General features: G+C 44.7%; 60 protein-coding genes (2 of these 60 cut by a window edge). 50 read left to right on the top strand and 10 right to left on the bottom strand.

The genetic code is table 11. The features are described 5' to 3' along the window. Window positions 1-1608: the 5' portion of a cation-translocating P-type ATPase gene (locus tag CAN90_RS08730; RefSeq protein WP_085833446.1), read on the bottom strand. The gene continues 780 nt to the left of window position 1, outside the view; only the first 1608 of its 2388 coding nucleotides appear in the window; it begins with the start codon at window positions 1606-1608; its stop codon lies off the left edge, out of view. A 197-nt stretch (window positions 1609-1805) separates the two neighbouring features. Here CAN90_RS08730 and CAN90_RS08725 point away from each other — a divergent pair, with 197 nt between their 5' ends. From CAN90_RS08725 to CAN90_RS08710, 4 genes are all read left to right on the top strand, one after another. After that, window positions 1806-3119: an O-antigen ligase family protein gene (locus CAN90_RS08725; protein ID WP_242953612.1), complete on the top strand. Its 1314-nt coding sequence runs from the start codon at window positions 1806-1808 to the stop codon at window positions 3117-3119. A gap of 119 nt (window positions 3120-3238) precedes the next feature. After that, on the top strand, window positions 3239-3928 hold the full coding sequence (locus tag CAN90_RS08720; protein ID WP_085833445.1) for a DUF3298 and DUF4163 domain-containing protein: 690 nt from the start codon (window positions 3239-3241) through the stop codon (window positions 3926-3928). Window positions 3929-4151: 223 nt separating this feature from the next. Beyond that, window positions 4152-4733 (top strand): HD domain-containing protein, encoded by a 582-nt coding sequence (locus CAN90_RS08715; RefSeq protein WP_085833444.1) that lies wholly within the window; start codon window positions 4152-4154, stop codon window positions 4731-4733. A gap of 143 nt (window positions 4734-4876) precedes the next feature. Beyond that, window positions 4877-6385, top strand: coding sequence for an IMP dehydrogenase (locus CAN90_RS08710; RefSeq protein WP_085833443.1), 1509 nt, complete (start codon window positions 4877-4879; stop codon window positions 6383-6385). 55 nt (window positions 6386-6440) lie between these two features. Here CAN90_RS08710 and CAN90_RS13740 read toward each other — a convergent pair whose 3' ends face one another. The 4 genes from CAN90_RS13740 to CAN90_RS08700 all read right to left on the bottom strand — a co-directional run bounded on the left by CAN90_RS13740 (window position 6441) and on the right by CAN90_RS08700 (window position 7711). Further along, window positions 6441-6596: a hypothetical protein gene (locus CAN90_RS13740; RefSeq protein WP_187138324.1), complete on the bottom strand. Its 156-nt coding sequence runs from the start codon at window positions 6594-6596 to the stop codon at window positions 6441-6443. Between the two features lie 2 nt (window positions 6597-6598). Further along, window positions 6599-6775 carry a YdeI/OmpD-associated family protein gene (locus CAN90_RS13735; protein ID WP_143750813.1) on the bottom strand — a complete coding sequence of 59 codons (177 nt, stop codon included), beginning with the start codon at window positions 6773-6775 and terminating at the stop codon, window positions 6599-6601. Between the two features lie 83 nt (window positions 6776-6858). Then, the gene (locus CAN90_RS08705; RefSeq protein ID WP_085833442.1) at window positions 6859-7344 is read right to left on the bottom strand and encodes an amidase domain-containing protein; all 486 of its coding nucleotides are present in this window, start codon (window positions 7342-7344) and stop codon (window positions 6859-6861) included. Window positions 7345-7537: 193 nt separating this feature from the next. Beyond that, window positions 7538-7711 (bottom strand): DUF1540 domain-containing protein, encoded by a 174-nt coding sequence (locus CAN90_RS08700; protein ID WP_085833441.1) that lies wholly within the window; start codon window positions 7709-7711, stop codon window positions 7538-7540. Window positions 7712-7936: 225 nt separating this feature from the next. On the opposite strand from CAN90_RS08700, the gene CAN90_RS08695 reads away from it, so the two are divergent. The 3 genes from CAN90_RS08695 (at window position 7937) to CAN90_RS08685 (ending at window position 12052) form a co-directional block, all read left to right on the top strand. Then, window positions 7937-8737 carry a M15 family metallopeptidase gene (locus tag CAN90_RS08695; protein WP_085833440.1) on the top strand — a complete coding sequence of 267 codons (801 nt, stop codon included), beginning with the start codon at window positions 7937-7939 and terminating at the stop codon, window positions 8735-8737. A gap of 161 nt (window positions 8738-8898) precedes the next feature. Beyond that, window positions 8899-10356 (top strand): glutamate--tRNA ligase, encoded by a 1458-nt coding sequence (gene gltX, locus CAN90_RS08690; protein ID WP_085833439.1) that lies wholly within the window; start codon window positions 8899-8901, stop codon window positions 10354-10356. Window positions 10357-10369: 13 nt separating this feature from the next. Then, the gene (locus CAN90_RS08685) at window positions 10370-12052 is read left to right on the top strand and encodes a glutamine--tRNA ligase/YqeY domain fusion protein (protein WP_085833438.1); all 1683 of its coding nucleotides are present in this window, start codon (window positions 10370-10372) and stop codon (window positions 12050-12052) included. A gap of 108 nt (window positions 12053-12160) precedes the next feature. Here CAN90_RS08685 and CAN90_RS13730 read toward each other — a convergent pair whose 3' ends face one another. After that, a complete protein-coding gene (locus CAN90_RS13730; protein WP_187138323.1) occupies window positions 12161-12331 on the bottom strand; it encodes a hypothetical protein in 171 nt (56 codons plus the stop codon). A 453-nt stretch (window positions 12332-12784) separates the two neighbouring features. On the opposite strand from CAN90_RS13730, the gene CAN90_RS08680 reads away from it, so the two are divergent. Both CAN90_RS08680 and CAN90_RS08675 read left to right on the top strand, forming a co-directional pair. After that, complete coding sequence (locus CAN90_RS08680; protein WP_085834324.1) at window positions 12785-13939, top strand: exonuclease SbcCD subunit D; 1155 nt, start codon at window positions 12785-12787, stop codon at window positions 13937-13939. Beyond that, entirely contained in the window at window positions 13936-17082 is a 3147-nt protein-coding gene (locus CAN90_RS08675) for an AAA family ATPase (protein ID WP_085833437.1), read from the top strand. The genes CAN90_RS08680 and CAN90_RS08675 overlap by 4 nt, the downstream gene beginning before the upstream one ends. 1 nt (window position 17083) lies before the next feature. On the opposite strand, the gene CAN90_RS08670 is transcribed toward CAN90_RS08675, so the two are convergent. Together CAN90_RS08670 and CAN90_RS08665 are read right to left on the bottom strand one after the other, a co-directional pair. Continuing rightward, complete coding sequence (locus CAN90_RS08670) at window positions 17084-17674, bottom strand: manganese efflux pump MntP (protein WP_085833436.1); 591 nt, start codon at window positions 17672-17674, stop codon at window positions 17084-17086. A 202-nt stretch (window positions 17675-17876) separates the two neighbouring features. Beyond that, window positions 17877-18095 (bottom strand): CDIF630_02480 family spore surface protein, encoded by a 219-nt coding sequence (locus CAN90_RS08665; protein ID WP_085833435.1) that lies wholly within the window; start codon window positions 18093-18095, stop codon window positions 17877-17879. 156 nt (window positions 18096-18251) lie between these two features. On the opposite strand from CAN90_RS08665, the gene hisH reads away from it, so the two are divergent. The 10 genes from hisH to plsY all read left to right on the top strand — a co-directional run bounded on the left by hisH (window position 18252) and on the right by plsY (window position 26990). Next, window positions 18252-18890, top strand: a complete 639-nt coding sequence (gene hisH / locus CAN90_RS08660) for an imidazole glycerol phosphate synthase subunit HisH (RefSeq protein ID WP_085833434.1) — start codon at window positions 18252-18254, stop codon at window positions 18888-18890. Beyond that, window positions 18890-19648, top strand: a complete 759-nt coding sequence (gene hisF / locus CAN90_RS08655) for an imidazole glycerol phosphate synthase subunit HisF (RefSeq protein ID WP_085833433.1) — start codon at window positions 18890-18892, stop codon at window positions 19646-19648. The genes hisH and hisF overlap by 1 nt, the downstream gene beginning before the upstream one ends. A 224-nt stretch (window positions 19649-19872) precedes the next feature. Beyond that, entirely contained in the window at window positions 19873-21012 is a 1140-nt protein-coding gene (locus CAN90_RS08650) for a D-alanyl-D-alanine carboxypeptidase family protein (RefSeq protein WP_085833432.1), read from the top strand. Window positions 21013-21126: 114 nt separating this feature from the next. Further along, entirely contained in the window at window positions 21127-22467 is a 1341-nt protein-coding gene (locus CAN90_RS08645) for a glucose-6-phosphate isomerase (RefSeq protein WP_085833431.1), read from the top strand. Window positions 22468-22539: 72 nt separating this feature from the next. Next, window positions 22540-22956: a hypothetical protein gene (locus CAN90_RS08640; protein WP_085833430.1), complete on the top strand. Its 417-nt coding sequence runs from the start codon at window positions 22540-22542 to the stop codon at window positions 22954-22956. A gap of 112 nt (window positions 22957-23068) precedes the next feature. Continuing rightward, complete coding sequence (locus CAN90_RS08635) at window positions 23069-23812, top strand: F420-0--gamma-glutamyl ligase (protein ID WP_085833429.1); 744 nt, start codon at window positions 23069-23071, stop codon at window positions 23810-23812. 64 nt (window positions 23813-23876) lie between these two features. Continuing rightward, the gene (locus tag CAN90_RS08630; RefSeq protein ID WP_085833428.1) at window positions 23877-24371 is read left to right on the top strand and encodes a YceD family protein; all 495 of its coding nucleotides are present in this window, start codon (window positions 23877-23879) and stop codon (window positions 24369-24371) included. 26 nt (window positions 24372-24397) lie between these two features. Then, complete coding sequence (rpmF, locus tag CAN90_RS08625; RefSeq protein WP_085833427.1) at window positions 24398-24580, top strand: 50S ribosomal protein L32; 183 nt, start codon at window positions 24398-24400, stop codon at window positions 24578-24580. A gap of 352 nt (window positions 24581-24932) precedes the next feature. Continuing rightward, window positions 24933-26255 (top strand): ribosome biogenesis GTPase Der, encoded by a 1323-nt coding sequence (gene der / locus CAN90_RS08620; protein WP_085833426.1) that lies wholly within the window; start codon window positions 24933-24935, stop codon window positions 26253-26255. A 15-nt stretch (window positions 26256-26270) separates the two neighbouring features. Then, window positions 26271-26990: a glycerol-3-phosphate 1-O-acyltransferase PlsY gene (gene plsY, locus CAN90_RS08615; protein WP_085833425.1), complete on the top strand. Its 720-nt coding sequence runs from the start codon at window positions 26271-26273 to the stop codon at window positions 26988-26990. 276 nt (window positions 26991-27266) lie between these two features. Here plsY and rpmB read toward each other — a convergent pair whose 3' ends face one another. Beyond that, a complete protein-coding gene (gene rpmB, locus CAN90_RS08610; RefSeq protein WP_074432602.1) occupies window positions 27267-27455 on the bottom strand; it encodes a 50S ribosomal protein L28 in 189 nt (62 codons plus the stop codon). Between the two features lie 350 nt (window positions 27456-27805). On the opposite strand from rpmB, the gene CAN90_RS08605 reads away from it, so the two are divergent. The 25 genes from CAN90_RS08605 to CAN90_RS13725 all read left to right on the top strand — a co-directional run bounded on the left by CAN90_RS08605 (window position 27806) and on the right by CAN90_RS13725 (window position 50396). Beyond that, window positions 27806-28507 (top strand): site-2 protease family protein, encoded by a 702-nt coding sequence (locus CAN90_RS08605; RefSeq protein ID WP_085833424.1) that lies wholly within the window; start codon window positions 27806-27808, stop codon window positions 28505-28507. Window positions 28508-28509: 2 nt separating this feature from the next. Continuing rightward, on the top strand, window positions 28510-29226 hold the full coding sequence (locus CAN90_RS08600) for a segregation and condensation protein A (protein WP_085833423.1): 717 nt from the start codon (window positions 28510-28512) through the stop codon (window positions 29224-29226). After that, window positions 29217-29783 (top strand): SMC-Scp complex subunit ScpB, encoded by a 567-nt coding sequence (scpB, locus tag CAN90_RS08595; RefSeq protein ID WP_085833422.1) that lies wholly within the window; start codon window positions 29217-29219, stop codon window positions 29781-29783. The genes CAN90_RS08600 and scpB overlap by 10 nt, the downstream gene beginning before the upstream one ends. Window positions 29784-29797: 14 nt before the next feature. Then, window positions 29798-30457 (top strand): DUF2953 domain-containing protein, encoded by a 660-nt coding sequence (locus CAN90_RS08590; protein ID WP_085833421.1) that lies wholly within the window; start codon window positions 29798-29800, stop codon window positions 30455-30457. Between the two features lie 35 nt (window positions 30458-30492). After that, complete coding sequence (gene ytfJ, locus CAN90_RS08585; protein WP_085833420.1) at window positions 30493-30921, top strand: GerW family sporulation protein; 429 nt, start codon at window positions 30493-30495, stop codon at window positions 30919-30921. 103 nt (window positions 30922-31024) lie between these two features. Continuing rightward, the gene (locus CAN90_RS08580) at window positions 31025-32176 is read left to right on the top strand and encodes a D-alanyl-D-alanine carboxypeptidase family protein (RefSeq protein WP_242953611.1); all 1152 of its coding nucleotides are present in this window, start codon (window positions 31025-31027) and stop codon (window positions 32174-32176) included. 29 nt (window positions 32177-32205) lie between these two features. After that, the gene (locus CAN90_RS08575) at window positions 32206-33018 is read left to right on the top strand and encodes a pseudouridine synthase (RefSeq protein WP_085833419.1); all 813 of its coding nucleotides are present in this window, start codon (window positions 32206-32208) and stop codon (window positions 33016-33018) included. A gap of 252 nt (window positions 33019-33270) precedes the next feature. Then, window positions 33271-34629 carry a carboxyl transferase domain-containing protein gene (locus CAN90_RS08570; RefSeq protein ID WP_242953610.1) on the top strand — a complete coding sequence of 453 codons (1359 nt, stop codon included), beginning with the start codon at window positions 33271-33273 and terminating at the stop codon, window positions 34627-34629. A gap of 43 nt (window positions 34630-34672) precedes the next feature. Further along, window positions 34673-35092, top strand: a complete 420-nt coding sequence (locus CAN90_RS08565) for a biotin/lipoyl-containing protein (protein ID WP_085833418.1) — start codon at window positions 34673-34675, stop codon at window positions 35090-35092. 14 nt (window positions 35093-35106) lie between these two features. Beyond that, window positions 35107-36507 (top strand): oxaloacetate decarboxylase subunit alpha, encoded by a 1401-nt coding sequence (locus tag CAN90_RS08560; protein ID WP_085833417.1) that lies wholly within the window; start codon window positions 35107-35109, stop codon window positions 36505-36507. 221 nt (window positions 36508-36728) lie between these two features. Next, window positions 36729-37607, top strand: coding sequence for a YicC/YloC family endoribonuclease (locus CAN90_RS08555; RefSeq protein ID WP_085833416.1), 879 nt, complete (start codon window positions 36729-36731; stop codon window positions 37605-37607). Between the two features lie 24 nt (window positions 37608-37631). Further along, on the top strand, window positions 37632-37907 hold the full coding sequence (gene remA / locus CAN90_RS08550; protein ID WP_085833415.1) for an extracellular matrix/biofilm regulator RemA: 276 nt from the start codon (window positions 37632-37634) through the stop codon (window positions 37905-37907). Further along, window positions 37900-38520 carry a guanylate kinase gene (gene gmk / locus CAN90_RS08545; protein ID WP_085833414.1) on the top strand — a complete coding sequence of 207 codons (621 nt, stop codon included), beginning with the start codon at window positions 37900-37902 and terminating at the stop codon, window positions 38518-38520. Before remA ends, gmk begins: the two co-directional genes overlap by 8 nt. After that, on the top strand, window positions 38501-38728 hold the full coding sequence (locus tag CAN90_RS08540; RefSeq protein ID WP_085833413.1) for a DNA-directed RNA polymerase subunit omega: 228 nt from the start codon (window positions 38501-38503) through the stop codon (window positions 38726-38728). Before gmk ends, CAN90_RS08540 begins: the two co-directional genes overlap by 20 nt. 22 nt (window positions 38729-38750) lie before the next feature. Beyond that, window positions 38751-41189, top strand: a complete 2439-nt coding sequence (gene priA, locus CAN90_RS08535) for a primosomal protein N' (protein ID WP_085833412.1) — start codon at window positions 38751-38753, stop codon at window positions 41187-41189. A 110-nt stretch (window positions 41190-41299) separates the two neighbouring features. Continuing rightward, window positions 41300-41770: a peptide deformylase gene (gene def, locus CAN90_RS08530; RefSeq protein WP_085833411.1), complete on the top strand. Its 471-nt coding sequence runs from the start codon at window positions 41300-41302 to the stop codon at window positions 41768-41770. A gap of 20 nt (window positions 41771-41790) precedes the next feature. Further along, window positions 41791-42717 (top strand): methionyl-tRNA formyltransferase, encoded by a 927-nt coding sequence (fmt, locus tag CAN90_RS08525; protein WP_085833410.1) that lies wholly within the window; start codon window positions 41791-41793, stop codon window positions 42715-42717. A 12-nt stretch (window positions 42718-42729) separates the two neighbouring features. Beyond that, a complete protein-coding gene (locus CAN90_RS08520; protein ID WP_085833409.1) occupies window positions 42730-43428 on the top strand; it encodes a zinc metallopeptidase in 699 nt (232 codons plus the stop codon). A gap of 3 nt (window positions 43429-43431) precedes the next feature. Further along, window positions 43432-44775 carry a 16S rRNA (cytosine(967)-C(5))-methyltransferase RsmB gene (gene rsmB, locus CAN90_RS08515; protein ID WP_085833408.1) on the top strand — a complete coding sequence of 448 codons (1344 nt, stop codon included), beginning with the start codon at window positions 43432-43434 and terminating at the stop codon, window positions 44773-44775. Window positions 44776-44779: 4 nt separating this feature from the next. Then, the gene (gene rlmN / locus CAN90_RS08510; protein WP_085833407.1) at window positions 44780-45823 is read left to right on the top strand and encodes a dual-specificity RNA methyltransferase RlmN; all 1044 of its coding nucleotides are present in this window, start codon (window positions 44780-44782) and stop codon (window positions 45821-45823) included. Beyond that, window positions 45820-46551, top strand: a complete 732-nt coding sequence (locus CAN90_RS08505) for a Stp1/IreP family PP2C-type Ser/Thr phosphatase (protein ID WP_085833406.1) — start codon at window positions 45820-45822, stop codon at window positions 46549-46551. Before rlmN ends, CAN90_RS08505 begins: the two co-directional genes overlap by 4 nt. A 23-nt stretch (window positions 46552-46574) precedes the next feature. Continuing rightward, a complete protein-coding gene (gene pknB / locus CAN90_RS08500; protein ID WP_085833405.1) occupies window positions 46575-48581 on the top strand; it encodes a Stk1 family PASTA domain-containing Ser/Thr kinase in 2007 nt (668 codons plus the stop codon). Continuing rightward, window positions 48581-49468 (top strand): ribosome small subunit-dependent GTPase A, encoded by an 888-nt coding sequence (rsgA, locus tag CAN90_RS08495; protein ID WP_085833404.1) that lies wholly within the window; start codon window positions 48581-48583, stop codon window positions 49466-49468. Before pknB ends, rsgA begins: the two co-directional genes overlap by 1 nt. Next, the gene (locus CAN90_RS08490; protein WP_085833403.1) at window positions 49465-50088 is read left to right on the top strand and encodes a thiamine diphosphokinase; all 624 of its coding nucleotides are present in this window, start codon (window positions 49465-49467) and stop codon (window positions 50086-50088) included. Before rsgA ends, CAN90_RS08490 begins: the two co-directional genes overlap by 4 nt. Before the next feature lie 149 nt (window positions 50089-50237). Beyond that, on the top strand, window positions 50238-50396 hold the full coding sequence (locus CAN90_RS13725) for a hypothetical protein (RefSeq protein ID WP_187138322.1): 159 nt from the start codon (window positions 50238-50240) through the stop codon (window positions 50394-50396). A 276-nt stretch (window positions 50397-50672) separates the two neighbouring features. Here CAN90_RS13725 and CAN90_RS08485 read toward each other — a convergent pair whose 3' ends face one another. Next, window positions 50673-51419 carry a Crp/Fnr family transcriptional regulator gene (locus CAN90_RS08485; protein ID WP_085833402.1) on the bottom strand — a complete coding sequence of 249 codons (747 nt, stop codon included), beginning with the start codon at window positions 51417-51419 and terminating at the stop codon, window positions 50673-50675. Window positions 51420-51620: 201 nt separating this feature from the next. Between CAN90_RS08485 and pflB the strand changes: the two genes are divergently transcribed. The 6 genes from pflB to CAN90_RS08455 form a co-directional block, all read left to right on the top strand. Further along, window positions 51621-53834: a formate C-acetyltransferase gene (gene pflB, locus CAN90_RS08480; protein ID WP_085833401.1), complete on the top strand. Its 2214-nt coding sequence runs from the start codon at window positions 51621-51623 to the stop codon at window positions 53832-53834. Window positions 53835-53953: 119 nt separating this feature from the next. Next, window positions 53954-54688, top strand: a complete 735-nt coding sequence (gene pflA / locus CAN90_RS08475; RefSeq protein WP_085833400.1) for a pyruvate formate-lyase-activating protein — start codon at window positions 53954-53956, stop codon at window positions 54686-54688. 166 nt (window positions 54689-54854) lie between these two features. After that, on the top strand, window positions 54855-55481 hold the full coding sequence (locus CAN90_RS08470) for a hypothetical protein (RefSeq protein WP_085833399.1): 627 nt from the start codon (window positions 54855-54857) through the stop codon (window positions 55479-55481). Next, the gene (locus CAN90_RS08465) at window positions 55478-56236 is read left to right on the top strand and encodes an ABC transporter permease (protein WP_085833398.1); all 759 of its coding nucleotides are present in this window, start codon (window positions 55478-55480) and stop codon (window positions 56234-56236) included. The genes CAN90_RS08470 and CAN90_RS08465 overlap by 4 nt, the downstream gene beginning before the upstream one ends. Before the next feature lie 52 nt (window positions 56237-56288). Further along, the gene (locus tag CAN90_RS08460; protein ID WP_341456299.1) at window positions 56289-56951 is read left to right on the top strand and encodes an ABC transporter ATP-binding protein; all 663 of its coding nucleotides are present in this window, start codon (window positions 56289-56291) and stop codon (window positions 56949-56951) included. Then, window positions 56948-57476, top strand: partial view of an ABC transporter substrate-binding protein gene (locus tag CAN90_RS08455; RefSeq protein ID WP_085833396.1) — the 5' portion only. 473 nt of this gene lie beyond the right edge of the window; 529 of the gene's 1002 nt are visible here — the first part of the coding sequence; it begins with the start codon at window positions 56948-56950; its stop codon lies beyond the right edge, outside the window. Before CAN90_RS08460 ends, CAN90_RS08455 begins: the two co-directional genes overlap by 4 nt.

The following is a 57476-nucleotide window of genomic DNA, read 5'->3' as shown; positions in this document are numbered from 1 at the left end:
CTTCTTCTTGAGTATTTTTACCAGCTCCAGCTTTTGCTGGGGAGTAACACGCCCAAAAACAGAGTAACGCTCTGCGGCTTCGGCAAGTGCCTCGTCCGTTTGCAAAGTGGTTGCATCCACGTAGTTGTCTGCGTTTTGCATGCCCGCTTTCTTTGCAATGTTCGATACGGTAATGGGGTTATCGCCAGAGATTACTTTCAGGTCAACACCCTGTTCTGCAAAATAGAGAAGTGTTTGCGGGGCTTCTGCTCTTATTTTATCGCTAAACAAAAGCAGTGCAACAGGTTGTAGGTCGCTTGGCAGTCCTTTTTCCCGAAAACGACCGGTGGATTTCATAAGAACAAGCACTCGTTGACCACTTTCGGCGAAAGTATCTGCCTTTTGGCGAATTTCAGAGGACTTGTCCGTCAACATAATTTCCGGTGCTCCCAAAACGTAACAGCCTTCCTTTTCAAAAAAAGCTCCGCTCCATTTGTTCGCTGACGAAAATGGTATCATTTCTTCGCATTTCCAGTCAGTAGAACCGCAAAAGCTTTTCCGTACCGCATCCATTGTGGGGTTGGTATCTGGAAGAGTGCTCGCCAATGCACTGAGTGCTCGTTCGGCCTCTTCTTGATTTGTAGCTCCAAGAAGAATAAGGTCGTCGAGCTGGAGCGTTCCTTCCGTAATAGTACCAGTTTTATCTAGACATAGCACATCCACACGTGCTAAAGTTTCAATGCAATAAAGCTCTTGAACCAGTGTTTTATGGGAAGCGAGCCGAATAACACTAACTGCTAAAACAACACTGGTTAATAGCACCAAGCCCTCTGGTATCATTCCAACCAGAGCGGCAACTGTACTAACAATAGATCTGGTAAAAGACGCCTGCATAACAAAATGCTGTTTATAAAATAAAATTAGGCCAATGGGAACAATCGCAACACCAATTACTTTAATGATACGATTAATCCAGGTCATAATTTCTGAATTGGGCTTTTTCAAGTATTTCGCGTCTTGCGAAATTTTTTCGGCATAATTGTCTTTTCCAACATGCTCTACTTGTGCATGGCATGCACCGCTTACAACAAAGCTACCGGACAGCAAGGTGTCACCTTGTTTTTTGCAAATTGGGTCCGACTCTCCCGTTAAAAGGGACTCGTTTACTTCACACTCACCGTCGCATACAATGCAATCGGTGCAAATTTGATTTCCGGCTTCCAAATATAAAATATCGTCGAGAACAACATCGTGAATTTCAATGGTTTGCTTCTCACCGTTTCGTATCACCTTAGCTTTGGGTTCTGCAATTAACGCCAAACGGTCAATAGTCCGTTTCGCTCGAATCTCTTGAAAAATGCCAATCACTAAATTGCTGAGAATGACTCCCATAAATAGTAAATTTTTATAGGAGCCAACCAGTAAAATCAAAGACGCAAGAATTGCATTTAATATATTAAATGGTGTAATTATATTTTGTAATACGATCTCTTTAACCGACTTTGTTTTTATGTCCGATTCACCATTACAAAGACCTTGCTGACGCCGTTGGTCAATTTGTTCCTGCGTCAATCCGGTTGAATAGTCGGGATGAAAGCGTTCAAAATAAGATTGTGACGGTTCAGTCATTGCACTTCATCTACCTTATGTTTTTTAAACAGTATACCCTAAAGAGAAAAAAGGAATGGGTGATTATGATAAAAATTAAAATTGAAGTCATAATTTTCGTATAGTTACCCAAAAAACAATGGCGAGGCAGTATTTCATTTAACAATTATGCGTCTTGTTGCAAAATCTATTTGTGGTATAATGGATGACTAGTGAAGGTGAACAGAAAATGCGTTGTAATTTCACAATTCTGTGCAGTGCATAAATCTGCTGCAGAAGGAAAGGAGATTGATACCATTTTTAAGCAAGACGCTTTCGATTTTATTTCTTTAAGATCGGGCAAAGATTTAAACGGTATGCTGGTGCTTTTTTTGACCATTTCTATATTTTTACCATTTTATGTTAGTATGGCAGCCGTTTCTATTATTGCATTTATGACGGTAATCAATTACGAGAGACGAGCAGAGGCTTTTGGCGATTTGTATTCGGTAGGAATTGTTTTATTCTTTCTGTTTACCGGCTTTGTCGGGCAAGTATACAATAACCATATTGGAACTGCTTATTCACTTTTTGCCGCAGCTCTTTTAGTATGTGGGTTTTATATTCGAAGCTTTATGACAAAGCAGCTTTTTGACCAAGCAATGGATACGGCCTGTTTGAGCAGTGTGGCTTGTGCAGTAGTAGCGGTTTTTCAAAAAATAACCACTTACGCCACAGACCCTACGTTCCGCCCAATATCCACTTTTACAAATGCGAATTACTATGCAACGATAATAGAGTTTGTTGTTTTAATTGCTTTGTATCGCATGATAACCAACGCACAGAATCGCCGTTTTTATTTTATTGTGATTGCAAGTAACCTTTTGGGGCTTTATCTTTCCGCCAGTATGTCTGCGATTTTTTCTCTTGGGCTTGCTGTACTGGTATTCTTATTCCTGAAGGGGAAACGTAAAGTAGCTATGATGATCGGCCTAGGCGGGCTGGTTTTGGTTGCGGCAGGCCTTATCTTGCCGGAATTATTCCCTCGTGTTGAGGTGATAGACCAGACCTTTGACCAGCGTGTAAATATTTGGACAACATCGATTAAGGGTATTACGCATCATCCGTTTTTTGGCCAGGGTGCGGCAGCTTACCGTTTGGCCTGTGAAGAATATTTTGGGTATAAAACATATCACGCGCACAACTTGTATCTGGATACATTATTGAATTTTGGTCTAGTCGGTGCAGTGGTGATGACCGGATATTTGTACAGCCAAGCTAAAATCGTATTAATTCGTTTTCGCAGCAGAATATGCGGAAACATGAATATACTATTGGCTGCATGTTCCTGTGCGATTATGGTTCATGGCTTTACCGATGTAACTATTTTTTGGGGACAGACAGCGATGCTCTTCCTTTTGATTTTCTCTTCTACCGGAATTAATGCGGTAAGCGCAAGCGGAATACTTCGTGTTCGCCAGCGTTTGGCTGCAGCAACCGAGTTTATGGAGCATTCCAAGCAAGAAAATGCACCGGTGTATAAGAATAACTAATTTATTTATGAAAAACCTCTGTAACTTACAGAGGTTTTTCTTTTTGTAATATAGCTCTGTTTTAATCTTGTTCTAAAGTGAAAAAGGCGGCATATCATTAAAGAGTGGGAGGGATGAAAATGGGCGTGTCAGAAACGTGCTGCTATACCATGTGCTGCTTGGAAAAGAGTTTCAGCAGTGGTGGAACGGAAGTATTAACCGTAAAAATTGAATACCCGAAATTTGAGCTTCCCAATTGTGGAAGAATGGAGAGCGTCATAAACCGCAGCATATGGGGGCAAGTGGAATGCTTCTTTCATGATGCCGCTACCATATTGTACCGTCAAGCATCTTGTGCACTGCATAATTCAAATAATCAAAAGGATTATCCGTTTAACCCGTATGATGCAGTTATGAAGTACCAGGTCACTACCTGCAACTCCTGCTATGTCAGCTTATACCGAGATGTTTACGAGTTTACCGGTGGCGCGCACGGCAATACCGTTCGTCGGTCCGACACATGGTCGCTCAACGCATGCAGGGCCGTGCAGGCTTGTGATTTTTTTCTTCCGAAAACGATGTATCGAAAAGCAATCCTGCAAGAAATCTTATTTCAGGCAGATGAGAATATGAGAAATTCCCCCGGCATTTATTTTGAAAATTACCAGAAGCTGATTACCCGCTATTTTAATCCTAATCGATTCTATGTGACTGAAAATAGCGTTACATATTATTTTCAGTTGTATGAAATCGCTCCCTATGTATCTGGAATTGTTAGCTTTCCCATTTCATTTGACCAACTGGAATGCCCACCCGTTTGTAAAGAATAAAGCATTTAGCCCCCCTCTGCAGAACCGCAGAGGGGGATTTTTGTGGGCCGGTTTAAAAGCGAAATTGCTAGTGAATATGCTTTATGTTATAATGTTCTAACAGGCAAAAGAAACTTTATTACATAAAGAAAAGTTGAATTATCAAATTCAACGTATGGAAGAAGTATGAAACAAAAATTCCAAAAGTGAAAAGGATAGAGAGCAAGATAAAGGAGCTAAAGATATGAACGCAAAAGAAGAATTTGAACAAATTTTTACGACACATATTAATCGCACTGGCAGCAGAGAACTGCTCGACTGGCTTTCAACCACCGATTTTTTTACTGCACCCGCAAGCACGAAGTTTCATTGCGCATGCTTAAGCGGCCTGGTACAGCATAGTGTGAATGTTTACCGCTTAATGCGTGAAAAACATTTTGAAGAGGGGAAAGACAGTGAAGAAAGCTTTGCCATCTGTGGGCTTCTGCATGACGTTTGCAAAGCACAGTATTATAAAACCTCAACCAAAAATGTAAAGAACGAAGAAACCGGCGCATGGGAAAAGAAGCCGTTTTATATGGTGGAAGACAGCTTCCCCTATGGTCATGGTGAAAAATCGGTCTTTTTAATTGAACGGTTTTTGCGGTTAAAGCCCTCTGAGGCGGTTGCAATTCGCTGGCATATGGGTGGGTTTGATGATACGGCGCGTTCCGGTAACTTTGCAATTAGCCACGCTTATCAAAAATACCCCATCGCTGTAAAGCTGCATTTGGCAGATTTGGAATCGACTTATTTGCGAGAAAAGGGAACTTCTTCTGCCCATTGACATAATAACCATGTTTTTTGCGAGGATGCTAGGGAATTTGTAGGACAAGCCTGTTTACATCGGTGTGAAATGTGACTATAATATTATCTAATTATATAAAATGAACAAATAGAAGTCTTAATGAAAAAGGAGTCGATTTATCCATGGCTTATTATTTTGAGGAGCCTTCCCGCACGTTTAACGAATATTTGCTGATTCCGGGGTATTCCTCCGCCGATTGTGTTCCGGCGAACGTCAGCCTGAAAACACCGGTAGTCAAATTTAACAAAGATGAAGAGCCTGCACTTTCGATGAACATTCCGATGGTTTCGGCAATTATGCAGTCTGTTTCCGATGATAAAATGGCAATCGCCCTGGCGAAAGAGGGCGGTATTTCTTTTATTTATGGCTCTCAGTCCATTGAAGAAGAAGCCGCTATGATTCAAAGAGTAAAAAACTATAAAGCCGGATTTGTGGTAAGTGACTCCAACATAAAGCCGGACCAAACCTTGCAGGATATTTTAGACTTGAAAGAGAGAACCGGCCACTCTACCGTTGCGGTAACGGAAGATGGCACTGCAACTGGCAAGCTGCTAGGTATTGTAACAAGCCGCGACTATCGTATTAGCCGTATGGAGACAGACACGAAGGTTTCGGAATTTATGACTCCATTCTCAAAGCTTGTTTATGCAGAAAAGGGTGTTACTCTTAAAGAAACAAACAACATTATTTGGGATCATAAGCTCAATGCTCTCCCGATTGTAGATGAAAACCAGCAGTTGGTTTATTTGGTATTCCGTAAAGACTACGCTTCTCATAAAGAGAATAAGCTTGAGCTGTTGGATTCTCACAAGCGCTATGTGGTGGGCGCCGGTATTAATACCCGCGATTTCGCAGAGCGTGTTCCTGCTTTGGTTGAAGCAGGTGCCGATGTTCTCTGCATCGACTCTTCCGAAGGCTTTTCTGAGTGGCAGAAAAAGACCATCGGCTGGATTCGTGAAAACTATGGTGAAACTGTAAAGGTTGGTGCCGGTAACGTAGTTGATAGAGAAGGCTTTATGTATTTGGTGGAAAGCGGAGCCGACTTTGTAAAGGTTGGTATTGGCGGTGGTTCTATTTGCATTACCCGTGAGCAAAAGGGTATTGGCCGTGGCCAAGCAACTGCTCTTATTGATGTAGCGAAGGCTCGCGATGAGTATTTTGAGAGAACTGGCGTTTATGTGCCGATTTGCTCTGATGGCGGTTTGGTTTATGACTACCATATGACCCTTGCTCTTGCTATGGGTGCCGATTTCTTAATGATGGGTCGTTATTTTGCACGTTTTGATGAGAGCCCCACAGGTAAAGTTGCAATCGGCGGTAGCTATATGAAAGAGTATTGGGGTGAAGGCTCCAATCGTGCTAGAAACTGGCAGCGTTATGATTTGGGCGGCGCAAGTAAGCTTTCTTTTGAAGAGGGCGTTGATTCGTATGTTCCTTATGCTGGTGCACTGAAAGATAACGTGAATCTGACTTTGAATAAGATTCGTTCTACCATGTGTAACTGCGGTTCGCTTACTATTTCTGAGCTTCAGAAGAAGGCGAAAATCACACTGGTATCCTCAACCTCTATTGTTGAGGGCGGTGCGCACGACGTTGTTCTCAAGGATGCTGGTAATAGCGTAGTCAAATAATGGCTTTAATTATCGATAAAAAAAGCACTGTACCTAATTTGGTACAGTGCTTTTTTTACCATGTTTGTTCCGGGCGATAAAAATCATCTTTAAAAGGAAACGGAGAACATGAAGTATCCTCCGCTATTTGAGAAACCGGTTTTAAGGGGTCGTCGCAAATTTCTTCCTCTAAAAAGGGCTGACTCCAGGGGATGTCTTGCGGTAGAATCATTGTTATCGATCCCCCTGCGTTAAGTTGTCAGCGTAACTCCACAGGCTTTCGAACGAATTTACACCGCTGGGACGCTGGCTAATCGCCGAGCGAATATGCTCCGGTAGAGATTCAAAGTATTCTTTCGCTTTAGGGTCGTCTTTCATTAGAGCGTATAAATCAGGATATTTTTTCTCCATATGATTCACCTCTCATATATTTTGCACTGAATTTCATAGAAATTTCAGGAAACGAGAGGAAAATTTAGAAAAATATACTTATTTCAGTATTTTCGAACTCCATCTATATGCAAATAACGTATTTGGTCATACATATAAGAGCTCAAGGGTCTCATGAAAGCGTCAAATGTATGTGCTGTAACATATATTTCATCTGGCTCAACTGCCACCACAACAGGGGAGTGATAAAACCTGCCTGTTTGGTCGCCAAATTGAATAATGTCTCCAGGCATCATTTCTGAGGCAATCGTTTCGGTTGCAAATGGTCCGGGACCCTTGTTGTTAACAAGAAACTGATGCAAATAAACCACACCCGCCCATGAGGGACTTCTATCATTGCTGCTCCTGTAATACCACCCAAACGTAGGTGTGTAATTCATTACTCCGCTTCCTGTATAAAGGCACTGGGAGGCAAAATTGGTGCAGTCTCCACCTAGATTCTCAAAATTATAATAAGCAGGGTTTCTTTGAAAAGCCCATTTGCGGGCATACTCTACAGCAGCCGCTCTATTATAGGCTACAATACGCATAAACGTGACCTCCGTTTATTTTATAGAATACAATTATCATTTGTTTAGTAATGAAAAGCAGATTCTACACACAAATTTAAAATTTGTGGTCAAGAATTTAATATATCCTATGCAACAAAGGTTTTTATGTACGCTTTCACCGCAGAGCAGTGCTCAGCGGTGAAAACGCCTGACTTTGCAGATAAAAATGAAATTACTTTACTTGGAAAGATTGGCAGTCAGTGCATTGGTCCATAGAAGGGTTCTGTTCATGAGTACCTACCTGGATTTTTTGCAAAGAACAGAAATCCTGAGACTGGCAGTGAAAACGACACTGCTCTACACTGCAACCAATGGACGGATTGGGGCGGTCATTCGAATTTGTCATATAGTACGCCTCCTTTCATTCAAAGGCTTCTTTTAGTATGTAAAAAAAAGAACAATTTATGAAGTGTAATTTTTGAGATTGCCTCAAATTGATTTGAGTGGTACTATAGATAAGTATTATGTAAAATAAATGCAAAACGAAGTAGAGAAACCGAATTATTATTTATGATAATTTATATAAAATGAGGAATCATAAGGGAAAGAATGGAAAATAAGGAGCAAAACAATGAGCAGACATAAAAAAATAAAATCCACAGCAAAATTGCTGTTGCTTTGTCTTTTAATATTGGTATCATCCATACTGTTTTTATTTATAGCACAAAACGAACCAATGATTCACTGGGTTAAAACATTTATGCCAAGTGTTTCGTCGGCTAATTCACAGGTATCACAACCAGAATCCTTGCCCGAGTCCGCAACGGAATCTTCACTCTCCATAGAGAAGATTTCAAAGGTTTGGGAAAAAGACAGCAACTTGGTTCTGGTTAATTGGGAATATGCACTGCCAGAACATTATGAGCCAAAATTGCAAAAAGCATTCGATATGGAGATGGACGAACGACTTGTGGAACCTTACCGCCAAATGATTGAGGCGGCGTCTAAAGAAGGAATCACATTCTGGATTTCCTCCGCGTACCGTGCCCCGGAGCTGCAAAAGGAATTGTTGGAACGAGAAATCAAAGAAAACGAGAAAAAGGGCATGTCCTCCGAAGAAGCACGAGAGAAGGCCTCCGCGGCTGTTGCAAAGCCTGGCCACAGTGAGCATAACACTGGCCTGGCGATTGACTTAAATGGAGTTCGTGCGGATTTTGAACATGAAAAAGGCTATGCATGGCTTCAACAGCATGCTGCGGAGTACGGTTTTATACTACGCTATCCCAAAGAGGAAGAGAGCAAAACCAGAATTATGTTTGAACCATGGCATTACCGATATGTAGGCAAAGAAAATGCTCTAAAAATGAAAGAACTCGGTATGTGCTTAGAAGAATACGTGAAATACTTGGCGTTAAAAGAAGAAAATAATTGAATAAATCCCAAATTTTGATATAATAGCTAGAAGAGGCTTTACTTTCGAAAGAGGAAGGCAAAGATTTCCCCCGCCCTCGGCGGGGGAAATCTTCAACCGTCATTCTTTTTCAGGGAAATGATACAAAGCAAGAAATGACTGAATCCTGAAGGGGTGTTGATATGCAAGAGAAAAAAATTAGAACCAGATTTGCGCCTAGTCCCACCGGATTTATGCACGTGGGCAATTTGCGTACCGCGTTGTATGAATACCTGATTGCAAAACATGAGGGTGGAGATTTCATCCTTAGAATTGAAGATACGGATCAGGAACGCCAAGTGGAGGGCGCTGTTGAGGTGATTTACGACACCCTGAAAACGGTTGGCTTACAGCACGACGAAGGCCCCGATATTGGCGGTGCGTTTGGGCCATATATTCAGAGCGAGCGCATGGGTACCTATAAAAAGTTTGCCGAGCAGCTCGTTGAGCAGGGTAAAGCATACTATTGCTTCTGCACCAAGGAGCGCCTTGCTTCTTTGCATGAAGAGAATTCGTTTGGCGGATACGACCGCCATTGCCGTACACTCCCACAGGAGGAAATCGACCGCCTGCTGGCCTCCGGTACGCCTTATGTTATCCGCCAAAAAATGCCGACAGAGGGCTCTACTACGTTCCACGATGCTGTCTATGGCGATATTTCAGTTGAGAATAAAGAGCTTGAGGATCAGGTTCTCTTAAAGTCGGATGGATTTCCAACCTATAACTTTGCAAATGTTATTGATGATCACTTTATGGAAATCACCCATGTAGTACGCGGCAGCGAGTATTTATCGTCTACTCCAAAATACAATTTGCTCTATGATGCCTTTGGCTGGCAGATTCCCACTTATGTGCATTTGCCGCTAATTAAGGGCAGAAATGCGGATGGTACGGCTTCAAAGCTTTCAAAGCGCCATGGCTCAACTGGTTTTGCCGATTTGGTAAAGGAGGGTTACCTTCCCGAGGCCATCATCAATTATATTGCTCTTCTGGGCTGGTGCCCGAAAGATAACGAAGAAAAAATGGACATGCAGGGGCTAACCGAGCGCTTCACAATTGAGGGCATCAGCAAATCTCCCGCAATTTTTGATTATGATAAGCTTACTTGGCTCAATGGGGAATACCTGCGTGCAATGACACCGGAACAGTTTACTGAGTTGGCCATGCCCTACTACCGTGAGGGCTTTGGTGACACACAGGCAGATTGGTCGGTTCTTACGCTGATTTTGCAGCCCCGAGTTACAAAGCTGACTCAAATACCGGAAATGGTAGCTTTCTTAAAAGAATTGCCGGAGTATCCCGCAGATTTCTTTGTCAATAAAAAGAGCAAAACAACTCTTGAGAATTGTGTTCCTTTGCTGAAAGAAGCAATTTCGGTACTCAAAGAGTTACCGGAGTGGTCTGTAACTAGCCTTCATGACGTTCTTTTGCAACTGGCAGAGCGCCTTGAGGTAAAGAACGGAACACTACTCTGGCCGGTTCGCATTGCGGCAGCCGGACAAACCGTTACACCGGGTGGTGCCATGGAGATTCTGGCCATATTAGGTCAAGAAGAGTCGTTGCGCCGACTGGAGCTTGGTTTGAAAAAATGTGAAGGGTAATGAGGAGAATATAATGAGCGAAGAAAAGAAAGAACCGTTGAATCCGGAAATTACCGGGCATTTTATTCAAGAATTTGTTGCAGAAGATATTGCACCGGGCGGGCGTTTTGAGGGCAAACGTGTTCACACTCGTTTTCCACCAGAGCCGAACGGCTACCTGCATATTGGCCACGCCAAGGCAATTTGCATTGATTTTGGTACCGCGGAAAAATTCGGCGGCATATGCAACCTGCGAATGGATGATACCAACCCCAGTAAAGAAGACACCGAATATGTAGATGCCATTAAGGAAGACATTCAGTGGCTTGGCTACGATTGGGAAGACCGGTTTTACTATGCTTCCGATTATTTTGAGACCATGTACCAGCTTGCAGAAAAGCTGATTATAAAAGGACTTGCATATGTATGCCAGCTCACTCCCGAACAGATGAGAGAAAATCGCGGCGATTTAAAGAGTCCGGCTGTTAGCCCGTTTCGTGACCGCCCGGTGGAAGAGAGCCTCGATTTATTTGGTCGGATGCGTGCAGGGGAATTCCCGGATGGAACCATGACTCTGCGTGCCAAAATTGACCTAGCTTCTGGTAACTTTAATATGAGAGACCCGGTGTTATACCGTATTAGCCATACCAACCACCACAGAACTGGTGATACATGGTGTATTTATCCCATGTATGACTACGCGCACCCCATAGAGGATGCGATGGAAGACATTACGCACTCTTTGTGCTCACTGGAATTTGAAGACCACCGCCCGCTTTACGATTGGGTGATTCAAAATGTAGATTTGCCTTCAAAACCGCGCCAGATTGAGTTTGCTCGTCTGGGCATTAATAATACCGTAATGAGCAAACGTCGCCTGCGTTTGTTGGTAGAAAAAGAGTTTGTGTCTGGCTGGGATGACCCCCGAATGCCTACACTGTGCGGATTACGCCGCCGTGGCTATACTCCGGCCTCTATTCGTAACTTTATTGAGCGACTTGGTGTTTCCAAGGTAAACAGCACGGTAGAGTATTCGTTCTTAGAGCATTGCCTGAGAGAAGACCTCAATCTAAACGCTCAGCGCGTAATGAGCGTGCTTGACCCCATTAAGCTGATTATTACCAACTACCCTGAGAATCAGGTAGAAGAATTCGAAGTGGAAAACAACCCAAACAGGCCGGAAGACGGAACCCGTAAGGTGGATTTTTCACGTGAAGTCTTTATTGAACGCGACGATTTTACAGAAGCTCCACCCAAGGGCTACTTCCGGTTATTTCCCGGGAATGAAGTGCGCTTAAAAACAACGTATATCGTTCGTTGCACCGGCTGTAAAAAGGACGATGACGGAAATGTAATTGAAGTGTACGCCGAGTACGACCCTGCAACCCGTGGCGGTAATACGCCGGATGGCAGAAAAGTAAAGGGTACCATTCATTGGGTAGATGCAAAATCTGCGGTTACGGCTGAGGTTCGTGTATACGACAATCTGTTTACCGTGCCTGACCCGGAATCGGGAGAGTTCTTAGAGCTCCTGAACCCAGATTCGCTTAAGATTCTAAAGGATTGCAAGGTAGAACCGGATGTTGCAAAAGCATCTGCACCGGCATCCTTCCAGTTCATGCGGCAGGGCTATTTCTGCCCGGATTTAGACAGTACACCGGAGCACCCCGTTTTCAATCGCTCGGTCTCTCTGAAAGACAGCTTTAATAAAAAATAAAACAGCTTGCCCCGGCCTGCATCACGCAAAGCCGGGGCATTTCTAACGCCGCAGATTCCGCTGGCGGCAAAATCGGCGTGCGCCGGTGTATTACCAGGCGCAGCGCCCTCACTTTTTCTGAATAAAGTCTGGGAAAAAGCTTTCTGGATTTTGCTTAAATTGCTGCACAAGATCTAATTCTATACTGCCCTTTTCCGTTTTTCCGTAGTACCCCATCCAACGGGGTATTGGATTTTGTTCGGGATTCTTGCAGTCATATATCTTTGTGCGAATTTCCATGTTTCCACCTCCGTACAGATGCTGGTATCCATATATTATGCAGTAGCATATAGTTTCGACCGTGTAATGAAACTCATTTATTGATTTTTTCATACAAGGCTTTCCCATTGAACTTGAAAATGGTATAATATACAAAAGAAATTGTGGGCCTTTTTTATTTTAAAAGTACGAGCTCTCAGTAAAGAATAAATGGAAGTATTCTATATGTTTTGCTCTAAATGAACGAACAAATTTTAATATAAAAATGAATGGGGTGAAATAAATGCAGAAGAGCTTAACCATCGCCAGCTTGGTTTTGGGTATCGTTTCTACATTGGTTAGTGTTACGATTACCGTACTCCAAATTGTTAGCCTGAAAAAGGGCCGCTAATGAGCGGAAAAGAGAGTTAATACCGGCGCGGCAGGCTGAAAATGGCCCCGACGCCGGTTTTCTTTACAGAAATGGAGGTTTCTATGAAACTGCTGCATTTGGCGGATTTGCACATTGGAAAGCGGGTCAACGAATTTAGTATGTTGGAAGACCAGAGCGCCATATTAAAGCAGATTATTACGATTGCAAAAGAGGAAAAACCCGATGCGGTTCTAATTGCGGGAGATGTTTACGATAAAACGATCCCACCGGGAGAGGCGGTTTCGGTTTTAGATGATTTTTTAACAGGGTTGGCTTTTCTCAATTTACCGGTGTATATGATTTGCGGGAATCACGATTCCGCAGAGCGATTAAGCTTTGGGAGTCGTATCCTTTGCAAGCAGGGAATTACCATCTCAGCGGCGTATAATGGTAAGCTGGAGCCGTTTTTGCTGGAGGATACATACGGAACCGTAGAGCTGTATTTACTGCCTTTTATAAAGCCTGCGTTGGTTGCTCCTTTTTTCCCGGAAGAAGAGCTTTTAAGCACAGAAGATGCCGTTCGCAAGGTGCTAGAGTCGGTTCCCCCTGGGGCAGATTGCCGGAGAGTGCTGGTGGCACACCAGTTCATTACAAATAGGGGAGAACTGCCGCAGCAGTCTGATTCAGAAACCGCTTATGTTGGTGGCTCTGACGCAGTGGATGCAGAAGTTTTTCATGCTTTTGATTATGTTGCGCTCGGGCACCTGCATGGCCCACAAAAAATGATGCGCGATACCATTCGATATGCGGGCTCCCCCTTAAAATATTCCTTTTCCGAATGCCGCCAGAAAAAATCTGTTACGATTGTAGAGCTGCTGGAGAAAGGGAACACGCAGATTCACCAAATACCGCTGGTTCCCATACGTGATATGCGAGAGATTCGTGGGCCAATCGAACAGCTTACCGACCCACAGGTAGTTGCTTCTGCCAATGCCGAGGATTACATTCACGCTACCTTAACAAACACCGAGGAACTCATGGATCCCATTGGGAAATTACGGCGCTTTTACCCTAATATTATGCGGCTGGAATTTGAAAATCGCCTTAGCAGTGAAAGAGGGCAAAAAAATGCCGCCTCAGGAGAGGATCTCTCGAATAAAACAACATTCGAATTGTTTAAAGATTTTTTCCAAATACAGAATCAAAAAGAAATGACGCAAGAACAGGCGGAACTCATGCGGTCACTGTTCCAGAGCATAGGGGAGGGAACACGATGAAACCAAAGCATTTAATTGTGAGTGCATTTGGCCCCTTTGCAGGCAGAGTCGAAGTCCCTTTTGAAAAGTTTGGTTCCATGGGTCTCTTTTTAATTACGGGAGATACGGGTGCCGGTAAAACCACCCTGTTTGATGCAATTTCGTTTGCGCTGTATGGGGAATCCAGCGGTACGGTGCGTCCGGTAGAAAGCCTGCGCAGTGATTTTGCCCGTCCGGAAGAAAAAACGTTTGTGGAGCTTCTTTTTCTGCACCGTGGGCAAGAATATCTGGTTCGCAGAAACCCCAAATATCGCCGCCCGAAAAAGAGCGGGGAGGGTTTTACTGATGAACCCGGGGATGCCTCGCTTACTTTGCCGGATGAAAAAGTCATTACAGGGAATGTGCGGGTAACCTCCGCCATTGTAGAATTACTAGGAATTGATTATAAGCAATTTAAACAAATAGCCATGATTGCACAAGGGGAATTTTTAAAGCTTCTTTTGGCAGACCATCGGGAGCGCGCGGAGATTTTTCGGCGTGTGTTCGGCACGGCTCCATTTGAAGCGGTGCAAATCGAGCTAAAAAAACGTGAAAAAGCGGCAAGACTAGCATGGGAGGATTGCTGTAAAGTAATTGTACAGTACACAGGCAATGTACTTTACAGCCGAGAACATGTAGAAGACCCATTGCTGCAAGAATGGAAGATCGAGAAGAATCTTCATCGTCTGGACGAAATGCTTATCTTCTGGAATAAGATGCAAAAGGACGATGAAGCCTTGCTTTCCGCGCAAAAGCTGCAACAAGAGGTTCTTTCCAAATCGGAAGCTTTGCTTATTGCAGAAATGACCCGTGCAGAGCAGCTGAATCGAATGTTCCGTGAATTGGAGCAGGCACAAAAAAACAGCGAAGCTTTGAAAGCACAGGAGCCCTTGATTCAGCGAACGGAAGTGAAGGCAAAAAGAGCGAGTACCTCTGTGGAGCGTATAAGGCCAATTGAGAAAATATACCTCTCGGCGAAAGAAAATGTACAGCAGTTAGAAAAGGGAATTCTGGCGTTTGAGGAACGCGGGTCACTTTTGGGAAATCAACTGGTTTCACTTGAGCAAAGCTTTTTAAAAGAGCAAGAGACGGAACCAAAGAGAATAAAGCTAGCGGAGCAGCTTGTAGGTCTACGCTCTGCATTGCCAGATTATCAAAACTACAAAATTCTTATGCAGCAACAAACTAGCCTGGAGAGCTCTTTAAATCAAAATAGAATACGTTTAGAGCATACTTTAAAAGAAAAAGAAAATCTTCTTCAAACACAAAATGAGCTGCAAACACTGCTCAGTCAATCTGCTCAAGCACCGGTTGAAATTGTAAAGTGCGAAAAGGAAAAAGAAGCGGCAGAAGCACTACGCACCAGCTTGCTGCAACTGCATGAATTAGCAAAAGAATCTACTTCTTTGCAAGGTGAAAAAGAGCTGGCACAAAAGGAGTATAGTGTAGTAGAAGAGGAGTATCGGTCATTACACCGCTTGTGCGAAGAAAAAGAGCTGATGTATTTTCGTCAACAGGCTGGTGTATTAGCCGAAAGTTTAAAACTGGGAGAACCTTGCCCGGTTTGTGGCTCGAAAGAACACCCGCAAAAGGCTGAGATTGTCTCAGGAGCGCCGAACGAACAAGAGCTACAACGTATTCGGGCACAGCAGGAACAGTCCGCTACACGCCTGCGAGACGCAAGCACAAAGGCTCACGGGAAAGATGTTCAGTTGCAGTCGCTTTGGCAATCCCTGCGCCAACAGTGGCAGCAAATTCTGCCGAGTGTGGCGGTACCGGAAGAACTAACTACACTGAAAAGCCAAATTATTATTCTGGGCAAGGAAAACACGGAGCGAAAAAAGAGCCTTGAGACAACGTACCACGAGCTAAAAAACCTTTGTACCAATCGGGATAACTGGTCGAAACAGCTTGAAGAAGTGCAAATACAAGCAAAGGAAAACGAGCAGCTGGCACAAAAAGAAACGGAAGAACAATCTCGTCTCTCTTCACAGGTAAGCGCAAAGCAAGCCGAAACTGCAATGTTGTTGCAAAAGCTGCCTTGTAAAACGGAAGAAGAACTGCAACAAAAAATAGAAACTGCCAACCAGCAATTGCGTGAGCTCAAGCAAAGACTACAACAAAGTGAGGCTGCTTTTACAACGTGTCGTAATGAACTTGAAAATGTGCGCGCGGTTTTAAAAGAGAAGATAAATCAACTCAGTGAACAAAAAAAGAAGCTCGGAGAAACCGAGCGAGAGTACTTTGGTATTCTAAACGAAAATCAGTTTAGCGAAGAAGAATACCAAGAAGCTCTGGCGAATCAAAACTTTATTGAAAACTGGCGCAAAGAGGTGCAAGTATTTTTAGAAAATCAACGGTTTAATCAAGAGACCATTCGGCGGCTTATGGAGGAAACAAAGGGAAAAGAACCGGTAGATACCGAAAAGCTATCTTTGCGGCAGGAAGCTTTAAAACAGGAGAAAGCAATCTACGAAGAAATCGTATCGCAAACATCGCAGCGGTACTATGCAAATAGTAGAACTCTAAATAATATTCAAGACTCTATTGAGGAAAAAGAAAAGCTGGAGCAGCGTTATTTAATGCTTTCATCCCTCTCAAAAACGGCTAATGGAGAGCTTCCGGAGCGCCAAAAGCTAGCATTTGAGCAATACGTACAGGCCGCTTACTTTCAAAAGGTGATTACGCAGGCGAATCAACGCATGAGCCGGATGACCAATGGGCGCTTTGAGCTGCTGCGCAAAGAAATACCAGAGGATAACCGCAGTCAATCTGGTTTAGAGCTTGATGTAATGGATTACTATACCGGTAAGCTTCGCTCCGTTCGTTCCCTTTCAGGCGGAGAATCCTTTAAAGCGTCTCTGTCTCTTGCGTTGGGGTTGTCCGATGTGATTCAGAGCTACGCCGGAGGGGTACAAATCGACACCATGTTTATCGACGAGGGCTTTGGTACGCTTGATTCTGAATCTTTGGATCAGGCGATCACGGCACTTGCGGCACTCACTACCGGTAATCGCCTGGTCGGTATTATCTCTCACGTACCGGAATTAAAAGAGAAAATCGATAAAAAAATTACCCTCCAAAAAAGTGTTACCGGGAGTAAGGTGGTTTTAACCAGCCGCTAAGTTATACACCTATAGAGAAAAACCAGTGCTCTGCAAAAATTTTGATACCAATCAGTATGAGTATGATTCCGCCGGCAATTTCGGCTCGGCCGGAGAGTAAACTGCCAAATCTTCTGCCTAGGTACACACCTGCAAAGCAAAGAACAAGTGTTATGACTCCGATGAGGGATACAGAGAATACCATTTGCGGTATGCTTTGAATGCCCACAGAGGAAGGCAGTATTATCCCAGTTGCCAAGGCGTCTATACTCGTTGCAATTGCCTGAAGAAGCAAAGCGCGTTTGCCAACGGTGTGGAATCTTGCCTCCTCCGCTCGTTCCCCAAAGCAAGATTCCCATATCATCTGTGTGCCTAAATAGGTTAGCAGCAGAAGGGCAAGCCAGTGCTCAATATGTATTAGTAAGCCTGCACCTGCCGTTCCCAAAGCCCAGCCAAGGCAGGGCATAAATGCCTGAAAGATACCAAAGGTTAACCCTACTTTTAAGGCGAATGCAGGTGTCACTTTTTTTACAGCTGTTCCGTTTGCTACTGAGGCTGCCAGAGCATCCATTGAAAGACCAACGGCAATTCCCACGAGGGAAAAATAATCCATATGCAGCTTCCCTTCAATTGAAATTAGTAGGTTTCTTTAAAGAATATATTGATTGGTTAGCATTTTTATGTAATCATTTTCGTTTTTACTTGATTTTTAGTTGTATTAAAAAAGTATTGTTATTCAAATAAAAAGGTAATCATAGCAAAAAATTATTTATAAAACAGCGGAGAAAACAGATGGCCTGTCTCTCCGCTGTTTTTTATTTCGTATTAAAGTCGACCCATTCCTTAGCAATTTCTACGTTTTCGTCTGATGGCATTGCAGCTTTTGTTTTGCGGTAACGTTTATCCGGGTAGGTAATAGGGATTGTTATTTTATCGGTGTCATCCCGTTCCAGCCCGGGGCCCGTTACCTTTGCAGCAGAATTTAACGAATTGTGCCTTCCAAGTTCCTCTTTGTCTTTTTTGTGAAATAGCATACGGTACACCTCCGGTTTTATTGTGCGACATCCCATCAAAAAAATACCCGCTTTTGTTTGCTACTACGCTAAAAACATGTTAAAATAGGTTGAGCTAATCTTATTTATTTTTATAAAATAAGTTGCGAAATGGGAAGATAAAGAGGGATGAAGGTTATGATCTGTATTTTAGATTACGGAGCAGGAAATTTAAAAAGTGTAGTGAATGCGTTTCGTTTTATTGGTGCAGAAGTAGAGGTTACCCACAATGCGGCAAGGCTGATTCAGTCGCAGGCGGTGGTTTTGCCCGGGGTAGGTTCTTTTGGGGATGCTGCCGCCTCTTTGGAGCAATCGGGGCTACGCCAGCCTTTGTTGGATTTTATTGCGAGTGGCAGGCCGTTTTTAGGAGTATGCCTTGGGATGCAGCTTTTGTTTGACGAAAGCGAAGAATCCCCGGGAGTAAAGGGACTTTCTGTATTTCCCGGGAAAATTAGGCGTATACCTGAGGGGAATGGCCTGAAAATTCCTCACATTGGTTGGAATTCATTGACCATAGAGCAACCAAACGGTCTTTTTGCCGGTGTAACGGAGCAATCTTACGTCTATTTTGTCCATTCCTTTTATCTTCAGTCTCCCAAACGTGAAATTGTATCTTCGCATACGCAATATGGTGTAACCATTGATTCGTCTGTGCAGCATGAAAATATTTATGCCACGCAATTTCACCCGGAAAAAAGCGGCCAAGCCGGTTTGCAAATGCTCAAAAATTTTGCAAAAATTACTCAAATCGGTCAGAGAAGGAAGGTGGGTTATTAATGTACGCAAAGCGAATCATTCCTTGTCTGGATGTCAATAACGGTCGTGTCGTGAAAGGAACAAACTTTGTTAATTTACGAGATGCAGGTGACCCTGTGGAAGCGGCGGTGCTGTACGATAAACAGGGTGCAGATGAACTGGTTTTTTTGGATATTACGGCAACCGTACAGGAACGCGGTGCTATGGTAGATTTGGTACAGCGGGTAGCCGAACGCATTTTTATTCCGTTCACAGTTGGGGGCGGTATTCGGTCTGTTGAGGATTTTACCCATATGCTGCGTGCCGGTGCCGATAAAGTTTCCGTTAATTCTGCCGCGGTACGCAACCCCTCGTTAATTTGTGAGGCTGCGCAAAAGTTTGGCAGCCAATGTGTGGTTTGTGCCATTGATGCGAAAAAGTCTAATACCGGCGGCTGGACAGTTTACCTCAACGGAGGCAGAATCGATACAGGGATAAATGCAATTGAATGGGCAAAACAGGCCGTTTCACTGGGGGCAGGTGAAATCCTTTTAACAAGTATGGACTGTGACGGAACTAAGTATGGGTACGACCTAGAGTTAACTGCCTCAATCTCCAGCCAGGTTGGTGTACCGGTGATTGCATCTGGCGGGGCAGGCAGCCTAAAGGATTTTTATGATGCCTTTACCGATGGAAAAGCGGATGCTGTTCTGGCGGCGTCGTTATTCCATTTTGGGGAAATCACCATTCCGGAGCTAAAAGAGTATCTGAGTGAAAAGGGGATACCGGTTCGGTTATAAAAGTAGTTTGGTGCGGCTCTAAAAATAGAGAGAAAGGATTCCGCTTTTTCGGAATCCTTTCTCTTTTTTTGATTATTTACTGCTTTATGGATAGATTTGACGGACACGGCATAAGAATTACCAAGTTCTGTTTCTCTGCCCAAGCTGAAAAGTAGGGAACAGTGAAATCATTTATTCTAAAAAAACCGGGAATACCGGTTTTCTATGCTGGAGGTGTAGGAAAGGTGAATTGGAAAAAACAAACGATCTCAGTGTTTTTGTCTGCCTGCGTCCTGATTTCCGCCGCGGCTCCTGCAATGGCGATTTCAGACGCAGAGGTAAAGGCCCCTGCGGCAGTTCTTGTGGAAGCAAATAGCGGCAAGGTCTTGTACGAAAAGAACTCCCACGAAAAACGCCCGGCGGCTTCTATTACAAAAGTTATGACCTTACTGCTTGTAATGGAGGCAATCGACTCGGGTAAAATCAAATTGACCGATATGGTGTCTGCCAGTGCGCATGCAGCCTCTATGGGTGGGTCCGATATTTGGCTGCAACAGGGAGAAACCATGTCTGTTAACGATTTGATTAAAGCAACTGTCATTATGAGTGCAAACGATGCTGCCGTTGCATTGGCAGAGCATGTTGCTGGTACAGAGGACGATTTCTTGCGCATGATGAATGAGAAAGCAAAGGCTCTGGGAATGGAAGACACGACATTTAAAAACTGCAATGGATTAGATGAGGAAGGGCACATTACCTCAGCAAATGATGTTGCCCTTATGTCTGCCGCACTGTTAAAGCATGAAAAAATCAAAGAATACACACTTACGTGGATTGACCATGTACGTGACGGAAAAACACAGCTTGTAAATACCAATAAGCTCATTAAAAGCTACAAGGGAATTACCGGCCTAAAGACAGGCACTACGGGGAAGGCCGGCAGCTGTATTAGCGCTTCTGCTACCAGAGGTCAGGTAAGCCTGATTGCGGTTATTTTGGGCAGCTCTTCTACCGACGACCGTTTCTCATCTGCGGCGAAGCTGCTCGATTACGGGTTCGCAAACTGGGCGATGGCAACACCGGAAAAACCAGAGCTGCAAAAGGTGCCTGTATCAAACGGCATGCAGTCCTTTGTAGAGCCTGAAACAGCAGATAACCCTGCTTTGCTGGTTCCAAAGGGAAAAGAATCTGAGGTGGCAAGTCAAATTATATTGGCAGATTCTTTGGAAGCTCCCGTAGAGCCCGGCCAGGTCATCGGTAAAATTACATATAAACTGGGGGACGAAACCCTTTTAGAGAACGATATACGAGCAAAAAACGCAGTAGAAAAGATGACGTTCTTTTCCGTATTCCGCCTGCTTTGTATGGGAATGATCTCCTTTTAATTCAGGTTCCTAACGTAAATTATTCGTAAATTCTTGTGGTCGCCGCCTTGCAAATACTGCCAAGATATTGTAAAATAAACAAAAGGATTCAGAAAATGACAGGAGGTAGCATTCATGTCTGTAAAGCTTGACGCACAGCATCTGTCCGGTTTTATGAATTCAGGCGAACTGGAAGCAATTGAGCCCCAGGTTAAGCTTGCGCACGAGCAGCTTCATTCCAAAAGCGGCCCTGGCAGTGATTTTCTTGGTTGGTTAGATTTGCCCAGTGAGTATGATAAGGAAGAATTTTTACGTATTCAGTCAGCGGCAGCGAAAATTCGTTCAAATACCGATGTTTTTATTGTGATTGGTATTGGTGGTTCGTATCTAGGCGCGCGTGCTGCGATCGAATTTTTAAAATCTCCGTACTATAATTCCATTTCGAAAGATACGCCGGATATTTATTTTGCCGGCAACAGCATCAGCTCTAGCGCCCTTACAGAGCTTCTTTCCATTTGCGAAGGGAAAGACGTTTCCATCAATATGATTTCGAAATCCGGTACGACTACCGAGCCGGCAATCGCATTTCGTGTATTCCGTGAATTGCTGGAGAAAAAGTATGGCAAGCAAGGCGCCCGCGAAAGAATTTACTGTACAACAGACCGTTCTCGTGGAACCCTGAAAAAGCTGGCTGATCAGGAAGGGTACGAAACCTTTGTAGTGCCTGACGATGTAGGTGGCCGGTATTCTGTGCTTACCGCTGTTGGTTTACTACCGATTGCAGTTTGCGGGGCGAACCTAACGGAGTTGATGCAGGGTGCTTTACAGGCAAGAGACGAGTATTTGAATCCTGATTTAAAACAAAATTCGTGTTATCAATACGCAGCCATTCGTAACCTGTTTTACCGAAAGGGAAAAACAGTGGAACTACTTGCAAGCTACGAGCCTTGCTTTGCCATGATGTGTGAATGGTGGAAGCAGCTTTATGGCGAAAGCGAAGGAAAAGATCAAAAAGGTTTGTTCCCAGCTTCCGTTATATTTTCAACCGATTTGCATTCGATGGGCCAGTACGTGCAGGATGGTCGCCGCCTTCTTTTAGAAACGGTGGTGCTGTTTGAGCACGCAAAGCAAGAAATTACACTTGGCAACGACCCGGAAAATGTAGATGGTCTGAATTTTCTTCAAGGGAAAACAATGTCTTTTGTGAACGAAAAGGCCTTTGAAGGAACGGTTTTGGCTCATGTTGACGGCGGTGTTCCCAACGTTGTGCTCCGTGTACCGGATTTTTCAGAAAAATCACTTGGTGCACTCATTTACTTCTTTGAAAAAGCGTGTGCAATTTCAGGTTACCTGCTAGGGGTTAATCCGTTTGACCAGCCTGGCGTGGAAAGCTATAAGAAAAATATGTTTGCTCTTTTGGGTAAACCGGGGTATGAGGCTGAACAGGCTACGTTGGAGGCTCGTCTAAAACATTGAAAGAATCTTTTCTTTCAGGATTGAAATCCGCTCTTTGCGGAAATACTAAAAAATAGCAGGAGGAGTTTTGATATGGTCACTCTCATCATTGGTAAAAAAGGTTCCGGAAAGACAAAAAAACTCATTGAAATGGCAAATGCCGCTGTTAAAAAATCCGACGGTAACGTGGTAGTCATTGAAAAGGGGCTCAAGCTCACTTACGACATCTCCCACAGAGCCAGACTGGTTGACATTGATGCTTATGGAGTACAGGGCATGGACGGTCTGTACGGCTTCATCAGCGGTATTTGTGCAGGGAATTATGATGTGACCGACCTTTATATTGATTCCACATTGAAAATTATCGGTTCCGATACCGCGGCTTTGGCTTCTCTGGTTGAGAAGGCAAACGCATTGTCTGAACTGGCCAATACCAAAATCCTTCTTTCCGTATCTTTAAATCAGAACGAACTTCCCGAAGGTATTCATGCAGAAATTGCTGAAATTTAATCTGTTCGAATTCGTTACTTTTTAAAATGTCAGTATTGTAAAAGTAGGGCTGCTGGCAGTGTTTGCTGCCGGCAGCGCTTTTGTGCAAAAAGACAGCGAGGAGATCATCTGTATGTCGTTTAGAAATCTGCCGGAAGCCAAGCGAGAGGAAAACGGAATTACTTATTTCGTACGTGACTCCGTGCCGGTGAACGGTCAGGAATACCAGCGTTTTGCAATTCAAACTCACTTTGTACAGCGCGGTGAGTCTTATGTAGAGCTGGTGAGAAAGTATGTTCTGCCCTTATATCAGCCCGGAGATATATTGTCTTTGAGCGAAAAGATTATTTCGATGTGCCAGAACAACGTGGTAGAAAAGAAGGATGTAAAAATCGGCTTTTGGGCTCGGTTGTTATCCCGCTTTGCATCTTCTAACAACCACGGTATTGCAATGGACGAGCCGTATAAGCTTCAGCTTGCAATTAATCTGGCGGGCTTACCCCGTATTCTGCTGGCATCTTTTTGTTCCGCAGTAACAAAGCTGTTTGGAGTTCGCGGTGTGTTCTATAAAATTGCAGGGCATGGTATTGATGGAATCGATGGGTTCTATATGGGTTCTTCCTTTGAGCTGTACCACGATTTGGCTTTGCTGAACCCCAAAGAGCCCGTTAAGGTTTGTAACGATATTCAGCAGGAGCTGGGGATAGACTGCTTACTGGTGGATGCCAATGATTTAAGCGTTGTCATCTTTGGTAAATCAGATACACTGGCAACTGTGCCGGATGAAGATTTAATCGCAATGATTAAGGACAACCCCGCAGGACAATCGGATGAGTTGACCCCGCTGATTTTGATAAAAAAAGCAGATTTATCCTGATTTCTTGTTGACAAAAGAGAAGCAAGTCGATATAATAGCATATTGTAGTGTCGAGGTAATTGATATGATTCTTGAGCTGAAAAAGATCATGCTGAGTGACGGTGAAATTCTCCCGTTTTCTTATGAAATGTCTTTCTCCTCTACCACTGTAAACGGGTATCATCCGTTTACTTCCCCCGTTGCGGTGACAGGAACGGTTCAAAGTCATGCGGGCTCCGCTAAGCTGGATGCTCGAGTAACCTTTGATTTTGAAATTCCGTGCGACCGCTGTACAACAGAGTTCCGCAGCCACTATGATTTTTCTTTCTCACATATTATCGTGTCATCACTAACCAATGATGATAACGACGTGTATGTTGTAGTAGAAGATTATCGTTTGGATTTGGATGCGCTGCTGAGGGAGGATGTTTTGTTGGAGCTACCCACTAGATTCTTGTGTTCTTCCGATTGCAAGGGCCTTTGCCCGCAATGTGGACAAAACTGGAATCAGGGGATGTGCCAATGTGTTTCCCGGCAGACAGACCCTCGTTTGGCGGTTCTGAAACAACTGATAGATTAATTTAAACATATAAGGAGGTGCTGATAATGGCGGTACCAAAGAAAAAATTATCTAGCGCAAGACAGAATAAGAGACGTTCCAATGTTTGGAAGCTGAGCGCCCCCGCTCTGGCAAGATGTCCCAAGTGCGGTGAGTACAAACTGTCTCACAGAGTATGCGGTAGCTGCGGTTCCTATAACGGCAGAGAAGTTTTGAAAAAAGAAGCTTGATTTCTTTTACATTTTCGCGGAAAACAGAGAAGGAGAGATCCTTCTCTGTTTTTTTCTGGCCGAAAGTCCCTGTATTGTGCATGATTTATTGAGAATAGTAGTATTTATAATAGTATTATACAATTAATTTAAATCAATTTATTTCTACTTATTAACACAAAAATACAGTGATAAAACTGTTTGCAATGGGTATGAAATACAACACAAAACAAGGAACGTGTTTTTGCGTTTTTATGGCAGAATTACTTGACGAATCGCCAATTAAATGCCATAATCAAACGTAATAAAACAATCGTATTTTAGGAATTATGTGATAAGAGCCGCTCTATGTGGCATTAGGAGGAAGTACAATTTGATCAAACCGATTGTGGCGGTTGTTGGCCGACCGAATGTGGGAAAATCCACTTTGTTTAATAAGCTGATTGGCCAGCGCCTTTCTATAGTAGAGGATACTCCCGGCGTTACCAGAGACCGTATCTTTGGTGATTGCGAATGGATCAATCATAAATTCAGCTTAGTTGATACGGGCGGTATTGAGCCTGAATCCAAGGATATTATTTTATCGCAAATGCGTGCACAGGCACAACTTGCAATTGATTCAGCCGATGTGATTATAATGGTTACCGATCTTCAGTCCGGTGTGGTTGCAACGGATATGGAGGTTGCGGCCATGCTGCAAAAAAGCGGAAGACCGGTTATTCTGTGTGTGAATAAATGCGACAGAATTGGTGAGCCTCCGCCAGAGTTTTATGAATTCTACAACCTAGGGCTTGGCGAGCCGGTTGGTGTTTCGTCTGTTCACGGCCATGGTACGGGTGACCTACTTGACCGTGTTGTGGAATTTTTCCCGCAGGATAATGGCGAAGAGGACGAGGAAGAGGTGATTCGTGTTGCGGTAATTGGTAAGCCGAACGTGGGTAAATCCTCTTTAATTAACTATGTGTCGGGTGAAAACCGCAGCATTGTATCGGATATTGCCGGTACTACACGCGATGCAATCGATACTCGAATTGAAAATGAATCGGGAACGTTCATTTTAATTGATACTGCGGGAATTCGACGCCAGAATAAGGTAGAGGACTCCATTGAGCGTTACAGTATTTTACGAGCTGAAATGGCGATTGAGCGTTCCGATGTGTGCGTGATTATGATTGACGCTACCGTAGGCTTTACTGAGCAGGATTCTAAGGTAGCGGGCCGTGCACATGAAGCAGGCAAGGGCTGTGTAATTGCAGTCAATAAGTGGGATGCGGTAGAAAAAGATGGCCACACCATGGCAGAATACCGCAAGCAATTGGAAAACGATTTTTCCTTTATGTCCTATGCGCCAATTATTTTTATTTCGGCTCATACAGGGCAGAGGGTTGATAAACTCTTTGAGACGATTCAGCACGTTGCCAGCATGAATGCTCTTCGTATTAGCACAGGTGTGCTGAACGATATTCTGGCTCAAGCTACGGCTCGTGTACAGCCTCCGACGGATAAGGGCAAACGCCTGAAGATTTATTACATTACTCAGGCTTCTGTTAAGCCACCGACGTTTATTTGTTTTGTTAATTCTGCTGACTTATTCCATTTTTCATATCAGCGCTATTTAGAGAATCGAATTCGTGAAACCTTTGGGCTCGAGGGCACCCCGATTCGTATGATCGTTCGGGAGCGCGGAGACAAATAAGGGGGAGGGTTTTCTTTGGAGAATCTACAAAACATTTTTTTGGCAATCTTTTTAACTGCGCTTGTAGCTTATCTTCTGGGCAGTGTGAACTCATCCATTCTAATTACCCGTTTGTTTGGTCAAAAGACGGATATTCGGCAAATGGGCAGCGGAAATGCCGGTGCAACAAATGTACTTCGCTCTGTGGGCAGGTTTGCGGCAGCATTAACGTTTCTTTGTGATTTTCTAAAATGTGTTTTGGCTGTTGTAGCAGGTAGAGCCATTTTTAGCTACTTTTTTCAAATACCCGCCATTGACCCAATGGTAATTGAGCAAACAGGTGCTTACATTGCGGGAATAGTCTGTATTCTGGGTCATATTTACCCTCTGTACTTTGGTTTTCGCGGTGGTAAGGGTGTAGTTACCTCCATTGCAATGATTATGATTATCGACTGGCGCGTATCCTTAATTGTTTGGGCGGCGTTTTTCATTGCGGTATTCTGCTCGAAAATGGTGTCTCTCGGTTCGGTGTGCGGTGCAGGAATTTATCCCTTTGCAACCTTCTTTCTTACTTATTTCTACGATTACCATTCCAGTGCCACGGTTCCGCTATCTTATGTAGTAGTAGCAACCATCTCTTCCTTTATCATTGGTTGCATTATCATCATAAAACACAGGGCTAATATTAAGCGTATTCTAGATGGTACGGAAAAGAAGGTAAGCCTGCGTTCCCGCAAAGCCTTACCACCAGAATAAAACCACAAAGAGAACCCCACCGGCTTGCCGGTGGGGTTCTCTTTGGTATAACGAGACATGAGTGGTAAAAGCTATTTTTTTCATAATGATTTAGCGTAATCAAGACTTTTTACTAAAATGATTGTATATTTGGATTCAAAAAGCGATTGATGGAATAAAAAACACTCTTCTTGCCATTGTGCAAAGAAGAGTGTTATAATTTAAATTCATCGTTAAGTAAAAAAGAAAAAAGGAACCTGCAATTAGGCTCCTCTAAACTTCTCCGGTTTTACGTTATCAAACTGCACGAGTCACTTTGTTAGAACGTAAACAACGGGTGCAGGCGTAAATACGCTTCGGACTGCCGTTAACAACTGCCTTTACGCGTTTTACATTGGGCTTCCAAGTTCTGTTCGCACGTCTGTGAGAATGAGAAACTTTTATACCGAAAGCAATATCCTTGCCACAAACCTCACACTTTGCCATGTGTCTGCACCTCCTTTAAAGGGCTTTAAACTACGAAGAATATTCTAGCAAATCCTAAGGGGAATTGCAAGCTTTTTTTCACTCATTTCCACAGGAATTGCAAAAAACAACCAAAATACGGGCTGTTTAGGCGTTTACACCACATGGTGGAAGGGAACATTCTCTTGTCTTTTATTGGAAAACGTATTATAATGCTAACAAATCATACACTTTTACGTATAGGCAGTAGCTCATATTTTGCGTTCTAAAATCAAAGCGATTTTTCTGCTTTATTTAAAAATGTTGCGCTTTCGATTTCAATCTGTAAAATAATAGTGAAATTAGCTGCCATACTGCGAAAGGCGGTAACAATGCTTTATCAAGTATTTCAATCTATTTCCAGAGGCGTACCAATTAATATGATTAATCTGGTGATGCAGATTTTAGCCGTTCTAGTCATCATCTTTTGCGTGCTGCCAATACACGAATATGCCCATGCGTGGATGGCAAAAAAGCTAGGAGATAATACAGCGACTTACCAAGGCCGCCTTACAATTAACCCCCTAGCTAGTATTGACCCTCTTGGTGCGCTTGCTATACTGCTATTTGGCTTTGGCTGGGCAAAGCCGGTACCGGTAGATACTCGCAATTTTAAAAATCCCAAAAGAGATATGGCGATCACCGCTTTAGCGGGGCCTGTTTCCAATGTGCTTGCCGCATTGGTGGGTGCCATTCTGCTGAACATTTGTTATCTGTTTATGGGCAGCATCCCGCAAGCCCTTATGATTGGTATTGCGGTGTTCTTTCAGTATTACATTTCCATTAATGTCATGCTGGCGGTGTTTAATTTGATTCCGCTGCCTCCGTTGGATGGTTCTAGAATCGTAACTGCATTTATGTCTGACCGTGCGACGTATCGCTATTACCAGAACCAGCAGATTATTATGATTGCTTTGTTTGCACTTTTGTTCCTTGGCGTGCTTGATTTGCCGCTGGGTATCATGCAGTCTGTTGTGCAATCGGCAATTCAGTGGCTGGCGGCTTTGCCGTTCCACTTGTTTGGTATCTTTTAAAAATGGAAAAGCTGTCCTATCATTTGGACGTGTTCGATGGTCCTCTCGACCTTCTTTTGGCGCTCATTTCTAAAAACAAGGTTGAAATCTGCGATATATCCATTTCAGAGTTGCTGAGCCAGTATATGGAGCAGATGGAGCAAATGCAGGAGCAGCAGATGGAAGTCTCCAGTGAGTTTTTAGAAATGGCAGCGAGATTGGTCTATTTAAAAACTGTTTCGCTTCTCCCTAAAAATGAAGAGGCAGAAGAGCTACGGCGAGAACTTGCCGGGCAATTAATGGAATATCAGGAATGGAAGCGCACAGCGTCAAAATTGACGGAGCTTTTTACCAGAGATGCGTTTGTTCGCGAGCCGGCACCTTTGCCGCCGGAGCGTGCGTACAGCCGCTCCCACCATCCGGACGAGCTTCTTGCGGCGTACCTGAGCGCGGCGGGGAGGGGGAAGCGCTTTTTACCTCCTCCGGCAAAATCCTTTGAGGGGATCGTTACCCGCAAGCCGGTATCCGTTGCTTCACGGATTATCTTTGTGCTGCGCCACTTGTGGAAAAAGCGAAAAATGCCGTTTTATGACCTTCTGAGTGAAAGTCGGCAGAAATCTGACTTAGTCGCGACCTTTTTGGCGGTGCTCGAGCTGGTGAAAAACCACCGTGTTCGGGTGGAAGGGGAAGAAAACGGAACGACGATTACCTTGACGGGTGGTGCAGAACGATGGAAATAAAAAAATTACAGGGTGCCATTGAGGCAATCCTGTTTTCCAGCGGCGATGCTGTACCGCTGGATCGAATTGCAGAAGCGTTGGAGCTAGACCGCAACACGGCTGCAAAATTAATGAAAAGTGTGATGGACGCCTTTAATCAGTCTGCAAAGGGCATTCAAATAATACAACTAGAAAATCAATACCAAATGTGCAGTGTGGATGAATATGGGGAAACCGTACGGCGCACACTGGATTTAAGACGAAATGCTCCTCTTTCCCAAGCGGCTATGGAGGTTCTGGCGGTAATTGCATACCAGCAGCCAGTTACTAAGGCGTTTGTGGAGCAGGTACGCGGAGTGGACAGCTCCGGTGTTATTTCGAACCTGTGTGAAAAAGGGCTGGTAGAAGAGCGTGGCAGGCTGGATTTACCCGGGCGCCCGCTGCTGTATGGTACGACTTCCAACTTTTTGCGCTGTATGAATCTTTCTTCTTTACGAGATCTTCCTCCATTGCCGCAAAACAATGAGGAGGAGACAGAAGAAGAATTGGAAGCTGTTGAAAATACGATGAAAGCATAAAAGGAGGTGCGCCAGTGGCTTGGGTTTGGGTAATTCTAGGCCTTCTTGGTGTATTGGCGCTCTTGCTTGCGGTTCGGGTGAAAATCAGTTTGCTGTTTGAAATGGAAAACGGGTTTTCCGGAGAAATAAAGTATTTATTTTTTCAATATCGCTTCCCAATGGAAGAAGTGCCGGTACAAGAGGCAGACAAAAAGAAAAAAGAAAAGAAAAAGAAAGACGAACCAGAGAAAAAGCAGTCTCTGCGGGATATAATAAAAGAACGAGGCTTTGCTGGCTTCCTACATTTTCTTTCTGAACTGGCTTCCATTGCCACTGGTGCGGCGAAGCGAATCTTTTCTCACTTCTATTTAAAAGAGTTCAAAATTCACGTAAGACTTGGGGCGGAGGATGCTGCGGAAACAGCGGTGCTCTACGGCACGGTAAGCGGGCTTGTTTACCCTGCTGCAGGAACCTTGGTTACCGCTTTTCACTGTAAGCACTATGATGTGCGAATGACCCCCAATTTTAATGAGGAAGAATTATCGGCACAAATGCACATGAACGGCAGCGTTCGATTGGTATTTATCGTTGCCGCAGGGTTGTATGCACTGTTGCGATATGTTAAAATGGTTCTCCGCCAAAAGAAAGAAGATAATCAGAATAAGATTGCCGGTAAGGCGGCAGAGAAGTCATAACAATAAAACGATAAAAGAAAGAGCGGTGTAATAAAATGAGCGAACATCCCATTCAAGGTATGATGGATACTACTTTAGAAAAAATCAAGCAAATGGTAGACGTAAATTCGATTATTGGCGACCCGATTACCGCACCGGATGGAACCATCATTATTCCGGTCTCTAAAATTTCGTATGGCTTTGGTTCCGGCGGTTCCGACCTTCCGGTGAAAACCGTTGGGGAGAAGAATATGTTTGGCGGCGGTGCAGCTGCGGGTATCACCATTCAGCCAGTTGCTTTTCTTACCATCAGCGGTGGCGTTGTACGCATGATGCAGGTTGACCCTTACCATGGCTCGATTGACCGTGTAATTGGTATGGTGCCTGAGGTATTTGACAAAGTGAACGATATGATCGGCCAGAAAAAAGCGAAAAAGGCTGCGTCTTCTACTTCGTCGAATAAGATGGACGACCCACAAATCTAACTACTAAACCGGCGCTCACTTGCATATGATTGCCACAGACAGGTTTTCTTTATTTGTTCTTTCTGGTGGCTTTCTTTTATAGATTAGCAGGTGGGTGATATGATTGGTAAAAAAGGTAATTGCGGTGTTGACCGCGTCTGTATTCATGCTTTCGGTTTTCCCTTTAGTATCCGCAGAAACGCAAGAACAAAAAACTGGCATGCCAGTGGTTTCTGCCAAAGCGGCGGTGCTCATTGATGCGGACAGCGGTAAGGTATTGTATGCAAAGCAAGATTCCCTTCGGCTGCCTATGGCCAGTACTACAAAAATTATGACCGCTTTGCTAGCTTTGGAGCGATCAGAGGTAAAAGATTCTATTGTAACCGTTACAGAAGAAATGGTTCGAGTGGAAGGCTCCTCAATGGGGCTAATGCCTGGTAATCGAATTCATTTGAGTGATCTTGCAGTTGGCATGATGATGGTCTCCGGCAACGATGCGGCGAACACTGCGGCAATTGCAATGGCGGGAACCTCTGCTGAATTTGCAAAACTTATGAATGCACGTGCCAAAGAAATTGGGATGAAAAACACCAATTTTGTGACTCCATCTGGTTTGGATTCCGAACTGCATTACTCCACAGCGTACGACATGGCACTTTTGGGTGCAGAAGCATTAAATAACAGCCGTTTCGCTGGTATTGTTTCTCAAAAGCAAATGACCGTTAAATTTGTGAATCCGGAGCAAACCATTCGCTATGGAAATCATAACCGTTTGCTCAGCCTCTACCCAGACAGTATTGGAATTAAAACTGGTTTTACAAAAAAAGCCGGTCGTTGCTTAGTCAGTGCGGCACAGCGCGGTAGTGTGCGCCTTGTAGCAGTGACACTCAATGCGCCGAATGACTGGGATGACCATATAAAGCTGTATGACTATGGTTTTGCAAAACTACGCCCATTTACACCTAACACGGCAGATTTGCGGTATACATTGCCAGTGGTGGGTGGAAAGTCGGATAGTGTACCCGTGGTTGCAGGCTTAGTAGACGATGTTTCGGTTATGGAAGATGATATAAAACGAATTGAGCAGCGTGTGGAGCTGCCACACTTTGTGTATGCGCCAATTCGTAAAGAAGAAATGGTAGGTTCCGTAAAGTATTTACTGGATGGAAAAGTGATTGCCGAGGCTCCGCTCTTAACAGAGCAGGCAGTAGAATTACACCAACCAGAAAAAACGAAGATGGAAAAAATATGGGATAGAATCAAATCGATTTTCTAATAAATAGGAAACTCAGAAGGAAGTAATTTATGGCAAAAGACGTAAGACTACAAAAAATGCTAGCAGATAGCGGTATCGCTTCACGAAGAAAAGCGGAGGAAATGATTGCCGCTGGAGCTGTGCGCGTAAATGGAATGGTAGCAAAGATTGGCGACAAGGTAGATGTAAACAAAGATAAAGTCTCAGTACATGGGCGCAATGTCGTCAAGCGTTCGAAAAACTTGTATGTGATGCTCCATAAGCCTCGAGGTTTTATTACAACAATGAGCGACGAGATGGAGCGTAAATGTGTAGCAGAGCTGGTAAGTGAAATACCAGAGCGTGTTTACCCGGTAGGCCGGCTTGATAGAGAGTCGGAAGGCTTGCTTCTCATGACAAACGACGGTGCGTTTGCAAACGCAATTACCCACCCCTCTAAGCATGTACCAAAAACATATCGTGTTACGGTTCGTCCGAGCGTAACAGAAGACCAGTTAACACAGATTGCCATCGGCATTGTGATTGACGGACAGAAAACCGCGCCCGCAAATGTTCGTATTGTGTCACAAGAGCCTGGCCGTGTTGTACTTGAAATCGTTTTGTATGAAGGTCGAAATCGTGAAATTCGCAAAATGTGCGAAGCCTTGGGGCTGGATGTTGCTCGGCTTAAGCGTATTGCGATTGGCCCGGTAAAGCTTGGAATGCTTCAGCCGGGACAGTGGAGAAACTTGACTGGAGACGAGGTGAAACGGTTGTTGGCGGCGGCAAAAGAAGAAAAATCTCCTGAAATGGAGCTGGAGTATTCTAAAACTCCGGTAAAGGCCGCTGTAAAGCATAAACCGAAATATTCTTCTCATAAATAATCATAAAAACGGAATGATTCTTCCTATGAACATTCCGTTTTTTCCTTATTGTAATTGAATTTTTTGTGTGTTTTGTCTTGTTATTCCCCTGGGAATACAGTATAATAATTACCAAGTATTGATTGCAGGATTGTGAATTCAAATTCGCTTTTTCGGAGAGGGAAGAACGATTTTGAGCGAAGTTCAAAGTCATCTGTATGATCAGTAACGTGAAAAATATAGTATATTGCAAAGGAATGGAGGAACGAAAACATGAGTGTTGTCGGCAATAAAGAATTGCTACAAAGCGCTCGCGATGCTGCTGGGAGTAAGAAAGTATATCAGCGTATATCTCTCTTGGTAGACGAAGGCTCCTTTCAGGAATTGGATGCTTATGCAAAGTCTGCAGATCATGCAGCGGAGGTCGTAACAGGCTTTGGTTGCGTTAGCGGAATGCCCGTCTATGTTTTTGCTCAAGACAGCGAAGTGGACGGAGGAGCAATGTCCAAAACGCAAGCATACAAGATTCGCAAACTGTATGATCTTGCACTGAAAACCGGTACACCAGTTGTGGGAATCTACGATTCTGTTGGTGGGCATTTAAACGAAGGAGCAGAGCTGCTCGCAGCATATGGTGAGATTTTGCTGAAGAGCAACAATCTTTCTGGCGTGGTTCCTCAAATTTCTGTTGTGGTAGGTCCCTGCGTAGGAACTTCCGCACTCATTGCAGCAGGTGCTGATTTTGTGGTTATGGCGGAAAAGGCAACCTTTACCGTTGAAACAGCAGATGAAGATGGTTCCGCAAAAGCTGCTGCGAAACTAGGTCTTGCCCACTGGGTAGAAAAGACAGAGGAAGAGGCAATTGAGCGTGCCCGCAAGCTAGTTAGCCGCCTCCCTTCCAATAACCTGTCTCTTGCCCCCGAAGCAGATATTCTAGGTGTTTGCAGTGGCTCTGAGTTGCAGGAAGGCGCAAAAGTTACCGATATTATCACTGCGGTAGTGGATGACGATAGCTTTATGGAGTTCAGCCCCGAGTATGGTACTTCCGCAATTACCGGCTTGGCTCTTGTGAATGGTGCCTCTGTTGGTGTAATTGCCTATCGCGGCATCGTTGGCTCTTACTGCTGCTCAAAGGCAGCACGTTTTGTGCGCTTCTGCGATGCGTTTTCGCTTCCTCTTATCACAATTGTGGATGCAGATAAGTTTGCTTCTCTGCGTGAGGCTGCTAAGCTTTCTGCTGCGTATTCTGAGGCTACCACAATTAAGATTACCGTTATTTCTGGTCAGGCAGTAGGCGCTTTCTATATTGCTACTGCTGGTAGAGGTGCTAATGCAGATATTACAATGGCATGGACGAGTGCCGTAGTATCTCCCATTTCTCCTGCCGCTGCGGCTTTGTTCCAGTCTGGCAACGAGCTTGTTGGTTCTGAGAATCCAATTGAGCAGCGCAAAGAACTGATTGAAGATTATAAAACGACTCAGGCTTCGCCGTTTGCTGCCGCAGCTGACGGTTATGTGGAAGATATTATTCTTCCGGAAGAAACCAGACAAAAGCTGGTTTCTCATTTGGAAATGCTGGCTGGTAAGCGTGTTTCTACCTTGCCGAAAAAGCACAGCAACATTCCAATGTAATTTAGAATCGTTTTATATTGATGAATAAAAAGGAGATTTAAAAATGAGAAATCTTGTAGTCACCGTTAACGGTGTAGCTTATAACGTTCAGGTTGAAGAAACTGGCGCAGCAGCACCTGCACCTGTAGTGGCAGCTCCCGCTCCCGTTGCAGCGCCTGCTCCTGCTCCTGCTCCAGTGGTAGCAACTCCGGCACCTGTTGCTGCTCCCGCACCGGCTCCTGCCCCTAAGGCAGAAAAACCGGCCGCAGGCGCAAACACAGTAAGCGCTCCCATGCCTGGAACTATTTTAAATATTCTTGTTGCTGCTGGCGATTCTGTTAAAAAGGGTCAGCCTCTTATGATTTTGGAAGCCATGAAGATGGAAAATGAAATTATGGCTGCTGAAGATGGTGTTGTGGCAGGAATTCATGTATCAAAGGGTGACGTCGTTAATCCCGGCGAAGCTCTTGTTTCCTTCCAGTAAGGGGAGGCTGAATTATGGTTAAAAAGATTGGAATTACAGAGACGGTTCTGCGCGATGCGCATCAGTCCTTGATTGCAACTAGAATGTCTACCGATGAGATGATTCCGATACTGCCAAAGCTGGATGAAGTGGGCTTTCATTCATTGGAGTGCTGGGGTGGGGCTACGTTTGACTCTTGCCTGCGCTTTATGAACGAAGATCCCTGGGACAGACTGCGTACCATTCGCCGCCTTTGCCCCAAAACCAAGCTGCAAATGCTGTTCCGCGGCCAAAATATGCTGGGTTACCGCCATTATGCAGATGATGTGGTTGACTATTTTGTGCAGCGCAGTGTAGCAAACGGAATCGATGTTATTCGTATTTTTGATGCACTCAACGACTTGCGTAACTTGGAGCGTGCCATTAAGGCTGCGAAAAAAGAGGGCGCGCACGCACAGGTTGGTATTTCTTACACAACTGGGCCTGTGTTCACAAACGAGTATTATATTGACTATGCAAAACGGATTCAGGACGCAGGAGCCGATTCGATCTGCATTAAAGATATGGCTGCTCTGCTTACTCCCTACCGTACGGAAGAGCTTGTAAAGGCACTGAAATCCGCAGTGGACTTGCCGATTCAGCTTCATACGCACTACACCTCCGGTCTTGCCTCCATGTGCATGATGAAGGGTGTGGAAGCCGGTGTTGATTTGATTGATACCGCAATGTCCCCGTTGGCACTGGGTACTTCCCATGCTCCAACAGAATCCATTGTTGCTGCGTTTGAGGGTACCGAGTACGACACTGGTTTGGATTTGGTACTGCTTAACGAAATCCGTGAGTACTTCATGGTTCTGCGCGATAAGTATATTGCGAACGGTTTGCTAGACCCTTCTATGTTGGCTACCAACACAAAGGCTCTGCATTATCAGGTTCCCGGCGGCATGCTTTCCAACCTGCTTTCTCAGCTCAAGCAAGCTGGCAAGGCAGACCAGTTGGAAGAAGTGCTCAAAGAGGTACCGCGTGTTCGTCAGGACTCCGGTTATCCGCCTCTGGTAACACCCACTTCGCAGATTGTTGGCACGCAGGCTGTGTTCAATGTAATCACAGGCGAGCGCTACAAAATGTGCACCAAGGAATTTAAGGATATGGTTGCCGGTAAGTACGGTAAGACTCCGGTAGAAATTGATCCTGCTTTCCAGAAGAAGATTATCGGTGATGAAACCCCCATTACTTGCCGCCCTGCGGATCTTCTCTCTCCTGAGCTGGAAACACTCCGGAAAGAAGCCGCACAGTGGACAGAGCAGGAAGAGGATGTTCTCTCCTACGCTCAGTTCCCGAAGGTAGCGGAAGACTTCTTCAAAAAGCGTCGTGACGCCAAATATGGCATCAACAGTAAGCTTGCGAACGAAGAGAAGCAGGTTCACCCGGTTTGATTGAATAGCACGTTATGAATTAACAGTCCCAGGGCCCGTAAAGGCGCTGGGGCTGTTCTTCCGTACAATCACCTTTTGTGGGATTCCAGCGAATTTACCTTTTTGGTGAATCCTGCAGAATGACGATGGTTGCAATTGTGTAATAAAACTGGTAAAATGAAGTGATAATACTTTAAAAGCGAATGCTTTCATAAAACTTACTAACGTTGGGATGATACGCCATGATAAAAAGTATGACGGGGTATGGCCGCGCAGAAGGAACCCTGGACGGGCGATATATCATAGTTGAAATCAAATCAGTCAATCATCGGTATTTTGAATTCAATTCAAAAACAACCAGGGGCTATTCTTTTCTGGATGAAAAGCTGAAAACATTGCTGCAACAGAGAATTTCTCGTGGTAAAGTAGACGTTTTTGTTTCAGTTGAAACTTTGGAGGATGCCGACGCTCAGGTTCTTGTGAACCATTCAATGGCTGCCGGATATTTGAATGCACTCAAAGAAATTCGGGATAAATACGATTTGAGAGACGATATTACTGTGATGGGGTTGGCTCGGTACAGCGATATTTTTACCGTACACCGCACGCCGGAAGACGAAGATCGAATTTGGGAATGCGTTTCTCAAATAGCACAGCAGGCACTGAATCAGCTTCTCGAAATGAGAGAGCGGGAGGGTACGCGCCTCAAAGAAGATATTCAGGCCCGTGCTCACGCCATTTTAACTTTGGTACAGGCGGTGGAGGAGCGTTCTCCCATTACTGTGCAGGAGTACCAGCAAAAGCTGCTGAATCGATTACAGGATGTTTTGCATGATAAAAACATTGAAGAACAGCGTATTCTAACAGAGGCTGCAATTTTTGCTGATAAAATTGCAGTTGCAGAAGAAACGGTTCGCCTTCGCAGCCATTTTGACCAGTTACAGTCAATGCTGGAGTCCTCCGAAGCAATCGGCAGAAAATTGGATTTTCTGGTACAGGAGATGAACCGCGAAACAAATACCATCGGTTCAAAGGCATCCGATTCTCAAATTGCCTACATGGTGGTAAATATGAAAGCTGAAATTGAAAAGATTCGAGAACAGATTCAGAATATTGAATAGTTATTCTTAGGAGGAAAATACGGCATGAGGCTAATTAACATTGGTTTTGGCAATATGGTGTCCGCCAATCGTCTGGTGGCAATTGTCAGCCCTGAATCCGCACCGATCAAGCGCATAATACAAGACGCCAAGGAGCGTGGCACTTTAATTGACGCTACTTATGGCAGGCGTACCCGCGCTGTGATCGTTACAGACAGCGATCATGTGATTCTGTCTGCAGTTCAGCCCGAGACAGTAGCCAACCGGCTAAATGACAGGGATGAAGATATTGCGGATGAGGAGCTGGAAGAGGATGACTAACGGCTTATTGCTGGTATTTTCGGGACCATCTGGCGTAGGGAAGGATACGGTGCTGCACGAGCTGCTACACCAAAACGAATCCGTACGTTTGTCGGTTTCTGCTACCACCCGAGCGCCAAGACCCGGTGAGGTAGATGGGAAAGACTATTACTTTGTAACCCGCGAGCGCTTTCAAGAAATGATGGCGCAAGGAGAAATGCTCGAATATGCCGAGTACTGCGGTAACTATTACGGTACGCCCGCTGGGCCAGTGCGAGATTGGCAGAAGAAAGGGTATGACGTAATTTTAGAAATTGAGGTGCAAGGCGGCGCCCAAATTCAAGAGAAGAATCCCGATTGCGTGAGTGTTTTTCTGCTACCGCCATCGCTGGAGGTTTTGGAATCTCGCTTAAGGCACCGCGCTTCTGACAGCGAAGAAGTGATTCAAAAACGAATGGAATCTGCCTGCGGTGAAATATTAGAAGCAAAGCACTATGACTATTTAATTGTAAACGACACGGTAGACCATGCAGTAGGGCAAATCTGTTCCATTTTATGTGCAGAGAAGCTTCGCTTTAGCCGTGCCGATGCTAACATTGAAAGGATGCTGAATTATGCTAAGACCATCAAATGAAGCTTTTTCTACCCCGAATTTGAGCCAATACTCTATTGTTGTTGCCGTTGCCAAACGTGCCCGTGAAATTGCGGAGGAAGCCGAGAAAGCCGGAGACATCCTTATTGAAAAGCCAGTCGATTTGGCTGTGCGCGATTTTATACAACATAAATATAAAATCATTGCTCCCAAAGAAGATGCTTCTTCAGATTCTTTTATGACTGAGTAATTCCGGAAGGTGAAATAGCTTCATGGAACAGAATACTGCGGTAGGCGTAGCTGTTGAAAATACGGCATATCACTTTGATAAAGAGTTTACCTATCTTCTGCCGCCGGGTATGCAGGCAGAAGTGGGCTCTAGAGTAATGGTGCCTTTTGGCAGTGGCAACCGTAAAAGACAGGGTATGATACTTTCTTTGCAACCCTGTGAGCAGCCAGAGCTATTAAAGCCCATTACTGCGGTGCTGGACAAAACACCTTTGCTTACTGCAGAGCAAATATTATTGGTGCGCTGGCTGAAGGAACGGTATTTTTGCAGTTTTTTTGATGCCGTGAAACTTCTTTTGCCCGCAGGAATCAATTTTAAAATTTCGACTCAATATGTGCTTGCCGTATCCAAATCGGAAGCTTTTGATTTGGGATTAACAGATTCTGAGCGTCTGCTTGTAGAAAGGCTATCGCAAAAGCCTGCTGATGAAGATGCGCTTTTGCAGATGCTGGATTGCAAAAACGCTATTTCGATTTTAGAGCGGTTGTGCTCTAACGGAATTATTCGGAGAGAGAATGCCGCAAACCGCCGAGTTGGCGATGCTACCCGCAAAATGATTCGTCTTTGTGAAAAAGATAATTCGGATTCCCTTTCCCAAAAACAGAAAGAAATATTTGATATTCTGCAATCGATAGGCAGTGTGTCGGTAAAAGAATTGTGCTATTTTGCAGGGGTTACGGTGTCTGTGCCAGATGCCTTGGTCAAAAAGGGTTTCGCCTCCTATTATGAGGAGGAACAATATCGCAACCCGTACGAAAAAGCACAGGAGCCAGAACAGCAATGTGAGGTTTCGCTCTCTTGCGAACAACAAGAGGCATATGAGGGGCTACTAGGCCGGTATCGTTCCGGTGCGGCGGCTTCTTTACTATACGGTGTTACTGGCAGCGGTAAAACGCAAGTGTATATGCGCTTGATTGAAGATGTAATTGCAGACGGTCGGTGTGTTATTGTAATGGTACCAGAAATCTCGCTCACACCGCAAACTGTTGCTTTATTTCACCAACGGTATGGGAAGCAAGTTGCGGTATTTCACAGCGGACTTTCATTGGGAGAACGACTCGATGAATGGAAGCGTGTAAAAAACGGACAGGCAAATATAGTTGTGGGTACCCGTTCGGCTGTGTTTGCGCCATTTGAAAATCTGGGACTCATTGTTATGGATGAGGAGCAGGAGTCGACTTATAAGTCGGAATCCACACCGCGCTACCATGCAAGAGATGTTGCTAAATTTCGCTGTGCACACCACAAAGCACTCTTACTTCTTTGCTCTGCCACCCCAAGTGTAGAAACTACTTATTTCGCACAAACTGGCAGGTATTCCATGCACCCGCTTCCCAGTAGGTATGGCACGGCGCAGCTTCCGTTGGTAACCATTGCAGACATGAACCAAGAGGCTTTGTCTGGCAATACAAGTGTTTTCAGCACAGCCTTAAAAGAGGCATTAACGGAAAATCTTGCAAAAGGGGAACAATCCATTTTGCTGTTAAACCGGCGTGGCTATCATACCTTTGCCACCTGCAAATCGTGTGGTGAAGTGGTTAGCTGCCCCAATTGCAGTATTTCTTTAACATACCATGCGGCGAACCATCGTTTGATGTGCCATTATTGCGGTTATTCAGTCCCGGCAACCCGCCGCTGCCCAACCTGTGAGCAGGATGAGGTTCGCTTTACTGGAGCAGGAACGCAAAGGGCAGAGGAACAATTATCGCAATTATTCCCGCAGGCTCGTGTTTTGCGGCTTGATACAGACAGTACGATGGGGCGCTTTTCGTATGAAAAAAAGCTTCGCTGTTTTGAAAACGGAGATTACGATATAATTGTAGGAACGCAAATGGTAGCCAAAGGGCTCGATTTTGCAAACGTAACGCTGGTTGGCGTTCTTTCTGCGGATCAATCTCTATATGGAGACGACTTTCGCTGTTCGGAGCGCTCGTTCGATTTGCTGACGCAGGTTGTCGGCAGGTCTGGGCGAGGGGAGCGTTGTGGTCGTGCGATTATTCAAACGTTTACGCCTGAAAATCGAGTCATCCGTCTTGCGGCGGAACAGGATTATGCCACGTTCTATCGGGAAGAGATTCAGTTTCGCAGGGCTATGCTGTATCCACCTTTTGCAGATTTTGTATTAATTGGTTTTGTAGGGCTGCGGGAAGAACAAGTTTGTAATGCCAGCCTGTATTTTATGGATTTACTACGTAATCTGGCAGGTGCAGAGTATTCGAATTTGCCCATGCGTGTGCTCGACCCATCCCCGGCTGTGGTAACAAAGCTAAGCAACAAATACCGGTATCAGCTACTCATTAAATGCAGAAATGATAAGAAGTTACGCGAAATGCTATCGCGGCTTATCATTCAATTTTCGGCTGACCGGCAATTTTCTCAGGTTACTGCTTTTGCAGATACGAACCCAATGTCTGCTTTATAATTAAACAAAATAAAGAATAAGGCCTTTCTTTACTTACAGTGCCGATTTTACAATTGGTACCTATATGGCTTTGTTGATCTTTAATTCATCGTGTAATGGAGGAATGTACAATGGCAATTCGTAATATTGTGCAGGATGGCGACCCTATTTTGAATAAAACTTGCCGTCCTGTTGAAAAATTTGATGAGAAGCTGGCAATCCTTTTGGATGATATGATTGAAACCGTGCTTGCTGCCAATGGCGCTGGCTTGGCTGCCAATCAGGTGGGGATTTTACGCCGTGCTATCATCGTAGTGAATATTGAAGATGACAGCATTATTGAGCTGGTTAACCCGGAAATTCTTGAAAGTGATGGGGAACAGGATGGCGCAGAAGGTTGCTTGTCGTTCCCGGGTCAATACGGTATGGTTAAGCGCCCTAATCATGTAAAGGTGCGCGCACAAGACAGAAAAGGAAACTTCTTTGAGATTGAGGGAACCGAGTTCTTAGCCAGAACCTTCTGCCACGAAACAGACCATCTGAATGGAATTGTATTCAAGCAGCGTGCCAGCAGAATCCTTTCTGAGGATGACATGGAATAACCAAACAGGAGGAAGAATCCATGCGGATTGTTTTTATGGGAACTCCAGATTTTGCGGTTCCCTGCTTGCAGGCTTTGCTGGATGAAGGGCATGAGGTTTGTGCAGTGTTTACCCAGCCGGATAAGCCAAAGGGCAGAGGCTACACACTTGCACCGCCACCGGTAAAAGAGCTTGCACTTCGGTATGAAATTCCTGTGTATCAGCCCACTACGCTTCGTACACCGGAAGCCGCTGAGCTGGTTGCTTCACTTAAGCCTGAGGTTATCATCGTTGTTGCGTACGGTAAGTTGCTGCCGAAAGAAATATTGCAAATTGCACCACATGGGTGTATTAACGTTCATGCGTCTCTTTTACCAAAGTACCGTGGCGCAGCGCCCATTCAGTGGGCAGTGATAAACGGTGACGAAAAAACCGGTGTTGCTACCATGCAGATGGATGTGGGTCTGGATACCGGAGATATACTACTTGTGGAAGAAACTAAGATTCTTGAAAATGAAACATCTGGTGAGCTGTTTGACCGCTTACAGGTGCTAGGCTCAAAGGTATTGATACAAACGCTTCGTGAGCTTGAGGCAGGCACTTTAAAATGCACGCCGCAGGGAGAGCAGGGTACTTGCTACGCTTCTATGCTGAGCCGTGATATTTCGGTCATAGATTGGAGCCGCCCTGCAAGAGAGATTCACAATCTTGTGCGCGGGCTATCTCCTTGGCCGGTTGCATCCTCTGTTTACCAGGGGAAACGGATTAAAATTTATGAAACACGTGTCTGTAAAAATGAGGCTGGTGAGCCGGGGCAAGTGCTCCCGGGAAAAGACTTTCTTGTCAGCTGTGGGCTAAATACTGTACTAAAGCTTGTTACAGTTCAATACGAAGGCGGTAAACGCATGGGAGGCACCGATTTTCTGCGAGGTCACCCAGCACAGCCAGAAACAAAAATGGGTTGTTAACGGAGGGATACGATGGATTATTTCTTCTATGATCGAACGTATTTTATCTTCATTTTACCTGCGCTGATTCTATCGATGATAGCTCAGTTTCAGGTTCAATCTGCCTTTCGCAAATATTCTCAGATTCCAAATCGTCGAAACCTGACGGGAGCAGAGGCAGCCCGCCAGGTTTTGCGCTTTCATGACATTAGTAATGTGCCAATTCAGCCGATTGGCGGCCAGCTTACGGATCACTACGACCCAAGAAATAATAGTATTAGCTTGAGCCAGCCAGTTTACGGGAGCAATACCATTTCTGCGGTTGGCGTGGCTGCGCACGAGGCCGGGCATGCCGTTCAATATGCGCACGGTTATTTTCCTATTAAATTGCGCGCGGTTCTTGTTCCTGCCGTAAACTTTTCTTCTAAGCTGGCAATTCCGCTGATTTTAATTGGTATGTTTTTGCCGCTTCAATACGAATATGTAATATATGCAGGGATTGCACTGTACAGCTTGGCCGTCGTATTTTCTCTGCTTACATTACCAGTTGAATTCAATGCCAGCGCTCGGGCAATTAGTGCATTGGAGCGCTCTGGTATTCTTTCTGAAGAAGAACTGTACGGTGCGTCTAAGGTTCTTCAAGCCGCCGCTATGACATATGTTGCTGCGGCCTTTGCCTCAATCCTATCTTTGCTGCGCCTGCTGGCGATTGCAAGGAACCGAAGGAGATAATAAATGACACCAAATGCCAGAACAGCGGCACTGCAAGCCCTGCTTCATGTTGATGAAAACGAAGGCTATTCCAATATTGTAATTGATAAAACGTTGCGGCGCTTTTCGCTGGAACCGCGAGATGCTGCACTTGCGACTGCTCTTTTCTACGGTGTATTGGAACGCCGTATTACACTCGATTATGTTATCGAGAGTTTTTCCCGCAATCCGGAACAGGTTCTCTCTGCTACTGTACGTGAGATTTTACGGATTGGGGTATACCAAATCCTTTATATGGAAAAAATACCATCATCGGCTGCGGTGAACGAAGCCGTGATTTGTGCAAAGGAAAATGGGGCTGTAAAGGCATCGGGCTTTATAAACGGGTTGCTGCGTTCCATACTTCGCGAAGAGAACCCGTTTCGCTTGCCAAATGAAAAGAGGCAGCCACTAAAGGCGCTCTCTATTTCGTACTCCTGCCCGGAATGGCTGATTGAGTTATGGACAAAGGCATACGGGGAGCCAATTTGCCGCTCTATTTTAGACAGTCTTTTTCAGAAAGCACCAATTTATGCCCGCGTAAATACTGTAAAAACAACAGCAAATGAGCTAATTCTTCTTTTGGAAGAAGAAGGTGTAAAGGCAACTGCCGTTACAGAGCTGCCCGATACTCTTATCTTAGAGAATACCGGTTCCGTTGCCTCATTAAAGAGCTTTCAAGATGGCCTATTCCATGTGCAGGATTTATCTTCGCAGCTTTGCTGCGCTCTTGTAAACCCACAACCGGGTGAACGTGTTCTAGATGTTTGCGCCGCACCCGGGGGGAAAACGTTTACTATGGCGCAGCGGATGGAGAATCGCGGAGAACTGCTGGCCTTTGATAAATATAAGGGTAAAGTAGGCCTCATTCGCCAAGGCTCCGAACGACTTGGACTTACAATAGTAAATGCAGCCATTCGGGATGCCGCAGAGCCTCGCGAAGAAATCCCTTGTGCAGCCCGCGTTTTGTGCGATGCACCCTGCTCTGGCCTCGGTATCATTCGCAGAAAGCCCGAGATTCGCTATAAGCCGCAGGCGTCTCTTGACAGCCTGCCTGATTTGCAGTACCTTATTCTTTGTAGATCTTCCAGGCTTGTTGAGCCAAACGGGCTATTATTTTATTCAACCTGCACGCTGAATCCCGCAGAAAATGGTGCGGTAGCAGCGCGCTTTTTACAAAATCATACGGAATTTGAGCCCGAGCCTCTTTGTTTGCCAGGGTCATTCCGCAGGGCTTTTGAAGAGCCAGAAAATCAAGTTACTCTGCTGCCACCCGTACATGGCACAGATGGTTTTTTTATAGCGGCTTTCCGCCGCCGACGGGAGTAGGATTATGGCACGGGAAGAAATCAATTCATTAACAGAAGACGAAATTAAGAAGGAATTTACAGCAAATGGCTGGCCGGCCTTTCGGGCACGGCAGGTGTACCAGTGGTTGCACCGTGGGGTAGAGGATTTTGACCAAATGACAGATCAATCCAAACAAACCCGCCAGTTATTAGCAGAAAAATATTACATCTCTGTAGCAACTATTGAAAAGAAACTCGTTTCTCAATATGATAATACTATTAAGTACCTTTTTCGCTTTGCAGACGGAGAAATGGTGGAAAGCGTATTTATGCAATACCACCATGGGTATACCATTTGCATCTCTACTCAGGTAGGGTGTAAAATGGGCTGTACCTTTTGTGCTACTGGTAAAAGCGGTTTTTCACGCAATCTTACTGCGGCAGAAATGCTGGCACAGATTCAAGCTGCTCAGAAGGATACCGGCAAGCGTATTTCAAACATTGTGCTTATGGGGATGGGTGAACCACTCGATAACTATGAGAACGTACTTCGCTTTTTAGAGCTGGTTTCATCGGATCACGGCCTGAATATTGGTATGCGGCACATTTCTCTCTCGACTTGCGGTGTGGTAGATAAAATATACGATTTGGCAGAACGCAAGCTGCAAATTACTCTCTCGGTCTCTTTGCATGCGCCGAACGATACCATTCGTTCGCAGACCATGCCGGTAAACCGAAAGTGGGGAGTGGATGAACTGCTGAAAGCTTGCCGATACTATTCAGAACAAACGCATCGGCGAATCTCATTTGAATATGCGATGATCAGCGGCGTAAACGATAGTGACGCTTGTGCTAGAGAGCTGGCGGCGAAATTGAAGGGAACGCTTTCGCATATCAATTTAATACCGGTGAATCAAGTGACAGGAACAGGGTACCACAGTGCATCTGTTGAAAGACAGCGAGCGTTTATCCGCATTTTAGAGAAGAGTGGCCTTACGGCTACGGTACGGCGAACGCTAGGCTCAGATATTAACGCTTCCTGCGGACAGCTGAGACGCAGACAGCAAGAGGAGGTGACCGGTCTTTGAAACTTTTTAGTAAAACCGACGTTGGCCTAGTGCGGCAATCCAATGAAGATGCCTGTGCCGGGGAGCTCTATGCGCAGGACCGGGCATGGGCTGTTGTGTGTGACGGTATGGGCGGTGCTGCCGGTGGTAATATAGCCAGTGGCCTGGCAGTACAGAAAATTACAGAAACCTTAACAGCAGAGGCTTTGAACCAAACAAATGAGGTTTATTTAAAGGAGCTGCTGGCACAGGCGGTGGGAGAGGCCAATACAGCCGTTTATCACCTTGCTAAAGAGCAGGAAGAGCTGCGTGGCATGGGCACGACAATCGTGCTTACCGTTATTAGGGATAATAAGCTTTATATTGTTCACGCGGGAGACAGCCGTGCATACCTCATTTTAAGCGATGGTTCCATCCGCCAAATTACCGTAGACCATTCCATTGTGCAGGAGCTGGTGGATAAAGGGGACCTTACCGAGCAGCAGGCGCAAACACATCCACAAAAAAATATTATTACAAGGGCGCTTGGCGTTTTACCCGTGGTGGATGTTGATTATATGGAAGAGTCATTTCCCGAGGGGGCAAGGCTTTTAATATGTACAGACGGCTTGTCTAATTACGTTGGAACCCAGCAGATTTCTGAACTGTCGCAAGAGCTGGATGCAAAAGGTTTTAGTGAACAGTTAATCGAATATGCGAACCGTGCAGGCGGCGGCGACAATATAACGGTTGTCGTAATCGAAAACTGACCATGTGATTGGAGTGATACTTGTTGGATAAGTATACCGGAAAAAGGCTTGACGGCCGTTATGAAATCCATGAATTGATCGGTGTTGGCGGAATGGCATTGGTTTATCGTGCTTATGATCAAATTGATGACCGCACCGTTGCGATTAAAATTTTAAAGGATGAGTTTTTAGGGAACGAGGATTTCATTCGCCGTTTTAAAAATGAATCAAAGGCTATTGCGGTTTTGTCGCACCCCAATATTGTAAAAGTATATGATGTAAGCTTTGGTGATCAAATACAGTACATTGTGATGGAATATATTGATGGTATTACATTGCGCGAGTATTTGGATCAGCAGAAAGAAATCAAGTGGAAGGAAGCCATTCATTTCACGGTTCAAATTCTGCGAGCCTTACAGCATGCACACGAAAAAGGAATCATTCACCGCGATATTAAGCCGCAAAATATTATGCTGCTGCAAGATGGAACCATAAAGGTAACCGATTTTGGCATTGCGCGTTTCTCCAGAAATGAAACGAGAACAATGACAGATAAGGCCATTGGTTCCGTTCATTATATTGCACCGGAGCAGGCTAGGGGTGACCTCACGGACGAAAAGGCGGACATCTACTCGGTTGGCGTTATGCTGTACGAGATGATAACGGGTCAGCTTCCATTCGAAGCTGATAATGCTGTTTCAGTTGCGATTATGCAGCTACAGGCAGACCCCCGTCTTCCGAAAGATATTAATCCCGCTATTCCGGATGGACTAGAAGAGATTACCTTAAAGGCAATGCAGAAAGACCCCTCCCAACGGTACCAATCCGCTGCGGAAATGCTGCGCGATATTGAGCAGTTCCGCCGTAACCCCAGCATTAGCTTTCAATATAAATATTTTATCGATGAAAAACCCACCAAGTATGTAGATGCAATCAATACGGTTCGCGGAACAGAAGTAGCGAATTATAATGATAATTATGCGTATGAGGAAGAATACTCCCGTGGGAAAAAGAAGAAAAAATCGACTGCGGCACTTATCGTCAGCGGTGTTTTAACGGCTTTTTTACTCACAGCGGTAGTCTTTGGTATCATGGCACTTACTCGCAGCTGTAGCACGCAGGAGGTAGCCGATGTAGACCTACCTCAATTTATTGGCCAAAAGCTCTCCGACATTCAGTCGAATGAAAAGTATAAGGACTTCCAATTTAAGATTGAATATTCGGAAGATTCCAGTAAAGATTCTGGAATCGTTTTAGACCAAAACCCGAAGGGTAATAAAAAAGTAAAAGCGAACGCGGAAATAACACTTACGGTAAATGGGGAAAGCCAAACGGTTACCATTCCTACTGTAAAAGGTTTAACTCAGGCAGAAGCGGAAGATAAGCTGAAGAAGATTAACCTGAAATATGAGGTTTATCAAGTTGAGGATGATCAAACAGCAGCCGGCTATGTAAAGGATGTTGTTCCCGCTGAAGGCACAGAGGTGGTACTAAGCGGTTCTGTAATTAAGCTGTATGTGAGCAAGGGCCCGTCCTCCACTGAGGTAGGTGTTCCTTCTGTGATAGGTAAGAACTTGGATGCAGCGAAAACAGATATTTTGGCGGTTGGTCTGACCGTGGATACGGAAATCAACTATGTGGATGACAGCGATAAAGCCGAAGGCGTTGTTATTGAAACCTCTCCGCTTCCGGGAGTAAAGGTAGCGAAAGGTACACCGGTGAAGATTAGCGTTAGCTCCGGTAAAAAAAGTGAGAAGTCCATTGATATTTATGTGCAGCTGCCTTCACAGGTTACGCACGATATTGCGCTAAAGGCATATGTGGATGGCACTTTGTACTCCGAAAAAACGGTAAACCCCTCTTACAACAGTGTGTACCAAATGAGCTTTAAGGGCACTTCTGGGCAAAAAACATTAATCATTCAGTTGGATGGCCAAAAATATAATACCTTCCTTCTGGACTTTGATACCGGTATTCCAAGGCAAACAGATAGCTATACCTACCAAGAACCAGGAGAAAGCTCCGCAAGCGGAATTACGAGGGCACCCTGATGAAGATGGAACGTGGACTATTGCGAAAAGGAATCGGCGGCTTCTATTATGTAGAAGCCGCCGATACAATCTATGAAGCCAAAGCACGTGGGATTTTCCGCAAGCGGGGGATTACACCACTTGCAGGAGATATGGTAGACATCAGCATTGAAGAGGATGGTACCTGTACCATTGAGGAAATAGGGGAGAGAAAGAACGCATTGGTTCGCCCCCCTGTTGCTAATTTGGATCAGCTCTTCCTCGTTGTGTCTGTGTTGCACCCGTCTCCCAATTTGCTGGTGCTCGATAAGATGCTTGCCGGGGCAGAGCAAAAGGGAATCTCACCGGTTATTTTGTTTTCCAAAACAGATTTAGAGGATTGCAGCGAGTATTTAGAAATCTACCAAAAAACCGGGATACCGGTGGTTACCGTGTCTTCCGTTACTGGGGATGGAGTGGACCAAGTTCGCGATATGCTCAAAGGGAAGCTTTCTGCTTTCTCGGGTAATTCCGGTGTAGGCAAGTCTTCCTTATTAAATCGAATCGATGAACGCTTAAGCCTGCCTACGGCAGAAATTAGCCAAAAGCTAGGGCGTGGCCGCCATACCACCCGCCAGGTGGAGCTGTTAAAGCTGGGGTCAGATACTTATGTTGCAGATACTCCGGGCTTTTCGTCCGTAGATATGGTTCAAACGGAGTTAATCCGTAAGGAAAATTTGGCACACGATTTTCGAGAATTCGCACCTTATTTGGGTCAATGCCGGTTCCCATCGTGTTCCCACACCAAGGAGAAGGGGTGTGCTGTTTTAGCGGCACTTCAAGAAGGGAAAATATCTCCCTCCCGCCACCAAAGCTATGTAGCAATGTATGATGAAATTAAAAACATTAAGGAATGGGAACTCAAATGAAAACTTGCGTGATTATAGGTGCTGTACCAGTCAGTAACCGGGAGCAGATGAAAGAATACTGTGCAGATGCTTTTGTAATCTGTGCGGATGGCGGGCTGGATGTTGCTACTGAAAATGGGATTGTACCGAACTTGATTGTGGGAGATTTTGATTCTGTACAATCCTCTTTGCCGCAAGGGGTGGAGTCGATTCAACTTCCAGTGCATAAGGATGATACTGACACGATGTTTGCCATTCGTGAGGCAATCCGCCGTGGTTACCAAGAGTTTGTCCTGTTGGGTGTATTGGGTGGTGAGCGCTTCGACCACTCTTATGCGTCTCTCTGTGCGCTTCAATTTATTGCTATGCAAAATTGTAGGGGGGTACTGGTTGGTGACGGAACGCAAATCTTCGTGCTTTCCAGCGGCCGGCTTCGCCTACGAGATATGCTGGGGCAAACTATCTCGGTTTTCCCGTTTGGTACCCCTAGCTGTATGGTAAGCTACCAGGGGTTAGAATACCCACTCAACCGCCATACCTTGTATTCGCAAGACCCGCTTGGAGTAAGCAATCGCATTACAGAGCCAGTTGCCGAAATCATACTTCATGCCGGGATTGCTTTAATCATCATTCAGGAATAATGCTGTGCGTCTTTGTGAGAGCGAGGGCGCATTTTTCTATTTTTAAACCGTTTTGTTTCCAGCACCGCAGGAACCAAAATTCTAATTGCGTATATACTGTAGTAAGGCGAAAGCAAAAAAGACCTTACTCTGGATAGGCGGTGGAATGTATGCGAAAGGGTTGCAAATGCACTGGGGGTCTTGGAGCCTATTCCGTTGCCTTTGGATTGGGTTTGGTACTTTCCTGTTTTCTTCCGATCGGGCTAACCATGTTCATCATGGCTGTTCTGCTGGTAGCGCTAGGTATCGCTCTGTTGCGGCGCTGCTGAACATAATTAGGAGGTCTGTACGATGAAAGTAGTAGTAGTAAAAAGCTCGGGTTTCTTTGGCTTTATTTTAAGGAAGATGTTTGGAATCCCCAAGTGCCGTGAAGAGTAAGCTCTTCAAAAAATAGCAATCGTAGACTTCAGATTTTCATTCATAGTGAATCATTACATGTAAAAGAGAGCAGGCAGCCAACAGGCTGCCTGCTCTCTTTTACATAAACTGCTGTAAGAACTTGCCTTATAAGCTTAAAAAAGCCTCTGGAATTTGCCAAAGAACTACTATTTCTTATTGGAATCGATGGGCGACGCGGTATTATTGTTTGCCATAGCAGCCAAAATCTGTGGCTGCAATAGTAGAATTTTTTTATTTCCCACAGAGCGTATGATTTCATCCTCTTCCAGTTGGTTTAGTTTTCGGCTTAGAGTCTCTCTCGCAATTCCCAAATAATTGGCAATCCCCTCACGGCTAAGTGGCAGCGTTACCAAAGGGCCTTGTTCTTCCATTACTCCATATTTTCGGTTAAATTCCAATAGCAAAAGAGCAATACGGTACTCTATCTTTAAGTTGCCGGATTCTTGTACCATTTGCTCCAATGCAATGACGCGGCGGCCTAGCTCCTCAATACAGTGCTGTGCTAATAGGGGATGAGTGAGTATCATTTGTTGAAAATGTTCCCTTGAAAAAGAACAGGTTTCAACCTTTTGAAGAGCTTGTACATGGTAGTTTACACGCACATCTCCAAATAAAAACTGCTCCCCGAAGAAATCATTCTTCGAAAATAAGTACATTATTTTTTCTTGCCCATCTGGGGCGATACGAAACGCCTTTGCACTGCCTTTTCGAATAATCGTAATACCGTGCGGCTTTGAGTCCTGCGTTAGTATAATTTCACCCTTTTCATATTTTCGGCAAATCATACGCTCTGCAATCTCTTCAAAATCCTCATGCTCAAGGGCTGAGAATAAGGGAACCTTATGTACACACAATTCTTTGAGGCAATTCATACATTTTAAATTGCAGTTCAAGAAAAATCCCCCTTTAATTAGTGTGAACTAACTTTGATTATATCGGACTGTTAACAAAATGTCAAAAAAACATAATAAAAACATTTTTATTCCCAATATTGTGATTTGGGTCACAGTTTAAAGTATACCTTTTTAGTATAATATGGTTGCAAATCAAAATCGATTTGCAGTTGGTACTGTCGGAAAGAAGGGAGCTTAATTATGAATTTTACAAATGGTAAATGGAACAAAGAAATTGACGTGCGCGATTTTATTATCGCTAATTACACCCCTTATGAAGGTGATGAAAGCTTTTTGGCTTCACCAACAGAAGATACACAAAAGCTGTGGAAACAGCTTTCCGACAAAATGAAAGAGGAACGTGACCGCGGTGGTGTGTATGACATTGATGAGCATACGATATCTACCATTACCTCGCACAAACCTGGTTATATAAATAAAGAGCTGGAGGTCATTGTAGGTGTTCAAACGGACGAGCCGTTAAAGCGCGCTATTATGCCCTTTGGTGGTATCCGTTTGGTGCATACGGAGCTTGAAACGTACAACCGTGAATTGCCAAAAGAAATTGACGAAGTATTTAAGTACCGCAAAACACATAACGATGGTGTATTTGATGTTTATACCGATGAAATTAAAAAAGCTCGTCACTGCGGAATTATTACCGGTCTGCCGGATGCGTACGGCCGTGGCCGTATTATTGGTGATTACCGCCGTGTAGCCCTTTATGGCACAGCCTTTTTAATTGAGCAGAAGAAGAAAGCAAAGAGTGAAGCAATTGCCAACGCAATGGATAGCGACCTGATTCAGCTCAGAGAAGAGCTCAGTGAGCAGGTTCGTGCTTTGGGTGAGCTAACTGAAATGGCTGCTTCTTACGGCTTCGATATTTCAAGACCTGCTGAAAATACCAAAGAAGCCATCCAGTGGCTGTATTTTGCTTATTTGGCAGCGGTCAAAGAGCAAAACGGTGCGGCAATGAGTTTGGGTCGTGTATCCACGTTCCTTGATGTATACGCCGAGCAGGATATGAAAAACGGAGTCTTTACCGAGGCACAGATTCAGGAGATGGTTGACCATTTCGTGATGAAGCTGCGCATTGTACGCTTCCTGCGTACTCCCGATTACGATGAACTGTTCAGCGGCGACCCCACATGGGTGACAGAATCCATTGGCGGTATCGCACAGGATGGAAGACACATGGTAACGAAGATGAGCTATCGCTTCCTTCATACACTCACAAACCTTGGCCCCGCACCCGAGCCGAACCTAACCGTTCTGTGGAGCGACCGCTTGCCCGAAGCATTTAAAGCGTATTGCGCTAAGGTTTCGATTGAGACCTCTTCCATTCAGTATGAAAACGATGATATTATGCGCCCAAAATACGGTGATGATTATGGAATTGCCTGCTGCGTTTCCGCAATGAGAATTGGCAAGCAAATGCAGTTCTTTGGGGCTCGTGCAAACCTCGCAAAAGCGTTGCTGTATGCGATTAATGGCGGTAAGGATGAGCGCTATGGCATGCAGGTAGGCCCAGAGCTTGCTCCTATCACATCGGAGTATTTGGAGTATGATGAAGTTGCCCGCAAATTTGATGCAATGACGGATTGGCTTGCAAATTTATATATCAACACGCTAAATATCATTCACTACATGCACGATAAGTATAGCTACGAGCGCATTGAGATGGCGCTTCATGACGAAGAGGTTCTGCGCACGATGGCAGGCGGCATTGCCGGTTTGAGCGTAGTGGCAGATAGCCTTTCTGCTATTAAGCACGCAAAGGTAAAGCCGATTCGCAATGAGGCCGGTTTGGCAGTAGATTTTGAAATTGAAGGGGATTACCCCAAATATGGCAACAATGAAGCTATTGTGGACGATATAGCCACAGAGGTCGTCAGCAGCTTTATGAAGAAATTGCGCCGCCAGAAGACCTATCGCAATTCCTTGCAGACGCTGTCTGTGCTTACCATTACTTCAAACGTGGTATATGGCAAAAAGACAGGTTCAACACCGGACGGCCGCAAGGCTGGCGAGGCATTTGCTCCCGGAGCAAACCCCATGCACGGACGCGATACCAACGGTTCGGTTGCCAGCATGAAGAGTGTAGCGAAGCTGCCTTATGATGACTCCGAGGATGGAATTTCTTATACCTTCAGCATTGTACCGGATGCGCTGGGTAAAACCGGCGACCAGAAAAAACAAAACCTGGTTACCCTGCTGGATGGCTACTTCCTTGAGACTGGCCATCATATCAATGTAAACGTACTCAATCGTGAAACCTTGCTGGACGCAATGGATCACCCGGAGAAATATCCGCAGTTGACCATTCGCGTCAGCGGTTACGCCGTTAATTTCATTAAGCTGACTCGCGAGCAGCAGAAGGAAGTATTGAGCCGCACCTTCCACGAAAGATTTTAATAGGTAATTTATTGGAGGAAAGGGCGGCTTATTTGCCGCCTTTTCTATTTACAATTGTATTTCATCGACTTATCATAATTTCAATAGGACTATTGAATAAAAGCACCGGAGGAGATTATATGGGAAAGACAGGCTATGTTCACTCAATTGAAAGCTTTGGTACGGTAGACGGCCCTGGCGTCCGCTATGTTCTATTTTTACAGGGCTGCGGTCTGCGCTGTCTGTACTGTCATAACCCAGATACATGGAGACCCTCCTGTGGGAAACTGATGGATTCGAAACAGGCCGCAGCCGATATACTCAGCTATCGCAACTTTATTCGTACTGGTGGCGTTACCATTTCTGGTGGCGAACCACTACTACAACCGGAGTTTGTAACCGACCTTCTGGAGCGATGTAAGAAGAATGGAATCCATACAGCGGTAGATACTGCTGGCAGCGTTCCATTATCCATTTCAAAAACCGTGATTGATGCTGCCGATATGCTTCTTTTGGATATTAAAAGCTTAGACGAAAAGCTATGCAAACGATTAACTGGGCAAGGACCCGAAAACACATTGGCAACTTTAGATTATTGCGAAAAAACGAAGAAAAGGGTGTGGCTTCGCCATGTATTAGTGCCGGGGCTTACTTTAAATAAAGCGTTGCTGGAAGAAATGGCGGATTACCTGCAAGCCTATACCTGTATCGAGCTTACCGAGCTCCTACCGTTTCATAAAATGGGAGAATTCAAATGGGAAGAACTCAATATGGAGTATGAGTTAGGGAATACCCCTACACCATCAAAGGATGAGCTGCAAATGGTCAAGCAAATTTTTGAAAACTACAGTCTGCCGTACTTATTAAAAGAATAAGCAAGGCGTGATATGAGAAAAAATCCTTGTTTCTGTAAAAAAATTAGGAATTTTTTGGTAAGCATATTCAATTTGTTATTTGCAATTTGATATTTGGTTGACAAAGCAGGATGACCTTGCTATAATTCTAGTTAGCTTAATCTAACTAACGCAAAGGTATGGTAAAATGAAGATTTTTGTTTGGTTAAACCCAGTATCAATCGCAATGTATGGAGGAGATTACCTCACAGCGCAATTAAAGGAATGTGGGTTAGAGCCAGTGGAATGCAGGCAAGACCATATAAGCGCGGTACGTAAAAAATACAATCAGATTGTAAATCGAACCAGCCGCTGTGTGGCAGATATGCGATGTCCCCTTGCAGTGGATTATGTGAAGAAACAATATGCACCTAATTTTTTGGAGTACCCGACCATTGAGCCTATTCTACTGCATTGTGCCAGGGAGCTGCAGCAGCGGCTAGAAGGGCAGGGGCAGTTAATTGTAACCACTCCGTGCCGCTCGATAAAAGACTTAGGAACAAATTTACATTTGCCTAATGTGGAGTTCTTAACTTTTTTAGAGCTTGCACAGCGCTATCATATCACCCTGCAAAAAAAGGAATTGCAGGCAAGCCCAATTCCTCCTGGCTTCTTTGCAGAATTGGGAGACCGGGTAATAATACTAGACAGTCGTGAAAAAATAGATGACTATTTTTCGGCACCAGTTCCCCAGAACGCCCACCTTCTTCTGGAAATGCTTTATTGTGAGGAAGGCTGCCATCATGGTGATGGGGTATTGGAGGGGGCAGAATGAAAAACACGCTAAAGGCTATATTGCCGCTGGCAATTCTATTGGCACTTTGGCAGGCGGCGGCTTCGGCTAATATTTGGAGCGAATATGTACTTCCTAGTCCCGGCAGGGTACTTCAGTCACTGAGTACGATGGCACAAAGCGGAGTTCTATTCGAAAACATTTGGGTTAGCTTCTGTCGTGTACTAACGGGCTTTTCCATTGCCTTTGCACTCGCGTTTTTATTGGGTCTTTTTGCAGGGCTTCGCCCGAACTCCTCCGTTTATTACAATCATATTGTAGAGTTCTTTCGAAATGTACCGCCTTTAAGCCTGATTGCATTATTGATATTGTGGTTTGGGATTGGCGAAACCTCGAAAATTATTATTATTGTATTGGCATCGTTTTTCCCCATGTTCCTAAATATTAAAAAGGGATTGGCCTCCTGCGACCCGAAGCTCATTGAGGTGGGGCGTTCCTTAAATTTTACGCAGGGGCAAATTTTCCGGCGAATTTTACTCCCCAATGCCCTGCCGGATATTCTCATTGGTATGCGTGTGGGGATGGGGTATAGCTGGAGGGCGATTATCGGTGCGGAAATGATCGCGGCGGCAAGCGGCTTAGGGTATATGATTCTGGATGCACAACAGATGTCACGCTCAGACAAAGTAATCGTCGGTATTTTTGTGATAGGAATCGTTGGTTATCTTTGTGACCGGTTGTTTTCACTAGCCATAAAAAAAGTACTGCATGGGGGTGTTGACAATAGCTGGAGCTAAAGTAAATAATCTTTTTAAAAGCTTTCATGTAGCTGGTAAAGAAGTTGCCGTCTTGCAAAATTTGTCGATTGAGTTCCCCGAACAAAGTATTACCATTATATTGGGCAAGAGTGGATGCGGAAAAACAACACTACTCCGAATTTTGGCTGGGTTTGAAGAATGCACCAGCGGAGAAGTGATAACCCCTGCAAAAGAAAAAATAGGGATGGTTTTTCAGGAGCCCAGGCTAATGCCATGGCTCACGGTATGGAAAAACATCACCTTCGGCGTGCCAAAAGGGCGACTTAATATAGCGGACGTGGAGCGTCTTATAGAATTAACAGGCCTAAATGGCTTCGAAAGTGCCTACCCGTCACAGCTTTCGGGAGGAATGCAGCAAAGGGCAGCCCTTGCCCGTGCGCTCGCCTATGACCCAGAGCTTATTTTGATGGATGAGCCTTTTGCCGCTCTAGATCACTTCACAAGAGAATCGATGCAAAAGGAGTTAATAAATATATTTTTAAAGCAAAAAAAGAGCATCCTATTTGTCACACACAGTGTAGACGAAGCTCTTTTAATTGGACAAAAGATTTTGGTGCTGAACCCGAGTGGAGTAGCGCAAGAATTTGATTTGTCCCAATATACTTATCCGAGAGATCTTCTTTCTCAAAACAGTATTGTAAAGAAAAAAGAAATTCTCGAGGCAATCCAAACAAAAAAGGAGCAAATGCAATGAAACGAATTCTATCTATCTTAATGGCGGCAACAATTGCGGCAGCCTCTCTGTCAGGCTGTGGGGTCGCTACAACCTTTGGTAAAACAGAAACCTCTCAAGTTACATCAACATCTTCTCCGGAGTTTACTGTAAATAAAATCGGGGTTACTTATGTGAAATCTCCACTTAACGTTCCCTCTATAGTAGAAAAAGAGAAAGGAATTTTTGCAAAGGCGTTTGAAGAATACAATCTGCCTGTCGAATATTCCAATTTAACCTCCGGTCCGGAGCAAACGCAGGCTTTGGCCTCTGGTGACATTCAGTTCCTATATGCGGTTGGTGCAACATCGGTTATTTTGTCGGCTTCCAATGGAGCAGATATTAAAATCTTGAATACTTACAGCCGTTCCCCGGAAGCGTTCCGTATGTTTGCAGGGAAGGACAGCAAAATCAACACTGCCGCAGATTTAAAGGGCAAGAAAATTGCAGGCCCCAAAGGTACCATTCTGCATGAGCTGATGGTTGCTTACCTTGCCACCGCAGGTC

Origin of the sequence: Clostridium merdae (assembly GCF_900176635.1) — a bacterium.
GTDB lineage: Bacteria > Bacillota > Clostridia > Oscillospirales > Acutalibacteraceae > Faecalispora > Faecalispora merdae.
Note: the sequence above shows the minus strand (reverse complement) of the source record. Positions and strands in the feature narration are given on the sequence as shown.

What these genes read in the sequence shown, in the direction of transcription:
- CAN90_RS08720 (WP_085833445.1), top strand. Translation starts at nt 3,239, where the DNA reads ATGGGCGTGTCAGAAACGTGCTGCTATACCATGTGCTGCTTGGAAAAG.
- CAN90_RS08715 (WP_085833444.1), top strand. Translation starts at nt 4,152, where the DNA reads ATGAACGCAAAAGAAGAATTTGAACAAATTTTTACGACACATATTAAT.
- CAN90_RS08710 (WP_085833443.1), top strand. Translation starts at nt 4,877, where the DNA reads ATGGCTTATTATTTTGAGGAGCCTTCCCGCACGTTTAACGAATATTTG.
- CAN90_RS13740 (WP_187138324.1), bottom strand. Translation starts at nt 6,596, where the DNA reads ATGATTCTACCGCAAGACATCCCCTGGAGTCAGCCCTTTTTAGAGGAA.
- CAN90_RS13735 (WP_143750813.1), bottom strand. Translation starts at nt 6,775, where the DNA reads ATGGAGAAAAAATATCCTGATTTATACGCTCTAATGAAAGACGACCCT.
- CAN90_RS08705 (WP_085833442.1), bottom strand. Translation starts at nt 7,344, where the DNA reads ATGCGTATTGTAGCCTATAATAGAGCGGCTGCTGTAGAGTATGCCCGC.
- CAN90_RS08700 (WP_085833441.1), bottom strand. Translation starts at nt 7,711, where the DNA reads ATGACAAATTCGAATGACCGCCCCAATCCGTCCATTGGTTGCAGTGTA.
- CAN90_RS08695 (WP_085833440.1), top strand. Translation starts at nt 7,937, where the DNA reads ATGAGCAGACATAAAAAAATAAAATCCACAGCAAAATTGCTGTTGCTT.
- gltX (WP_085833439.1), top strand. Translation starts at nt 8,899, where the DNA reads ATGCAAGAGAAAAAAATTAGAACCAGATTTGCGCCTAGTCCCACCGGA.
- CAN90_RS08685 (WP_085833438.1), top strand. Translation starts at nt 10,370, where the DNA reads ATGAGCGAAGAAAAGAAAGAACCGTTGAATCCGGAAATTACCGGGCAT.
- CAN90_RS13730 (WP_187138323.1), bottom strand. Translation starts at nt 12,331, where the DNA reads ATGGAAATTCGCACAAAGATATATGACTGCAAGAATCCCGAACAAAAT.
- CAN90_RS08680 (WP_085834324.1), top strand. Translation starts at nt 12,785, where the DNA reads ATGAAACTGCTGCATTTGGCGGATTTGCACATTGGAAAGCGGGTCAAC.
- CAN90_RS08675 (WP_085833437.1), top strand. Translation starts at nt 13,936, where the DNA reads ATGAAACCAAAGCATTTAATTGTGAGTGCATTTGGCCCCTTTGCAGGC.
- CAN90_RS08670 (WP_085833436.1), bottom strand. Translation starts at nt 17,674, where the DNA reads ATGGATTATTTTTCCCTCGTGGGAATTGCCGTTGGTCTTTCAATGGAT.
- CAN90_RS08665 (WP_085833435.1), bottom strand. Translation starts at nt 18,095, where the DNA reads ATGCTATTTCACAAAAAAGACAAAGAGGAACTTGGAAGGCACAATTCG.
- hisH (WP_085833434.1), top strand. Translation starts at nt 18,252, where the DNA reads ATGATCTGTATTTTAGATTACGGAGCAGGAAATTTAAAAAGTGTAGTG.
- hisF (WP_085833433.1), top strand. Translation starts at nt 18,890, where the DNA reads ATGTACGCAAAGCGAATCATTCCTTGTCTGGATGTCAATAACGGTCGT.
- CAN90_RS08645 (WP_085833431.1), top strand. Translation starts at nt 21,127, where the DNA reads ATGTCTGTAAAGCTTGACGCACAGCATCTGTCCGGTTTTATGAATTCA.
- CAN90_RS08640 (WP_085833430.1), top strand. Translation starts at nt 22,540, where the DNA reads ATGGTCACTCTCATCATTGGTAAAAAAGGTTCCGGAAAGACAAAAAAA.
- CAN90_RS08635 (WP_085833429.1), top strand. Translation starts at nt 23,069, where the DNA reads ATGTCGTTTAGAAATCTGCCGGAAGCCAAGCGAGAGGAAAACGGAATT.
- CAN90_RS08630 (WP_085833428.1), top strand. Translation starts at nt 23,877, where the DNA reads ATGATTCTTGAGCTGAAAAAGATCATGCTGAGTGACGGTGAAATTCTC.
- rpmF (WP_085833427.1), top strand. Translation starts at nt 24,398, where the DNA reads ATGGCGGTACCAAAGAAAAAATTATCTAGCGCAAGACAGAATAAGAGA.
- rpmB (WP_074432602.1), bottom strand. Translation starts at nt 27,455, where the DNA reads ATGGCAAAGTGTGAGGTTTGTGGCAAGGATATTGCTTTCGGTATAAAA.
- CAN90_RS08605 (WP_085833424.1), top strand. Translation starts at nt 27,806, where the DNA reads ATGCTTTATCAAGTATTTCAATCTATTTCCAGAGGCGTACCAATTAAT.
- CAN90_RS08600 (WP_085833423.1), top strand. Translation starts at nt 28,510, where the DNA reads ATGGAAAAGCTGTCCTATCATTTGGACGTGTTCGATGGTCCTCTCGAC.
- scpB (WP_085833422.1), top strand. Translation starts at nt 29,217, where the DNA reads ATGGAAATAAAAAAATTACAGGGTGCCATTGAGGCAATCCTGTTTTCC.
- ytfJ (WP_085833420.1), top strand. Translation starts at nt 30,493, where the DNA reads ATGAGCGAACATCCCATTCAAGGTATGATGGATACTACTTTAGAAAAA.
- CAN90_RS08575 (WP_085833419.1), top strand. Translation starts at nt 32,206, where the DNA reads ATGGCAAAAGACGTAAGACTACAAAAAATGCTAGCAGATAGCGGTATC.
- CAN90_RS08570 (WP_242953610.1), top strand. Translation starts at nt 33,271, where the DNA reads ATGAGTGTTGTCGGCAATAAAGAATTGCTACAAAGCGCTCGCGATGCT.
- CAN90_RS08565 (WP_085833418.1), top strand. Translation starts at nt 34,673, where the DNA reads ATGAGAAATCTTGTAGTCACCGTTAACGGTGTAGCTTATAACGTTCAG.
- CAN90_RS08560 (WP_085833417.1), top strand. Translation starts at nt 35,107, where the DNA reads ATGGTTAAAAAGATTGGAATTACAGAGACGGTTCTGCGCGATGCGCAT.
- CAN90_RS08555 (WP_085833416.1), top strand. Translation starts at nt 36,729, where the DNA reads ATGATAAAAAGTATGACGGGGTATGGCCGCGCAGAAGGAACCCTGGAC.
- remA (WP_085833415.1), top strand. Translation starts at nt 37,632, where the DNA reads ATGAGGCTAATTAACATTGGTTTTGGCAATATGGTGTCCGCCAATCGT.
- gmk (WP_085833414.1), top strand. Translation starts at nt 37,900, where the DNA reads ATGACTAACGGCTTATTGCTGGTATTTTCGGGACCATCTGGCGTAGGG.
- CAN90_RS08540 (WP_085833413.1), top strand. Translation starts at nt 38,501, where the DNA reads ATGCTAAGACCATCAAATGAAGCTTTTTCTACCCCGAATTTGAGCCAA.
- priA (WP_085833412.1), top strand. Translation starts at nt 38,751, where the DNA reads ATGGAACAGAATACTGCGGTAGGCGTAGCTGTTGAAAATACGGCATAT.
- def (WP_085833411.1), top strand. Translation starts at nt 41,300, where the DNA reads ATGGCAATTCGTAATATTGTGCAGGATGGCGACCCTATTTTGAATAAA.
- fmt (WP_085833410.1), top strand. Translation starts at nt 41,791, where the DNA reads ATGCGGATTGTTTTTATGGGAACTCCAGATTTTGCGGTTCCCTGCTTG.
- CAN90_RS08520 (WP_085833409.1), top strand. Translation starts at nt 42,730, where the DNA reads ATGGATTATTTCTTCTATGATCGAACGTATTTTATCTTCATTTTACCT.
- rsmB (WP_085833408.1), top strand. Translation starts at nt 43,432, where the DNA reads ATGACACCAAATGCCAGAACAGCGGCACTGCAAGCCCTGCTTCATGTT.
- rlmN (WP_085833407.1), top strand. Translation starts at nt 44,780, where the DNA reads ATGGCACGGGAAGAAATCAATTCATTAACAGAAGACGAAATTAAGAAG.
- rsgA (WP_085833404.1), top strand. Translation starts at nt 48,581, where the DNA reads ATGAAGATGGAACGTGGACTATTGCGAAAAGGAATCGGCGGCTTCTAT.
- CAN90_RS08490 (WP_085833403.1), top strand. Translation starts at nt 49,465, where the DNA reads ATGAAAACTTGCGTGATTATAGGTGCTGTACCAGTCAGTAACCGGGAG.
- CAN90_RS13725 (WP_187138322.1), top strand. Translation starts at nt 50,238, where the DNA reads ATGCGAAAGGGTTGCAAATGCACTGGGGGTCTTGGAGCCTATTCCGTT.
- pflB (WP_085833401.1), top strand. Translation starts at nt 51,621, where the DNA reads ATGAATTTTACAAATGGTAAATGGAACAAAGAAATTGACGTGCGCGAT.
- pflA (WP_085833400.1), top strand. Translation starts at nt 53,954, where the DNA reads ATGGGAAAGACAGGCTATGTTCACTCAATTGAAAGCTTTGGTACGGTA.
- CAN90_RS08470 (WP_085833399.1), top strand. Translation starts at nt 54,855, where the DNA reads ATGAAGATTTTTGTTTGGTTAAACCCAGTATCAATCGCAATGTATGGA.
- CAN90_RS08465 (WP_085833398.1), top strand. Translation starts at nt 55,478, where the DNA reads ATGAAAAACACGCTAAAGGCTATATTGCCGCTGGCAATTCTATTGGCA.